Genomic DNA, 57,671 nt, shown 5'->3' with positions numbered 1-57,671 from the left:
TCGGCACGTTGATGTACGGCACGCCGCGCATGTACGCGCTGGCGACCCAGCCGACGGTGTCGATCACGACGCCCCCGCCCACGGCGAGCACGACGTCACGGCGGGCCAGGGCGGTGCCGGCGAGCCAGTCGAGCAGTTCGCAGGCGGTCCGCAGGGACTTGTTCGCCTCACCGGCCGGAAAGGACGTCAGGGCGACGTCCACACCGCCGATCCGGAGCTGGTCGGCGAGGTTCTTGGCGTGCAGGGTCGCCACCCGGTCGTCGGTGATGAGCGCGACGCGGCGGCCGTCGATCTCGCGCAGCAGGTGCTGCACCGCGACGGTCTCGTGCTGGCAGACGTGGACGCAGTAGGTCTCGGAGCGGTCGGCGGAGAACCGGTGGGGCGCTCCGCCGGGTCCAGTGGGCAGTGGCACCTCATGGCGGCATCGAACATGAGTTGTCATGCGTTTCCTCAACACTTCCCTGGGCGACAGGGCGGCTGCGTGACGGACGGTGTACGGGGACACGCGCGTCAGGGCGAGGTCTCGGTGCTGCCTTCCGCGAGCGACCCCGGCTCCACCACAGGTACGCCGGGCACGCCTTGATGTCGTTGTCGTCGAGAGACCGGCAGTTCGTCGGCGCGGTTCGCGTCCCCTGACCGGTGGCCCGACACCGTGGCGGCGCCGGGGCGGACTCGTCCCGGCGGCGCCACCGTCGATCGGCTCGACGGTGCCCGCCCCGGGACTCCTCCACGCACCTGCTCGGGAGACGTCGACCGTGTGTGCACACTTCAACACGGCCGTCCCGCACGCGGTCGCGGCTCGACAGATCCCAGTAAGAATCTCGGCGGTCATCGATGTCGGGGCGGCCGGCTCCCGACGTACGGCCACCGATGGCGTGCGCCGGCGGAGCCGCCGGTCGCCCGGGGACCCCGGCTACCCGCGTGGCGTCCGGGCCGGGCCGCGGCGCAGCAGCAGCGGCACGGGGGCCAGCGCGACCAGGCCGCCGGCCAGGGCCACCAGGGGGAAGCCGCCGCCCGCGAAGAGGGCTCCGGCGGCGAGGCTGGCGACGATCGAGGCGGTGAAGACGACGGCGTCCACGGCGCCCTGCACCTCGCTGCGCTCCGCCGGATCCAACTCGCGACTGAGCAGGCTGCTGCTGCCCACGAAGACGAGGTTCCAGCCGTATCCGAGCAGGAACAGCCCGGCCGGCAGGGTCGTGGTGTGCCCGGTCGGCGCGACCATCACGATGGCGGCGGCGGCGACCAGCAGGGCGACGCCGCAGCCCACGGCGAAGCGGCCGCCCATCAGGTCGGCGATGCGGCCGGAGAGCGGGGCGAGGGCGAACATGCCGATCATGTGCGCGCTGAGCACGAGACCGACGACGTCCAGGCCGTGGTCGTGTTCGTGCAGCTGCAGGGGCGTCATCGTCATGACCGTGACCATGGCCAGGTGCGCGGCGAGCATGGCGCACAGGGCGGTGGCGACCGCCGGACGTCGCACCACCTGCCCGATCCGCTGCCGGGAGAAGCCGGGCCGGCGGGCCTCGACACGGCCGGTGCCGGGCAGCAGCGTGGTGACGGTGACCGCCACCGCGGTGAGCCCGGCCGCGGCGAGCACCGCCCCGGAGAGTTCCGGCAGCCCGAGGGCCTCGGCGAACCGGCCGGCGGGAGCGACCAGGGTCGGTCCCGCCAACGCGCCGACGGTGCCGGCCCAGACGATGATGGACAGCCCGAAGGCCTTGCGGTCCTCCGGGTACAGGTCCGCTGCCATGTACCGCGCCACCTGCGCCCCGCCGTTGCCGATGCCGATCAGCACCATGCCGACGAGCAGGGCGGACAGTGCCGTACCGGCGGCGCCGGCGAAGGCGAGGAGCGCGCCGCCGAGCGCGCACAGGTACACCGTGACCAGAGCGGAACGGCCACCCCGCCGCGCCGTCAGCGCGCCCAGGCCGAGCGCGCCGGCCGCCGAGCCGAGCACCCCGGCAGCGTTGGCGAATCCGCTGAGCCGCGACCCGACGGTGTCGGCGACGATGAGCGTGCTCACCGTGCTCGCCGCCACCATGGCGGTGGTCATCATGGCGACACCGATGAACAAGGACGTCATTGAGCGGCCCCGCACGACGGGGGCCGGCTCCTTGAGGAGCGCAATTCCCATGCGGGCAGATTAGATATCCGTCGCCGACGATAGAATGGCATTCGCGTGGCAGATCCGGCTGTCGCCACCCGACTGAAAGGTCATTCGGTGGTATGGCATCTCAACTGGACAAGGCGCTGGACGATGTCGACTGGGAGATCATCCGGGAGCTCCAGCAGGATGCCCGACTGTCGTTCCGCGCGCTCGGCCGGCGGATCAACCTGTCGGCCCCGGCCGTCGGTGAACGGGTCCGGCGGCTGGAGGACCTCGGCGTCATCAGCGGCTACCGGGCGCAGATCAACCCCCGGCTCGCCGGGTACCCGCTGCTGGCCTTCGTGGAGCTGCGGTGCGCCCGGGGACGGTGCCTGCTCGACACCAGCTCCGCCACCGAGCACCCGGAGATCAGCGAGGTGCACAAGCTCAGCGGGTCGTACTGCTCCCTGCTGAAGGTCCGCACCACGTCCCTGGACCACCTGGAGGGCCTGCTCGAACGGCTCGGCCGGCACGGAGAGATCCGGTCCACGCTGGTGCTGTCCACCCAGCACGAGGACGGCCGGGTGTCCGCCCCCCGCGACGACTGGCGCAGCGCCACCCGGCACACCGGCTGGCGGCGCCAGTGACGATCCCGCCCGGCACCGCCGGCACGGAGGCGGCGTGGCCTCCGCACCGGCGTCGACCCAGGGTCAGGAGAACTCCGGCTCCTCGGTCCGGATCCGCTTGAGCTCCCAGAAGTGCGGGAAGTCGGCCAGCCCGGCCAGCGAGTCGAAGAACCTGCCGGCCTGCTCACCGCGCGGGATACGGGAGATAACCGGCCCGAAGAACGCCATTCCGTCGATGTGCACGATCGGGGAGCCCACGTCCGTGCCCACCGGCCGCATGCCGCGCTCGGTGCTCTCCCGGAGCCGGCCGTCGTACTCCTCGCCCTGCGCGGCCTCAGCCAGCTCGGCGGGCAGGCCGACCTCGGCCAGCGCCTCCCGTACCACCCGGTCGTAGTCGGCGTCCCCGCGCTCGTGGATCCGGGTACCGACGGCGGTGTAGAGGTCCCGCAGCACCTCGTCGCCCTTGAGGGCGACGGCGGCGGTGGCCACCCGGACCGGCCCCCACGCCTTGCGCATGCGCGCCAGGAACGCCTCGGGATCGTCCCGGTACTGGGCCGGTACCTCACGGTCGGCGTTGATCAGGGACACACTCATCACGTGGAAGCCGAGATCGATCTCGCGTACCCGCTCGACCTCGAGGAGCCACCTCGACACGATCCACGACCAGGGATCCATCGGGTCGAACCAGAGGTCCACCTTGGCCCGTGCAGTCACCGTAAGCCCTCCTTGATGTCCGTACTCGTCATGGTCGCCGGCCGCGTGACGTCGCCGGCCGGATACGCCCGGCCCCTGGCCACGACCAGCCGGGTACTGCTCAGGGCGCTCAGGTCGACCAGCGGGTCGCCCTCGACGACCAGCAGGTCCGCGCTGTACCCGGCGGCGAGCCGCCCGGTCACCGCGCCGAGACCGATCGCCGCCGCGGAGGCGACCGTGGCCAACTCGACGACCCGGGCCGCCGGGAACCCCAGCCACCGGTACAGCTCCAGCAGGCCGACCAGGTCGTCGAACGTCGCGTTCGCCACCCCGGCGTCGGTCCCGGTGATCAGGGGTACGCCGAACTGTTCGAGCAGGACCAGCCGCCCGTACGTGCGGCGCGCGACGTCGTCGCCCTCGGCGGCGCGTACCGAGCGCCAGTCCGGCCCGCAGGTGGTGCAGCAGGCGGCGACCCCCCGGTCGGCCATCTCCCGCATCAGGCCGTCGTACCGTCGCATCCGACCCTGCGCGTCCATTCCGGTGCAGTGCTCGACGCTGCCGACCCCGGCGGCGACGGCGTCGGCGATGGCGGCGATGCCGTGCGCGTGCGCCGCGACCGACAGGCCGTGACGCCCGGCCTCCTCGACGACGACCCGCAGCTCGGCCTGCGAGAACTGGCTCTCCCACATCCGTGGCCCGCCCGGGGTGAGGTGCCCGCCGCCGGCCATGACCTTGATGACGTCGACGCCCGCCGCCGCCAGCTCGGCCACCTTCGCGCGGATCCCGGCCACCCCTTCGACCACTCCGCCGAGGAAGTGGCAGTGGCCGCGGGGGATCGTCAGAGGGCTGCCCGCGGTGAGGATCCGGGGCCCGGGACGGGTGCCCGCGTCGATCGCGTCGCGCAGCCGCAGGGCCAGCCCGTCCCGGTCGCCGAGGTCACGGACCGTGGTGATGCCGGCGGCGAGCAACCGGGCCGCCCGCTGCGCCATGTCGACGGCAAGGGTTGCGGGCTCGGAGCGCAGCAACGCGCCCAGCGGATCCGGGCTGGCGTCCATGGCGAGGTGCACGTGCCCGTTGACCAGGCCCGGCAGCAGCGTCGCGGTGGGAAAGTCGAGGTGCGGGGTGCCCGGGGGCGCGACGCCCTCCAGCGTGGTCCGTGGGCCGACGGCGGCGATGTGGCCGTCGTCGACGAGGACGCCGCCGTCGACGATGCTCTCGCCGGCCGGACCGGGCAGCACGACCGCGGCGGTGACCAGCATCATGAGTGCCGCACCGTGCCGACGACCCGCCGCAGCACCTCGGTCAGGACGTGCCGCGGCGAGGCGAAGTTCAGTCGTACGAAGCCGTCTCCGCCCGGGTCGAAGTCGGGGCCGGCGCTGAGCAGCACCCGTCCCTCGCGCAGGAACCGGGACGCCGGGTCCTCGTCCCAGCCGAGCGCCCGGCAGTCGAGCCAGCCGAGGTAGGTCGCCTCGGGGGCGAGCAGGCGGATCCCGGGGGCCTCACGCCGGAGGACGTCGCACACGAGGAGCCGGTTCTGCTCCAGGTACCGCAGGGTGGCGGCCTGCCAGGCGTCGCACTCGGTCCAGGCCGCGATCGTCGCCTGCACGCCTAGGACATTGACCGCGCCGAACAGTTCGGCCGGCTGGTCGGCGAGGGCCCGCCGGGCCGCCGCGACACCGACGTGGCACACCGCCGTGCGCAGCCCGGCGAGGTTGAACGCCTTGCTGGCCGAGGTGACGGTGATCGTCCGCGCCGCCACGTCCGGGCCGAGGGAGGCGAAGGGGATGTGCGCGTACGGCTGGTAGGTGAGGTCGCTGTGCACCTCGTCGGAGATGACGAGCAGGTCGTGGCGTACGGCGATCTCCGCCATGGCGTGCAGCTCGTCGGCGGTGAACACCCGCCCGGTGGGGTTGTGCGGGTTGACCAGCAGCAGGACGCGGCAGCCCGTCCCGGCGACCTCCCGGGCGAACCGTTCGGCGTCGAACTGCCAGCGGGACCCGTCGTCGTGCATCGGGATCGGCAGCACCCGCCGGCCCATGGCGGTCACGCCGGCGGAGATCGGGCGGAAGGCCGGCGTGTGGAGGGCGACGACGTCGCCCACGGCGGTGACCAGATGCAGCATCACCTGCACGGCCTGGGTGACGTTGGCGAACTCGCGTACCTGGTCGGCCCTCGGGTGCCAGCCGTAGCGGCCGGCCATGCGGGCGGCGAAGACCTCGCGCAGCGGGCTGACCCCACCCGGCCAGTCGGGGTAGCCGAGATCGCCGCCCGCGGCGATCAGCCGGACGCGGTCGAGGATCGGGTCCGCGACCGGGAAGTCCATGTCCGCGACCCAGGCGGGCAGCACGTCGACCGGGACGCACCGCCACTTGGCGCCCGGTCTCTGCCGCAGGTGGGCGAGGTCGAGGTCGTCGAAGGAGCGGGTGATGACCTCGGTCGAGGTCGTGGTGAGGGCTGCCCCCATGTGCGGTGTCTCCCGTGGTGGCCGGACGGTTGCCGTCATCGAGCGAGCTGGGGTACCACCTTCTCGGCGATCAGGTCGACGTGCGCCTCGTCGGACAGGTCGAGCAGCTGCAGGTAGATCCGCTCGACGCCGGTCTTCTGCTGCCACTGCCCGATCCGGTCGACGACCTCGGCGGGGGTGCCGGCGATGCCGTTGGCCCGCAGGTCGGCGGGGTCACGGCCGATGGCCTCGGCGCGACGGCCCACCTCGGCGTCGTCCCGGCCGACGCACACCGTCTGCGCGACCGACCGGACGATCTCGGCGGGATCGCGGCCCAGTCGGTGGCAGGCGGCGTCGACCCGCTCGAACTGCGCCGCGCAGGTCGGCATGTCGCGCAGCGACACGTTGAACTCGTCGGCGAAGCGCGCGGCCAGGGCCGGGGTCCGCTTGACGCCCTTGCCGCCGATGATGATCGGGGGGCGAGGGCTCTGCGCCGGCTTCGGCAGGGCCGGCGAGTCGGCCAGCTGATAGCACCGGCCGGTGTACGAGTACTTCTCCCCCACCGGGGTGGCCCAGTACCCGGTGATCAGTTCGAGCTGCTCGGTCAGGCGGTCGAACCGCTCGCCGAGCGGCGGGAACGGTATGCCGGTGGCCTGGTGCTCGCCCTCGAACCAGGCGGCGCCGAGACCGAACTCGACGCGGCCCCCCGACATCTGGTCCACCTGGGCCACGATGACGGCCAGCGCGCCGGGGTGGCGGAAGGTGGCCGCGGTCATCAGCGTGCCCAGGCGGATGCGGGAGGTCTCCCGCGCCAGGGCGGCGAGGGTGGTCCAGGCGTCGCTGGGGCCGGGCAGGCCGGCACCGGAGCCGGTGGTCATCAAGTGGTCGGAGCGGAAGAATGCGGGGAAACCGGCGTCCTCGGCGCGCTTCGCGATGCGGAGCAGATCCTCGTGCGAGGCGCCTTCCTGAGGCTCGGTGAAGATCCTCAATTCCATGGCGGTCACGGTAGACGAGCCTTCGCAGCGGCCGTCGTGAATCTTTCCGGCATCTTTCGGCGGGCCCGGCGATCCCGTTCCGCTCTACCGGAGGACCATGAGGGACACCACCACGCCGACAGTGAGGAGAACCGAGAGGCACGCCATGACGGCGGATCCCGACAGCGCGCGGGAGCCTCCGACGACCGCCCGGGCCGCCGACGGTTCACCCCGCTGCGGCATCCGCGCGAGATGGTTCATGTCGGAGAGCATCGCTTCCCAGTTCACGTCCGCCGAGTACGACATCCGGTCGGCCCGGCTCGGTGCGGCCTCGGCGGACTCTTCGTGGAGATGCTGCACGGCCTACTCCGATCCGCACCGGGCATCGCGCCGACCCCCGACAACACGAGCGCCGTTTCCGAACTGCCCGGGGGCGGACCGCCGGGATGTGTTCGTCGCCCCTGGCACGGACGTCGCGCTGGACGTCGCGATTCTACGAGTCGGCTCTGCGGTGGAGGCGGATTCTTTCTCGTTTCTTTCACGTCCCGACCGGGGCCGTGGCGTCGTGCCGCAGGCGATCGCGGCCGGGCCGCCCCACCGGATTCGGGCCGGCGACGCCCGGCCGGCGCAATACCTCACCCGGCTATCCGCGTCAAGCGGGGTTCGTGCTGAACGGCCCCGATCCCCGAGGCTTCTCAGCGCCGTAACAAGCCATAAAATATTGGCGCTTGCCACTCGAAATGGCTCGCGGGGGGCACCTTGCATCACGCAGCCGGCGTTCCGCATCCGCTATGCCCATCACCCCGGTCCCCCCACTGCAGTTCGCACCACGCCGACGACAGCACTCGCGAAGGGTGACCCGGGGGGAACATGTTCAACCGCAGCATCCACGATGTGGAAATCATCCGTTGGCCCGAAGAATCGGCACGACGGGAACGGTGCAGGAACTCAGGAAGATTGCGCCTGCTGATCGTGGCGACCGGCACGACGCCGCCGATGTGCACCGACCCCCGGGAGGACTGGGTCCGCGTCCCGGCCCCCCGGGAGGATCTCAGCCTCCGGGCCAGGGCCCTGCTGGCACGGGCCGGATCGCATCAAATCCCGCAGGTCGACATGGACGGTGTCCTCACCTTCCGCAGCCAGTCGGTCGCCCTGTCCCGGGGCGAGGCGGCCGTGATGGAGGTGCTGATCCGCAACTTCGGGCTGCTCGTCGCCCGCGAGGCGCTCTGTGACGAACTCGCCGGAGGTGACCAGCTCTCCAGCCGCAACTCCCTCGATCTGCACATCATGCGGCTGCGCCGTCGGATCACGCCGCTCGGGCTCGTCATCCGTACCGCCTGGGGGCGGGGATACCTCGTCGAATCGGCCGATCCCGAAACCGGCACGAACTGACTCGGCACGGGGTCGCGGATGCCGCCGTCGACCGTCGCGTCGACGGCGGCATCCGGAGCCCGGAACCGAGTGTGGTCACGACACACGGGCGGGCACTTGCCACCCGGCAAGGACGTCCGCGAATGGGACGGACGGGTTTCGCGAAGCGGCCCGCGCAATGGCGTGGAATCACCGCCGGGCCGTACCCGATCGGCAGCCCCACATCCGTGTGACCGACGCCGGGCACGTCACCGGTCGGCGCGATCTGGCCCTACGCGTACGGGTCGACCCGGCCGATGACGATCGGGCGGGCGTCCATGTCGTACCAGGTGGGAGAGCTCAGGCTCCACCGGTGCGCGACGATCCGGCCGGTGCTGCGGCTGGTGCGGATGAACATCCAGCCCGATCCGGCGCCGTCCGCCTCCGCCCACTTCTGGGCATCGGTGTCGTAGTAGAAGCGGCTGTCCGGGTAGCCGCGCGGGTTGGCCGGGTTGCCGTGCGGGCTGGAGGTGCTGTCCAGCAGCGAGATCGCCCACTCGCGGTAGTCGGGGTGGCTGTCGTCGTACAGCCGGCTGCCCGGACCGACGATCGCCGTGTGTCCACTCTCGGTGCCGCTCGCGCCGATGTACTTGATGGCCATGACGTCCCCGGGGTACAGGGTCATGTAGGGAAGGAACGACAGGTCGAAGGCGCGCATGCCCGGAATGTCGTCGGTTCGGTCCCGGTCGGCGACGAAGGCGTCGTGGAAGGCGGCGCTGTTCGGGTACTGCGCGCCGAACTCGGTGCTGAAGAAGGTCGGGGTCGCCCACGCGAAGGTGTGGGTCAGCAACCGGCGGACGAAGGTGGCGCACCGGGTCTCGTTACGGTAGGTGGTCGGTTGGCCGGGTGTGCCGAAGACGACGGTGGTCGCGGCCCCGGGTGAGCTGTAGAAGTTGTAGGCGCTCTCCTGCGGCCAGCCGATCCGGTCCAGGTTGTCGACGAGTTCGACGGCGGCGTCGGCCAGGGGCTTGCCGTGGTTGATCTGCCCCATCTCGGTACCGTCGTCGGCGGACGACGGCGCCGCGCCGAGACCGAGGGTGACGGCCACGGCGGCGACGACGGTCACACCGGTGCGGAGGGCGGGTCGCCATGCTCTGGTGTTCATCAGTGCGCTTTCTGTGCGTACGATCCCGTCGGGCGGGAGACGCATTCGGGTGATGCGTCGAGGGAAGTATTCGACGCGCCCCACCGCCCCGACATACGGTTTTCGCGACGACCGGCCCCGGCCCGCGATAATGCCGTTGACCGTTTCACACTCATCCTGAGCTGCGAAGACGTGTCCAGCGAGGCGGGCCCAGGGTGCCGGTGAATTGCTTCGGCGTCTGTCCTTCGACAGTTCCCCTGTCGGTGTCCCGACGGACCGGTGATTGATCGGCGGGCCGTTCCTCATCGCGCTTTCCGATGCTCAGCGACGGCTATCTACGGGGTCGGCCTCGTCGTCCACGGCGACGCAGGGCAGCGCACGCCGTGAGATGGCCGGCGCACCCTCCCGGTGTGACGATCCGGTGGTCCTTCGTGTCCGCGACCAGGAGGCCCGCCGCCATGAGCTCCGACGTGTCGCTCGTGCTCTTCCCCGTCGCCCTGGGCATCGTCATGCTCGGCCTGGGGCTCACCCTCACGGTGGGCGACTTCCGCCGCGTCGCCACCTACCCCCGGGCCGTGTTCGTCTCCCTGATCTGTCAGATGCTGGTGCTGCCGGCCGTCTGCCTCGGCCTGGTGCTCGCCGCCGACCTGCGGGCGGAACTGGCGGTCGGGATGATGCTGCTCGCCGCCTCCCCCGGCGGCAGCACCGCCAACCTCTACAGCCACCTGTTCGGAGGCAACGTCGCGCTCAACGTCACACTGACCGCGATCAACTCGGTGCTCGCGCTGTTCACGCTGCCCCTGATCGTCAACCTGTCCATCGCCGCGTTCATCGGCTCGGACAGCTCCATCGGCCTGCAGTTCGACAAGGTGCTCCAGGTGTTCGCCCTGGTCCTCGTTCCGATCGCCATCGGCATGACCGTCCGCCGGCGACGTCCCGAGTTCGCCACCCGGATGCAGCGCCCGGTGAAGGTGCTGTCCATCGTGGTTCTCGTCGTGGTGCTCACCGGCGCGGTGATCGGCATCAGGGACGAACTCGCCGCGACCGTCGGCGCGGTCGGCCTCATCGCCCTGGTGTTCAACCTGATCAGCCTGGCCATCGGGTACGCCGCGCCGCGCCTGCTGCGCGTCGGGCACCCGGAGGCCGTCGCGTCGTCGTTCGAGATCGGCATCCACAACGCCACCCTGGCCATCACGATCGCGCTCAGCCCGGCCCTGCTCGACAACAGCGACATCGCCATGCCACCGGCCATCTACGGCACCCTGATGTTCTTCACCGCCGCCGCCGTCGGCCTGCTCTCCGCGCGCCGTGGCAGAAGCCGGGACGAGGCCCCTCGGCCTGTGACCGGCGGACGGTAACACGACCGCAACGGAGGCGGTCATGGTGGCCGGGGCAGCCAGGAGCTGACGAACGGAGCGGGCGTCACCCGTCCGCGGTCGATGACCGTGACGGCGTCGGCGAGGGTGTCGGCTTCTCCCGGTACTGGGTTGTCAGGAGGACCCGGTGACGACCGCGAATGATCAATTGACGCAGACATTGATGAGCGTTACGGTATCGATAGCCAAATTTGGATGCGTTGCTGAATTTACATTCAGCAACCGGGAGGGTCGCGCCTGACGACACCGGCCACGAGCCAGGTGTGCCAGGCAAGGACCACAGCGACAGCGGGTCACGCACCCACCGGCGACAGCACCCGACGGCACGTCCGTGACCGGACACCGGACCCGACCACGAAGCCGCGAAGAGGGGTTCGACCGGCTCCAGCCCCGGCGGTCGCCGCACCGCGAAGCCGCCGCCCCATCAGGAGGTGGGCACATGACACTGCGTAGAACCAACTCATCAACGTCGCACGCACCCCGACCTCGACCCTTGTCCCTCGCCGCAGCGGTCGTCCTGGTCGCAGCCGGGGCGCTGGTCGCGGTCAGCGGGCCAGGCGTGGTCGGCGCGTCGCCGGCCGCGGCGGCGAGCGCCTGCGACGACCGGCTGGTCGGCTGGGCGACCGTTCCGGGCAGCGGGATGAGCACGACCACCGGCGGCGGCAACGCCACCCCGCAGAGCATCACCAGCCTCGGCGACCTACGGAAATACGCGGCCGACTCGACTCCCCGCGTGCTGCGGATCTCCGGAACGATCAGCACCGGCACCAGCCCGGTAGAGGTCGGCAGCAACAAGACACTGATCGGCGCCGATGCGAGTGCGACCATCGCCGGCGGCATCAACATCAGCGACGGCCACAGCAACATCATCGTCCGGAACCTGAACATCCGCGGAGCCGGGTACGGCAACCACCCTGCCGACACCATCGCCGCCCGAGGCTCCCACCACCTCTGGTTCGACCACCTCAACGTCTGGGACGCCGGGGACGGCCTCATGGATCTCACCAAGGGCTCGGACTTCATCACGGTGTCGTGGGTGAAGTTCTGGTACACGAACTCCTCCCACCCGCATCGCTTCGCCAGCCTGGTCAGCGGCGGCGCCGACCACGACGCCACCGACGTGGGCAAACAGAACGCCACCTTCCACCACAACTGGTTCGCCTCGCTGGTCGACCAGCGCATGCCGCGGATGCTCTACGGCAAGGGGCACGTCTACAACAGCTACTACACCGCCACCGACAACACCTACGCCGTCGGCGTCGGATCGCTCGCCTCGGTGCTGGTCGAGAACAACTACTTCAAGAACACCAGGAACCCGCACCAGTTCATGTACGACCGGCCGTCCTACATCACCGCTCGGGGCAACGTCTACGACAACACCAGCGGCAAGCGGGACGGCGGCGCCGGCGGCACCGGCGGCGGCGTGGCTCCGTTCACCAGTCCCCCGTACAGCTACACGCCGGACAGCGCCGGCGACGTGCCCGGAATCGTGAGCAGCTGCGCCGGGCCCACCCTCTCCGGCTCCCCCAGCCCCACGCCGACGTCCACCCCTAGCCCGACGCCGACCTCCACTCCGAGTCCGACGCCCACCTTCACGCCGAGCCCGACGCCGACCTCCAACCCGCCGACCAACGGCGCCTGCGGCGCGAGCTACCGGACCGTCGGATCCTGGAGCGGCGGCTGGCAGGGGGAGGTCACCGTGAAGGCCGACAACTCGGCGATCAACGGCTGGACCGTCAAGTGGAACCTCAACAGCGGCCAGAGCATCAGTCAGGTCTGGAGCGGCGCGCTGACCACCAGCGGTGCGACCGTCACGGTGAAGAACGTCGACTACAACGGCTCGATCCCGGCGGGCGGCAGCACCACGTTCGGCTTCATCGGCACCGGTACGCCGTCGTCGCCGTCGCCCACGTGTACCAGCCCGTGAACTGACGGGCTCCGCCTCCCCGTCGACAACGATTGGCTGAAGAGCGGCGGGCCGGGGAGATCCTTCGCGCCACCGGGCCGCGTGAAGGACGACCGGCCCGCCGCTCCTCGACCACGCACCGGCCGCAGCCGCTCACCCTGCACGGCGATCACCAGGCTCTCATCGACGCGGACCAGCAGCTTGTGGTCAATCGTCGACGGGCGCACCTCACGCATCCACCGCGGCTGATCCTTGACATGCCATTCAGTCCGGCGCTACCGTCCAGAATAGTCATCGGTCACTGAATTTTGATTCCGGCGGAGGTGGCGTGCAGTCGTACACGGCAGGCATGTGGGTCTTTGGACAGATCCTCGACCGGTACGCCACCGAGGGCTACGGGCCGCCGGTCGGCACGCTGGAGGCCATCGAGATGGCGGCCCGGACAGGCGCGTTGGCCGGCGTGGTCCTGAACTATCCGTTCCCCGAGCCGGACCTGGCGGTCCACGAGGTGGCCGCGGCCCTCCGGAAGCACAATCTCTCGGCGGTGAGTGTCACGCCGGTCATCTACGGTCGCGAGTTCCGCAGCGGCTCCTTCACCAATCCGGACCCGTCACTGCGACGCAAGGCCGTCGACCTCGGGCACGAGGCGGTGGCGGCGGCCCGGGAACTGGGCGCGGGCCACGTCAAGTTCTGGCCGGGCCAGGACGGCTACGACTATCCGTTCCAGGTCGACTACGCCACCGTCCGTCGGCACGGCATCGAGGGCATCCGCGACGTGGCGCGCAACTTCCCGGACATGACCTTCGGCATCGAGTACAAGCTCAAGGAGCCCCGCGCCCGACTGCTCTGGAGCACCGCCGCCGCCTCACTGCTCGGCATCGCGGCCATGGGCGTCGACAACGTCGGTCTGGTCCTGGACTTCGGACACTCCCTGTTCGCCAAGGAGAACCCCGCCGAGGTGTTCACTCTCGCCCACGAGCGGGGCTGCCTGGTGGACATCGAACTCGACGACAACTACCGCGAGGACCCGGTCGACGCCGTACGCACCAGCGTCGCCACGCTGCGCCTGCTGGAGGAGCGCTGCGAACGCATCCCCCTGGACGAGTTGGCCGCCATCCAGGAACGGCACGACGCCCTGGCCGCCCAGCGCCTGATCCAGAAAGTGATCCTCGCGTGAGCGCGTCACGCCCCCGTCGGCGAGTCATCAACACGGCCGCCAAGATGGAGACCGACGACCGGAACACGATCGTGCACGCCCTGCTCTCGCCGAGCCAGGACATCCGCGGCGCGGTCGGAGGCGTCATCAACACGATCGCGGGCTCGTGCAGCGACCGTCGCGCCCTCGACGTCAACGACGTCGGCAGCTACGACCTCGCCAGGCGGTACCGCCCGATCCGGGTCCGCCACACCGACGAGTCACGATCCCCGTCCGGGGACTTCTCCGCCCAGCGGCGCCGGTTCGTCCAGAACCAGGACACCTCGGGCACGTCATGAGGCGGCGGACTTCGGGCCGCTCCGCCACCGGGAGCCACGGCGAGTCCACATCGGGCGGACAGGAGAGAGAACGGACCGCCGTGGTCGGCGTCGAACCGAACGGCGTCGGAGGTACGCCGCGCCGGCGCGCTGCCGCCGCCCGCCGTGCCCAGGACCAGCTGCGCCTGCTCACCAAGGTTGCTCGCATGTACCACGAGCGGGGAATGCGGCAGCCCCAGATCGCCGCTCAGCTGCACATCTCTCAACCCCGCGTCTCACGTCTGCTCAAACAGGCCGTCGAGATGGGCATCGTCCGGACCATGGTGATGCCGCCGACGGCCGTCTACACCGACCTCGAGGACGCCATCGAACACCGGTACGGCCTCGACGACGTGGTGGTGGTGGACGCCGCCGGCGGCACGGACGAAGATGTCATCCCGGCCCTCGGTTCCGCCGCCGCCGTCTACCTGGAGACAACCCTGACCGGTGGCGACCGCATCGGCATCTCCTCATGGAGCGCCACGCTCCTGGCCACCGTCGAAGCGATGCGCCCGCGCCCCACGAAGGTCGCCGACGAGGTCGTCCAGCTCCTCGGTGGCGTCGGTACCCCCACCGCCCAGGTCCAGGCCACTCGACTCACCGGCCGACTCGCCGACCTCACCGGCGCCGGTCCGGTGTTCCTACCGGCCCCCGGGCTCGTCGGTTCGTCCTCGTCCCGCGCCACTCTCGCCTCGGACGGTTTCGTCACGGAGGTGATGACCCACTGGCAGAACCTGACGATGATCCTCGTCGGCATCGGCAGCCTCGCCCCCTCCCCGCTGCTGCGCGACAGCGGCAACGCCATCACCGACCGGGAGCAGCGCGCCCTCCGCGAAGCCGATGCCGTCGGTGACATCTGCCTACGCTTCTTCAATTAGACCGGCGAGCCGGTCACCACCGCCCTCGACGAACGCATCCTGGGCATCACCGTCGCCCAGCTACGTCGGATTCCCCGACGCGTCGCCGTTGCCGGCGGTCTGCGCAAACTCGCCGCCATCCGCGCCGCGCTCACCGGTCACTGGGTCAACGTCCTCATCACCGACCTCAACGCCGCTCGACGCCTCGCCGAGGATCCGTAGGCGCGTACCGGACGGGCCCGACCCGCCGGCCGGTGCGACCGCACAGGCCCGGCGACCACCGCTCGCCGAGCCTCCACCGCTGCCGCGTCGGTGAGGGCTGGCCACGGCGGGCGTCGGCAATCGCCCGCATCGATTTCCTCCCCGTCGTGATCCCGACTCCGGGAGGCCGCTACGGCAATCAGCGTTGAATGCACATTCAGGTATCCTCGGCCTGCGAGGCCCTCGCCTCACCCGCACGTCGGAAGGAGTCCCGTGCCCAGCGAACGCGGTAACCTGCGGGAACCAGCGATCGGCGGTGTGGCCACCACACAGCTGCGACTGCTGACCAAGGTCGCTCGCATGTACCACGAACACGGCATGCGGCAACCGCAGATCGCCGAGCAGCTGCACATCTCCCAGCCCCGCGTCTCTCGCCTGTTGAAGCAGGCCACCGCGCTGGGCATCGTCCGCACCACCGTAGTGACCCCGGCCGGCGTGCACGCCGAGCTGGAAGAGGAGATCGAGCGCCGCTTCGGCCTGCGAGACGTGGTGGTCGCCGACACCGGCCAGTCCTCGCCGGGCGAGCAGTCGGCCCTGCAGGCCATCGGCGCAGCGGCCGCGGTCTACCTGGAGACCACGCTCACCGGTGGCGACCGCATCGGCATCTCCTCCTGGAGCTCCACCCTGCTCGCCACCGTCGACGCCATGCGCCCCCGACCCAACCCGGTCGCCGACCAGGTCGTCCAGGTCATCGGCGGGGTCGGCAACAGCACCTCGCAGATCTACGCCACCCGCCTCGCCGACCGACTGGCGATCCTGACCGGCGCCAAGGCGGTCTTCCTGCCCGCGCCCGGGTTGGCCACGTCACCGGCAGCCCGCGAGGTCCTGATGGCCGACCCGCACATCAGCGACGTCATGGCCACGTACGGCAGCCTGACCATGCTGCTCGCCGGCCTGGGCAGCCTGGAGCCGTCGCCGCTGCTGATGGAGAGCGGCAACGCCATCGCCGACTCCGACCAGGATGCCCTGCGCAAGCTGGGGGCCGTCGGCGACATCTGCCTGCGCTTCTTCGATGAACACGGCGACGTGGTCAAGTCGGCGCTCGACGAGCGGGTGCTCGGCATCGACACCGACACCCTGCGATCCATACCCCGCGTCGTCGCGATCGCCGGCGGCACCCGCAAGTACACCGCCATCCGCGCGGCGCTCCGTGGCGGCTGGCTCGACGTCCTGGTGACCGACCTGGACGTGGCCCGCCGCCTCGCCAAAGAACCCGCCCCGTAATTCCCGCCGGGATCGCGGCACACCCGACCGTCGGCTCCGCACCGCCGGTGACCCCGACCTCTCAGGCGGACCGACTCTCGACCGATCCGGGGTGTCACCCGACGGGTCCCGTGCCGCCGCTGACGGCTGGACACGGGACCCGTCGTGCCGAGCCTACTTCCGGCCGAAGATCCCGAACTGGTCGGCGTTCTCCTTGGTCACCAGTTCGCAGTCGATGGACTGCTTCTCCTCGGCGCCGGTCGACTTGGTCTTGATGAACTTGTCGGCCTGTTCGACCGCCGTCTCGGCGCCGAGCACGGCCGGCTGCAGGGCGGTGGCGTGCATCTCGCCGGCCTTGATCGCGGCAATGGCGTCCGGGCTGCCGTCGAAGCCCACCACGACGACCTTCCCGGTCAGGCCGGCAGCCTTCAGCGCAGCGACGGCGCCGAGCGCCATGGTGTCGTTACCCGCGATGACCCCCTGGATGTTCCGGTTCTTCTGCAGGATGGTCTCCATCTTGCTGAAGGCTTCCCGCTGGTCCCAGTTGGCGCTCTCCTTCGCGACCAGCTTCATGTCCGGGTACTGGGAGATGACGTCGGTGAAACCCTTGGAGCGCACGCCCGCGTTGGTGTCGGACTCCTTGCCGACCAGCTCGACGTAGTTGCCCTTGCCGTTCAGCGCCTTGACGAAGGACTCGCCGGCCAACTGGGCGCCCTGAGCGTTGTTGGAGACGATCTGCGCGGTGGCGATGCCCGTGGCGTTGATCTCCCGGTCGATGAGGAACACCGGGATGCCCGCGTCCTTGGCCTTGCGGACCGGACCGATGGAGGCGTCCGCGCCGGCGTTGTCGAGGATGATCGCCTTGGCCTTGCGGGAGATCGCCGTGTCGATCAGCTCGCTCTGCTTGTTCGGGTCGTCGTCGTGGGACGCGACGGAGGTCTCGTACCCGAGCGACTCCGCCTTGGCCTTGGCGGCGTCCGCCTCGGCCTTGAAGAACGGGTTGTCCGCCGACGGCGTGATGATCGCGATGAGGCCGCCGGCCTCCTTGCCGCCCTCGGACCTGGTCGAACCGTCGCTGTCCGAGCCGCACGCGCCCAGGAAGAGCGCTGCGCTGACCAGGGGGACGACGGCGAGTGCCCGCCGCCGGGATACCACGGGGGTGGTAGGGAACATGGTGAACTCCATGGGGGGATGGTGTGGTGTGGTTATGGGATGTGCGGGTGGAGCCGGATTCAGACGGAAGGTGTCTTGGTGGCCGCGGCGGCAGAGGCAACCGCTCCCTGGCGCCGCTGGAATCTCTGCTGACCCTGATCGAGCATGACGGCGAGGACGATCACCGCCCCCTTGATGAGGATCTGCCAGAACGTCGACACGCCCAGGAGCACCAGACCGTCGGCGAGGAAGCCGATGACGAAGGCGCCGACGAGGGTGCCGCGGACGTTGCCGCGCCCACCGTTGAGCGCTGCCCCGCCGATGACGACGGCGGCGATGGCGTTGAGCTCGTACGTCTCGCCGGCCTGTGGTGCCGCGGAGGTGAGTTCCGAGGCGATGATGAGCCCCGCGATGGCCGCGCATCCCCCGGCGACCACGTAGACGACGGTCTTTACCCGCCGGACCGGCACGCCGGAGAGTTCGGCCGCCCGCTCGTTGCCGCCGGTGGCGTAGAGCCAACGCCCGAACGGGCTCTTGATCAGGACCAGCGCGACCACGGCGGCCAGGACCACCATCAGCCAGATCGAGGTGGGCAGGCCGAGCGGGCGTCCGCTGCCGAGGAAGCCGAAGCCTGTGTTGCCGAGTTCCGGGCTGCCGCCGAGGTTCGGGTACGTGGTCCCGTCGGAGATGAGCAACGCCAGGCCACGGGCCACGTACAGCATGCCCAGCGTGGCGATGAACGGTGCCACCCGGAAGCGGGTGACGAGAACGCCGTTGACCAGGCCGACGATCATCCCGACCGCGACGCTGAGCACGATGACGGCCCAGACCGGCGGATAGGCGATGGTGTCCAGGAAGCCGAGCCGCAGACCCTGCAGCAGCTCGCCGGCGACGACTCCGGAGAGGCCGACGATGGAACCGACCGAGAGGTCGATGCCACCCTTGAGGATGACCAGCAGCATGCCGAGCGCGATGATCGCGTTGATCGCGACATGCTTGGTCATCGTGATCAGGTTCGTGACGGTCAGGAACGAGTCCGACAACAGGCTGAACACGACGACCAGCACGGCCAGCGCGATGAACGCGCGCAGCTCGAACAGTCCGTTGAGCAGCGACAGCCGGCGAGCCTTCGTGGCCAGTTCGGCAGCGGCGTCCTGACCCGATGTCACAGGTGCGGTGAGTGGGGTGGTCACAGCGCCGGCTCCTCTTGCCTCGTCGCCGCGGCGATGCGGCCGTCGGACAAACTCATCAGGTCCTCCCGGGTCAGCTGCCCGCGCCGGAACTCGCCTACCACCACACCACGGGCGAGCACGAGCAACCGGTCGGGAATGTGCAGGGCCTCCTCGGCTTCCGAGGTGGCGAAGAGCACCGACAGTCCGCGACGGGCCTGGGCGGCCATCAGCGCGAAGATGTCCGCCTTGGCACCCACGTCCACCCCGCGCGACGGCTCGTCGAGAAGCAGGACGCGGGGCCGGGTCAGCAGGGCCTTGCCGATGACGACCTTCTGCTGGTTGCCACCGCTGAGCGAGCCGATGGGAGCGGCGGGGCCACTGGTCTTGACGGTGACCTCGGTGATGGTCCGCTCGACCGCCTCGCGCTCGGCGCCGCGCCGGACGAGCAGCCTGCGGACGAACTGCGACAGTCCCGCCAGAGTGAGGTTCTGCCCGACCGACATGGACTGGACGAGGCCGTCGCGTTGCCGGTCCTCGGGGACCAGGGCGATCCCCTTGGCGATGCGCTGGCCGATGCCGGCGTTGCCGAGCGGCTCCCCGTCGAGGGTGATCGTTCCCGCGTCGGGCACGATCCGGCCGGCGAGTGCCTCCAGCAATTCGGTGCGGCCCGATCCCATGAGTCCGTAGATGCCCACGATCTCGCCCGCGCGCAGAGTGAGGGAGACCTGGTCGACAGCGAGCCGGTGGGGATTCTGCGGGTCGGCGACCACGATCGAATCCGCGGTGAGCACCGGGGCGCCGAGGACGGGCTCGCGGTCGGGGAACAGGTCGTCGGGGTCGCGGCCCACCATGTGCTGGACGATCCAGCCGAGCGTCACCTCGTCCGCCGTGCTGGAGGCCACCAGGTTGCCGTCGCGCAGCACCGCCACGTCGTCGGCGATCTCCAGCGCCTCGTCGAGGTGGTGCGAGATGTAGATGACGGCGACCCCGCCGGCGGTCAGCTCGCGGATGAGCCGGAACAGCACGGCGACTTCCGGAGCGGTGAGGGCCGAGGTGGGCTCGTCCATGATGAGGACGCGGGCGTTCTGGAGCAGCGCCCGGGCGATCTCGACGATCTGCTGCTGGCCCAGGCGCAGGTCACCGACGGGCCGGTCGGGATCCAGGTCCTCCTCCAGCCGGCGCAGGACCGCCGTGGTGGCGGCGCGTTGAGCCGCCCGGTCGACGACGCCCCGGTGCCGCAACTCGCGGGCCAGGAAGAGATTGTCCTGCACGCTGAGGTTGGGGCAGAGACTCAGCTCCTGGTGGATGATCGAGATGCCCTGGTCGGCCGCCTCGCGCGCGGAGCGGAACTGGGTGCGTCTGCCGGCCAGCTCGAGGTGACCGGTGGTTGGCTGCTCTATCCCGGCCAGGATCTTCATCAGGGTGGACTTGCCGGCGCCGTTCTCGCCGAACAGCGCGGTCACCCGGCCTGCGGCGACCGCGAAGTCGACGCCCTTGAGCGCGTGCGTGCCGCCGTAGACCTTCGTCACCCCGCAGGCACGCAGCACGGTGGTCACGGCGCCCTCCTGATCTCGATCGGGGTGATCGTGACGACCGACGGGGTGACGAAGCTGAACGCCCCGATGAACGTGATCTTCTTCCCGACCAGTTCCGCAGGTTTCAGGTCGGCCAGCACGGCGGCACGCATCTGGTTGTTCAGGGCGGTCGCCGCGTCGGCGTACTCCACCTGGTTGAGGAACTGGCCGAAGGTGATGAAGCCGGCGGCATCCCGCAGGGCGGTGCCGTTGACCGCCGGCCCCACCTGCAGCGACACCCGGGTCTGCGCCGGCAGCCCGGTGCCGGAGAGCAGCAGCAGGTTGCCCCTGATCTCTTCGGCGACGCCTTCGCCGGTGACCGCGAAGCTGTACGGGCCGGAGCCCTGGCGGTGGCCGTACTTCTGCCCGGCCGCCTTCTCGTCGGCGGTGAGGGCGGCGAACAGCTCCGGTAGCGGCGTGGCGCCCTGTCGGATGGCGGGCACCACCTTGCTCTGGTAGGTCTCCGCGCCGTAGCGGGCCGGGTCGAACTTCTGCGACGCCGTTGCCGAGGCCGAACCCACCGGCCGGTACTCGGTGCTGAACACGATCGCCAGGACGAGTGCCGCGACGGCAGCCACACCGAACCAACGAGGACGTGGGGTGATCTTCACGATCCGCTCCTTCGCGGCGTGGCAACTGGACGGGCCCGGTCGACCGCGGCGTGCCACCGCGCCCGTTCCACCGCCCGCGCGGGGTAGTCGGTCGACGGGCTGTACTGCGTGGTGGGCCGAAGACGTTGCTCGAGGTCGGGCAGGCTCCACAGCCCGGCGGCCAGTCCGGCCGCGTCCGCGGCGCCCAGGCAGGACAGGTCGGGTTCGGCGGACCGACCCACCCGCCGCCCACCGATGTCGGCCTGGGTCTGCATCAGCCGGGTGCTGCGGGTCAGGCCGCCGTCGCACAGCAGCACCCGGACCGCACCGACGGTGGCCTCGACCGCGGCCACGACGTCCTCGATCTGGTGGGCGATCGCGTGCAGGGCCGCGGTGACCAACTCGCCGCGGCGGGTGTCCAGCGTCAGCCCGCTCAGCACCGCGATCGCGTTCGGATCCCACCACGGGGCGCCGAGGCCACCGAACGCCGGCACGAACTGCACCCGGCCCGCGGTGGGCGCCGCCTCGTCCAGCAGCACCTGCGCGTCGACGCCGAACAGCTCGGCCAGCCAGGTGAGCGTACGACCGGTCGCGCGAATGTTGCCCTCGACGGCCAGGACCGGGCCGGTGACGTCCCAGGCGACACTGCGGCACAGTTGGCCGGTGTCACCGCACTCGCCGACGGCCATCACCGACGAGCCGGTGCCGTAGGTGGCCTTCACCACCCCCGGCCGCCACCCGGCGTGCGCGAACATCGCCGCGTGCGAGTCCCCCAGGACCGCCCGCACCGGGGTGCCGTCCGGCACGGGCGCCAGTCCGCGTACGGCCGGGAAGTCGCCGCACGAGGCCACCACCCGGGGCAGCACCGCCGCGGGTACGGCGAACAGGTCGAGGAGGCGGTCGTCCCAGCGCCGGGTCTCGATGTTGAGCAGTTGGGTGCGGGAGGCGTTGCCGACCTCGGTCACGTGTTCCCCGCCGAACCGGCTCAACAGCCAGGAGTCGACGGTGCCCAGGCACAGCTCGCCGGCCTTGGCGCGCCGTCGCTCCGGGTCGTAGGTGTCCAGCAGCCAGCCGGCCTTGAGGGCCGAGAACATCGGGTCGAGCGGCATCCCGCTGATCGACCGTACGAGCGGCCCGCTGCCGGCTGCCGCCAGGTCGTGGCACGCGGCGTTGGTGCGCTGGTCCTGCCAGCTCACCAGCGGCCCGAGTGGCTCGCCGGTACGACGGTCCCACAGCACCAGCGATTCCCGCTGGGTGCTCAACCCCACCGCCTCGATCCGGTGCGCGGCCGAGGGGTCGACACACGCCGCCACGGCCTTCCGTACGCTCTGCCACAGCTCGGTGGCGTCCTGCTCGACCCAGCCCGGCTGCGGCTGCTGCTCGGACAACGGTGCCATTGCCCGCGTGACGACCCGCCCGGCGGCGTCGACGAGGAGCGCCTTGGTGGAACTCGTCCCCTGGTCGATCGCGAGGACGAGCGGTCCGTCAGCCATGATCACCGCCCGGGCCGGAGCGGTGGAACAGGTCCCGCGCCGCCGTCGCGATGCCGTCCGCGGTCAGCCCGAAGTGGTCGAGCAGGAACGCGGTGTCGCCGGTCGGCGCGAAGACCCTGGGCACGCCGAGGATCCGCATCGGGGTGGGACGGGCGGCGACCACGATCGCCGCGACAGCGGCACCCAGACCTCCGGTGGTGGTCGCCTCCTCGGCGGTCACGATCCCGCGGGTCTCGCGGGCGGCGGCCAGCACCGCCTGAGTGTCGATCGGATCCACGAAGGGCATGTTCAGCACGCGGACACCGATGCCCTCGCCGTGCAGCCGGGCGGCCGCGTCCAGCGCGCGGGAGGTGAGCGAACCGATCGCGATGACCGTGACGTCGTCACCATCGGTCAGGCGTACCGCCCTGCCCGGGGAGAAGGGGGCGTCGGGGGGTGTGACAGCGGGCACCTTGAAGCGGGGGATGCGGAGATAGGACGGACGTCCGGAGGCGGCGGCCCAGCGCACCGCGGCCCGCGTCTGGTCCGGGTCGGCCGGCACGATGACGTCGAGGTTCGCCACCGCGCGCATCCACGACAGGTCCTCGATCGAGTGGTGGGTGGGCCCCAGCTCGCCGTAGGCCATTCCCGGGCTCTGTCCGCAGAGCACGACGTGGGCTTCGCTGTACGCCACGTCCGCCTTGATCTGTTCGAGTGCCCGACCGGTCAGGAAGGGGGCGGCCGCGCAGACGAAGGGGATCTTGCCCGCGTTGGCCAGGCCCGCCGCCACGCCGACCAGATCCTGCTCGGCGATGCCCACGTTCACCAGCCGCTGCGGGAACTCCTCCCGGAATCCCACCAGATTGCTGGAGCCCACCGAGTCGTTGCAGACGGCCACGATCCGGTCGTCCGTCCGGGCCAGCGCCCGCAGCTCATCGGCGAACGCCTGCCGGCAGTCGAAGGTGGCCTGCTCGACGACGGTCATCCGACGAGCTCCGCGAGTGCCCGGTCGGTCTGCTCGCGGGTGGGCACCTTGTGGTGCCACTCCACCCGATCCTCCATGAAGGACACTCCCTTACCCTTGATCGTGTTGGCGATGACCGCGACCGGCTGCCCGTCCGACGACGGCCCCAGGGCCCGCAGCAGCGCGGCGTGGTCGTGCCCGTCCACGTCCCGCACCTCCCAGCCGAAGCTGCGCCACTTGTCCGCGAGCGGTTCGAGGCGTTTGGTGTCCTCGGTGCGGGCGCCCTGCTGCAGCCGGTTGCGGTCGACCACGGCCGTGAGCGAGGAGAGCCCGTAGTGCGAAGCGGTCATCGCCGCTTCCCAGTTGCTGCCCTCCTGCATCTCCCCGTCGCCGAGGACGACGACCGTACGCCAGGTCTCCCCCGCCAGGCGTGCGGCGATGGCACAACCGGTGGCGACCGGAAGACCGTGTCCCAGTGCCCCGGTGTTGGTCTCCACTCCCGGCACCTTGATCTTGTTGGGATGCCCGTTCAGTGCGGACATCGGCGCCATGAAGGTGTCGAGCTCCTCGGCGTGGAAGAAGCCGCAGTGCGCGAGCGTGGAGTACAGCGCGGCGGCGCAGTGGCCCTTGCTGAGGATGAACCGGTCCCGCTCCCGCCAGGCCGGCCGCTTCGGGTCCAGCGACAACGCCCCCCAGAAGCAGGTCACCAGGATGTCGGTCACCGACAGGTCACCACCGATGTGCCCCATCTGCGCCCGGTCGATCATCCGGACGATGCTGCGCCGCACCTGCTGCGAGATGCGCCGTAGCTCGACCGCCGCGACATCGACGTCGGACGCGCGGATACGGGCTGACAACTCCCGGTAGAGCGTGGAGCGCTCGGGATCAGCGGACAGTTTCACCGGTGCCACCTCGTCGACAAGGTCCCTGCCATTTCACTCACCCCTGGTACGAGCCGTACAGGGCGTTCTGGATGATCCGCTGCGCGGCGAGGGCGTCCTGCGCCTGCTGGGCGGCCTGTAGCGCCTCGCGGTCCACCGCGCCCAGGGCCCGGTGGATGCGCTTCATCACCCGGATGCCGTCGGTGGCCGCCTGGACGCTGTCCTCCCGGAAGGGGAACTGGTCCAGCTGCCACACCCCGTCCCAGCCGGCCTCGTCGAGGGCGTAGAAGAACTCGAAGGTCTCGATCGGGTGCATCGACCCGACCACCATGTCGTCGTCCCAGCCGCGGTAGTTGTCGTTGACGTCGATGGCGAACAGGCGGCCCCGCGAGATGGCCATCCGGGCGGCGTCGGCCGGTGACTCGCCGCCGTACAGGGAATGGCCGAAGTCCAGCAGGATGCCGACGTTCGGCAGGCTGATCTCCTCGATCGCCAGCAGCGTCCGGGCCACCGAGGAGAACACCATCGCGTTGCGCGGCTCGCGCGGCTTGTACTCGATGGCGAACTTCAGGTCGGGGAAAGCGGCGGCCAGCTCACCGACGGCGTCGAGGGAGAACTTCCACAGCTGCCGGTGGTCTGCCTGGAACGGGTAGTCCCAGCCGTCCTGGCCGGGCCAGAGCTTCACGTAGTCGCAGCCGAGTTCGCGGGCCGCCTCGGCGCCGCGGGACACGAGCTCGATCGCCGCCCGCCGGACTTCGGCATCGGGGTTGGTGAAGGCACCGCGGCTGAACCGCCGGGTGTAGATCTCCGGGGTGACGGCGACCGCGCGGAGACCGTTCGTCTTCAGCGCGCCGGCGACCTCGTCCACGGTCAGACCGGGCGGATCGAACGGAAAGGTCAGATCCACCACCGACAGGTCCTCGACCTGGCCGGCGAGAGCGATCGCCTCCACCGTGTTGACCGGCGGCCCGTAACCGTCGGTCGCGTACCGGTCCACATACCGGCCGAAGTGCCAGATGCCCGCCCCGAAGACCGGCGTCCGCATATTTATTCGAGCATGATCGGACATGACGACAGCGTAGGGGGGCCAAACCAGCGATGTCAATGACACCGCCGGCCGACCTCGCTCACCCTGCGGGGCGAAGCCGCGTCGACGTCGAGCACGCAACTCGTCGCCTGCGCTGCTCGACATCCACATCGCCCAGCGGCCACCGTTCGGCCAGCCGGACCGGTCCCGGACGCGCAGGGCTCGGAGGCGTCGGCGAGCCGGCACGCCCCGGGCAACCGCCGGCCGATGCGCCGACGACGAGGGCACCCTCCGCGTCGATCCCGCAGAGGGCGCTCCGCGCGCACCCATAGCCCTCGCGCCCCCAGCCGCCCCCTGGCAGCACGGCTGTCGTGCCCTCAGGCCGGGACCATGAGGGCACGACAGCCGCAGGCGTCAGGCGATGGTGAAGACCACCCGTTGGTAGTGCGTCAGGCTCGGAGACCCGTTGTCGGTGACCTCCAGAATGATGTGGATCTTTCTACCCGGCTCGTTCGGTACGACGAAGCCGGCACCGGTCCGCGCGGTGTCGTTGCTGACGGACACCTTGGCGCTCACCGAGTCGGCATCGGCGTACTGCCACCATTTGTAGTTGAGCGCGTTGCCGTCCGGATCGGTGCTCGGCGAGGCGTCCAACGTCACCGTCTGACCGGGGGACACCGTCCGCGCCAGGCCGCCTGCGACACGCGCGACCGGCGGGTGGTTCGCGTCGCTGAATCTCGTCGCGACCTGCCAGTCCATCCGGGCGGCGTAGTCGTTCTGTGCCGCCGGGATCCAGCGCCAGAATGGCTTGTTCGCGTTGCCGTCGTCGACCCCGTCGGTCATGTGGTTGCCCTTGTCGAAGACCGGGCGTCCGCCCCATCCGCCGAGGGTGTAGTCGGCGTACTGGGTCAGCCCGTTGTCGATCTGCGGCAGGAAGGACGGGGTGTCCCCCTCGCTGACGTACGTCTGCGGGACAGCCGCGCCGAGCGGCCCGTGCCCCCGCTTGACGTTCGTGTCCAGCCAGCTCTGCGTCATGTACGCCTTGACGTGGTCCGGACTGGGCCCGGAGAGACTCTGGTAGTCCCAGACGTTGTCCCACTTGTACGCCTCGTAGATCTTGGCGCCGGGGATGTTGTCCTCGATCCACTGGCCTCCGCCGTCCTGGTACCAGATGCAGTAGATCCAGAGCCGGGAGACCGCGTAGGCGTACTGCGCCGCGGTGTACTGGGTCTTCAACTTCCACAGCGCGTACGCGGCGGTGTTCGCCCCGCCCCAGACCGCGACGTGCACCGGACGAGGGTCGCTGTCCAGCAGCCGGTCGATGATCAGCTGCGAGCCCGGCGTGTCCTTGACGCTCATGTTCGGCGGCGCCACCGTCAGGTCGCCACTGTTCTCGTTGCCGACCCTCAGGACCGCGCGCAACGCGCTCGCGTCCGGATATCCCGCCTTGTGGGTCCGCAGGTTCGGCAGGACCTGCTGGTAGAGGTCGAGTTGGCGCTCGATCCACTTCTCGCCGCTGTGCCCGCTCTTCTGATAGCGGGAGTTGGTCTGGACGATGCCGGCGACGTCGTAGTCCGACGCGTACGTCAGGAACCGGACCATCGAACTGCGGTCGTCGATCTCGCCGTCCGTCATCGCGATCACCCGCGGCCGGGCGCTCTGCGGGGGCGGCGTGTCGCTCACGGTGAGGGTGGCGGGATTGCTGGTCACCGAGCCGAGCGAGTTGGTCACCACCACGGTGTAGTCGCCGGCGTGGCCGGGCTGGACATTGGTGATGGTGTAGCCGGCACCGGTGGCCCCGGCGACGGCGGCGCCGTTGCGCCGCCACTGGTAGCTCAGCGGTGGGGCGCCGGTCGCGGTGACGGAGAAGGTGACGCCGGCGCCGACGGGAACGGTCTGGCTCACCGGCTGGGTGGTGATGGCCGGCGCGGTCGCGCCGTCGTCGGCGGCGACCACGATGTGATCGATGTTGGCCAGGTCCTGGCCGGTGGACTCGAACCGGATGGTGTTGCCCCCACCGTTCAGCGGAACCGTCAGCGATGTCGTCTGCCAGGTCGTCCAGTTGCTGGTCGTCGGGAACGTGATGTCCCGGCCGGTACCGTTGACCACCAGCCGGCCCGTCCGCGTCCTGCCGCTGCCGTTCGCGAACCGGATCGTCAGCCCGGAGGAGCCACCACCGCCACCGGAGACGTTGCCGAGCTGCAACGAACCGCCGGTGGTCGAGAAGTTGGCGAATCCGGTGCCCGTGAACCCGGCGTTGTTCGAGTCGATCGTCGTACCGCCACCGACCGTGCCCGCCTCGGCCTCGTACAGGGTGGAGATCGCGCTCGCGACCTGCAGTCCGTCGATGCGGTGGCCAGCCGCCGTGGCAGAGTGACCGCTCGCGATCATCAGCGTGGCGGCGACGACGACGGCAATCGCGCCCCGCCACACCGGACGATGCCTCATGGTTGGGCGCCTCTTCACTCTCGGCATGGATGCACTCCCTCCAGTCGCGTTTCACCTGGTCCGTCGCGGCGTCCACGGCCGCGTCAGCGCGACAGGAGAATGCGGGCCGGCGTCCGCACCACCGTGACTGAATTTCCATTCCGCAATGAATGCAGATCCCAGGTCGGGGCGAACGTAACGTTTACCAATGTCGATGTCAAGGTGGCCTTGCGGAGTCGCGATTGCATATCCATTCAAGTCCTACTAGGCATTTACAAGGATCGACCTCCGTGCTTACATGGGGAAAGCGCTTGCTCGGGCAGGCGCAGGCGGGAGCCGTTATCACCAGCTCGTCCGTTTTGGCAGGGCAACGAGCCGCGGGACCAGCCGACCCACCGGCGTCACAGGGCAGGGCGCCATTGACGGTGGAAGGCCGGCCGGGCTTCGTCCCCGCCGTTGGGAAGGGAAATCCCATGCTCGTACGACGGCGCGCCAAGCTGCTCGCCATCAGCTCGACCATCGCCGCCTCCAGCGCGGCAGTGCTCGTCGCCGGGGTGCTCACCGCCGGTGCCGCCCAGGCCGCAGCCGGCTGCCAGGTCAACTACTCGGTCAGTTCACAGTGGCAGGGCGGGTTCACCAGCAACGTCACCATCACCAACCTCGGCGACCCGATCTCCTCCTGGAACCTGCGCTGGTCGTACAGCGCCGGCCAGCAGGTGTCCTCGGCCTGGAACGCGAACGTCACCCAGAGCGGCAGCCAGGTCACCGCCACCAACGTCGACTACAACGGAAGCATCGGCACCAACGGCACGACCTCGTTCGGCTTCAACGGCAGCTGGAACTCCAGCAACCCGGCGCCGACGAGCTTCACGCTCAACGGCGTCACCTGCACCGGCGGGACCGTGCCCACCACCCCGGGGACCACCCCCACCAGCACGCCGACGACCACGCCGCCCACCCCCGGACCCACCTCGGCCCCGCAGACCGGGCTGGTCGGCTGGGCCACCCAGAACGGCGGCACCACCGGGGGCGGCAACGCCTCCCCCACCACCGTGAGCAGCGCCTCCGCTCTGAGCAGCGCCATCGGCGGCAGCAACGCCGCCGTCATCCGGGTCTCCGGCACGATCTCCTGCTCCGGGATGCTGCAGGTCGGGTCCAACAAGACCATCCTCGGCAACCCGGGCGCGACCATCGTCGGCTGCGGGCTCAACGTCAGCGGTCAGCGCAACATCATCATCCGGAACCTGACCTTCCGGAACTGGAACGACGATGCCATCAACGTCCAGAACTCGTCGACCAACGTCTGGATCGACCACAACACCCTCAGCAACGGCTACGACGGCGCGGTCGACATCAAGCGGGGCTCGGACTTCGTCACGGTCTCGTGGAACCGGTTCTTCAACCACAACAAGACCATGCTGCTCGGGCACAGCGACGGCAACGCCGGCCAGGACGTCGGCCACCTGCGGGTGACCTACCACCACAACTGGTTCGACGCGACCAGCCAGCGCCACCCCCGGGTCCGCTTCGGCAACCCGGTGCACGTCTACAACAACTACTACAACAGCAACGGCGGCTACGGCGTGGCCTCCACGATGAACGCGGGTGTCCTCGTCGAGGGCAACTACTTCGAGAACGTCAAGGACCCGTACCACCGCGGCGAAGGTAACTCGGGGCCGGGCAGCCTGGTCGCCCGCAACAACCACTTCGTCAACTCGGGCAGCGGGCAGGCCGGCGGCAGCGTCGCCGGCATCCCGTACTCGTACTCGCTGGACGGCGCCAGCAGCGTCAAGTCGATCGTGACGGGCGGCGCGGGCGCCGGAAAGATCACCGTCTGACGGACGGATCCGGGGGCTGCCGCCGGACGGCTGCTCGTCGGGTGGCGGGATGAGAGTGAGGCGCTCGGCTGGGATGTCCCGGCCGAGCGCTTCGCGCGTACGGCCACGGCGCGTCCGGCGGTGGCCAGGCCGCCCGTCTGGCCGGGCGGACATGGCGTACGTGGGGTCGGGGCTGTCCCGTCCGTCGAGGGCCATCGCCCTCTCCCCGCGCTGCGGTCCTCGCCGGTCTGGTCGCCGCCTCGACGCCTGTTGCCCTCGACGGTCCACTGCCGGTCCGTGCACCAGAGCGCGGTGTCGAAGCCTGCGACGGCCTTGGCTTTCACCAGCATCGGGGCGAGGGCTGCTGCAGGCCGGGGCAGCCCTCGCGAATGCAGGCGCGTCCCGTCACGATGCAGCTACGACGGCGGCACTGTGGCCGACCACCGCGTAGGGCCACGGCGAGCGGGAATCACGGCGTGACCGGGATCGAGGGACGGCCCGGCCAGGGCGGCGTGGTTGCAGCGGCCCGCCCCAACGACGACAGCCACCTGAGGGCGATGCCCTCAGGTGGCTGTCGTCGTGGTGGTTACCGGACGTTGATCACGACCCGGCGGTAGCTGTACAGGTTGGGTGCGCCGTTGTCCCGCAGCTGCAGGACGATGTGGAGGTTCTTCCCGCCGGCGCCGGCCGGCACCTGTACCGAAGCGGTCTCGCGGTGGTGGTTCGCGCCGGAGAAGGTGCCGGTGATGCTCCAGTCCATCCGGGCGGCGAAGTCGTTGTGGATCGCCGTGCTCCACCGGTTGATCGAACTGCCGCCCTCGGGGGCGTCGCTGTACATGTAGTAGGGGTCGTACGACGGCTCCGCGACGAGTCTGCCGCTCTCGGTCATGCCTCGGACACCGGCCTTCTCGGCCGGGCCGAAACGCCCGCCCCAGCTGCCCCAGTCCACCCGGTCGGGATTGCTCAGGCCATTGGGCATCTGGTAGAGGAGCCGGGGTGTCCCCCTCGTACGCCCACGCCTTCTCGGGGTACAGAGCGCCGAGCGGGCCGTGGTTCTGGACCATCGTGTCGACCCAGCTCGCCGAGGGCTGCCACGCGTAGACCAGGTTCTTGGCGCGGATGTACAGCAGGTTGGGGAAGGTCTTCGTCATCCAGGCGCCGGCGTCGTCCTGCCCGAGGACGTCGTACACCCGCAGCTTGCCGAGGAACTGATCGTCCTGAGCCTGGCTCCGGGTGTTCTTCACCTTCCACAGCGCCTGCGCCAGCGTGTTCCCCCCGCCCCACAGGTTCACCCACACCGGACGCGGATCGTCCTTGTCCACTGCCGCGATGATCAGCTCGGAACCGGGCTGTCCTTGCCTGCTCCGACGTCGCCCATTCCGTAGCCGGTCTGGCCGAGCTTGGAGATGGACTGCAGGTACGCGACGGAGGGGTAGCCCTGGGCGTGCTTCTGCAGGTTCGGGAGCACCTGACCGTACGCGTTCAGTCTGGGGTTGAGCAGGTTGGCCATGTTCGCCGCGGACTGCGTCGATGGCCAGCCCGACTGCGTACGTGGCCACCGCCGACGACGATGGGCTGCAACTGCACCAGTACCTGCCCGGCGTCCAGGACGTGAAGCTGGTCTTCGTCAACGGCAACGTCAACGTCGACTGGCTCCAGTTCTCCGGGACCAGGTGCTCCATCCGCCGGTGCCCGCGACGGTGACGGTGCCGTTCGTCGACCGGCGGGGTCGCGGCCGGCTCAGCGATGTGGGACCCGGCCGGGAGTACTTCCAGGACGAGACCCCCGTCCGGCAGGCGACGGTGCTACGCGGCCACGCGGTCCGGGCGAACTACCTCGCGGCGGCGCGGGCCAGGTCTCGGTCTTCCTCTGCGACGCGTACGCTCCCTCCGCGAACCCCGACGACATCTCGATCACCGTCGACAACGTGGGCGGCGGGCGACTCGCCATCGAGCACCTGCTGGCATGCGGGCGGCGCAACATCGTCCACATCACGGGCGAGATCGGTTTCCGAGCGGCGCGGGACCGCGCCGAGGGGGCGGCGGCAACCCTGGCCGAGGCTGGCCTGGACCTGGTCGGTGGCCGGTCGTACTTCGGGTCGTGGGACGAGTCCTGGGGGCGGGCTGCCGCCCACATGGTCGTCGAACGGCACACCGAGGTCGATGCGGTCTACTGCGGCAGTGACCAGATCGCCCGAGGCGTGCTGGACGCGCTGCGCGAGCTGAGACGTGACGTGCCCGCAGCCATCTCCGTGCTCGGATTCGACAACTGGGAAGCCACCTCTGCGGACTCCCGCCCGCGCCTGACCAGCATCGACATGAACCTCAAGCGCCTCGGCACCGTGGCAGGCCAGCGACTCTTCGAGGCCATGGGCGGGGCCGAGCCCCGGTCGGAGGAGTTTCCCGGCCGCCTCGTGGTGCGCGAATCGACCCTGCCGGTCGGCTGAGCGGGGCGCCAGCCACCTCGCCGTTCTTCGTTCGAGGGCCCGGTTCGCCGGCGTTTCGCCGGACGGATCCGTGCCGCCTGGCGGCAGCCGGTTCGGGCCCCCCGCTCACCGATCGCCGCAGGGACCGAACCCGCCGGTGCCGGCGACGCCAGCGACGGGATCGATCGAGATGAGCGCGCCGTCCAGGATCGTCGACGTCGGCACGCGAATTCGATTCGGGTTCGGCTGGACAACAAGGTCATGGACGGGTATGACAGCACTGGTGAGGCTCCTGGTCGGCTGTTGTCGTACCTGGAGCTTCCTCATCGAGGTGCGGTCTGCCCTACCTGCCGGGACCAGCACCGTCAGGTTGAAGAGGTTCATCAGATGGACGCTGAGTGGGGAGTCGCCACCCGGGCGCGCGCCGAGAACGGGAGTGCGCATTGTCTGCGAGTCGGCGTGTGATCGCCTCGGAGGCGTTGGTGCGTGGTGCCGCGATGCACTATCTGCGCCATTCCACGTTGGACATGGACGTCCTGGCCGCGGAACTGTCCATCAGCCGGGCGACCCTGTACCGGGCGGTCGGCAGCCGGGACGCGTTGCTGGGCGAGGTGTTCTGGTCGTTCGCGAAACTGCTGCTGGACGAGGCTCGCGGCGAGGCACCCGGCACCGGGCCGGACCGGGTCGTCGAGGTCTCCCGGGTGTTCGCCGAGCTGACGTCCTCGGGTCCGCAGTTGCAGCAGTTCGTGGCGGCCGAGCCGCAGACCGCGGCACGGGTGCTGGTCACGCCGGCGACCGATCTGCAGAAGCGGAGCATGGAGGCGCAGTTCGAGATCTTCCGCGAGTCGGGCCTCATCGGGGACGAGGAAGACCTGCGCAGGCGAGCGTACCTCTACGTCCGCCTGGTCGGTTCCGTGATCTACAGCGACCTGCTCGGCATGGCCGGAGTCGAGTTCAGCCTGGCCGAGCCGGCGCTACGGGCACTGCTGCCGCGATGAGACGGGGCCGCCGGCGAACTCACGCCGCCGGCGGCCAACCGGTGCCTGTCTCAGACAGCGAAGTTGGCGCAGGTGTTGCGGTACTCCTGCACGGCCGTGCTGGTGCCCGGGCCGGGGCAGACGAACTGCTGGTAGCGGGTGTCGTCGTCGACGAAGAGCTTCAGCCAGGCGATGCTCATCTTCGCGATGGTGGTGTTCGAGATGTTCGGCGCGAAGTGGCTGGCACGGTTGAGCTCCACGTACGCCTTGCCCGGCGCGGCCGGCAGGCTGTTGTAGAACGGCTCGGAGTGGGTGCGGACCGAGGCGACCGAGTCGTTCTCCGCACCGACGATCATGGTCGGCACGGCGACCTGGCCCCACGTCTTGGTCAGGTTCCACGGGGTCAACGGGATCGCGGCCTGCAGCGAGGGCCGGCTGTTGGCGGCCTCCAGAGCGCCGCCGCCGCCCATCGAGTGGCCCATCACGGCGACGCGGTTCGCGTCGACGCGGGTCCGTACGCTGCTGTTCTCGGTCAGGTAGTCCGCGGCGGCGAGCAGTTGCCGACCGCGGCTGGCCGGCTGGTCCGATCTGGTGATCGTGTCGATGTTGAAGACCACGAAACCCTGCGAAGCGATCCGCGGGGCGATCCAGGCCATGCTCGACTTCGAGGCGGTGAAGCCCGGCGCGATCACCACGGCGCCGAAGGTCCCGCTGCTGGTGTCGGTCGGGTAGTAGATGTCACCGCCACCGAAGCCAGACACGCTCGCCCGCGAGACGCTGGTCCGCGCGGTGGCGAACGGCCCTTCGGCCGCCTCGATGCTGCTGTCGGTGGGGGCTGGGCCCTTCGCGAAGGACGCGGTCTCCGCGTTCGCGGACGGGATGAGGGTGATGCCGGCCACGCTGAGCGCGACTGCGGTCAGCGCCCCGAACACGGTCTGGCCGCGACGGCTGCGGCGCCTGTGGGTCGTCGAGGACAACGCTTCTCCCTTGTGGAATCGGATGTACGGGCCGAATGCGCCCCGCTTGCCGAGGGAGTCTTGGGGTCGCCGAAGGTGATCTCAACCGTCCTGCGACGTCGTGAGACGGGAGTCCGGACAGCAGGGCAGGAAATTGGCCATTCGCACAGAACAACAATTCCGGGCGCGGCCATCGATGGTTTTGAGATCAGCACGAGAGATTGGAGCGCTCCCATCGTCGCCGATCCTCGACGAGGGTCCACTTAGGAGCGACTCCTTTCAACCTTGCGGTGCTGGTCACAGCACACGTGGCAGCACCTGGCGGCGGGCGCGTGCGCCGGCGCGGCTTCCCGGGCCGGTCCCGTCCGGCCGGCCGCGCAGGGGAACGTTCGGTGGTGCTCGGCAGCGCACTTCGCGTGGCAGTCCTCGACGACACCGTGTTCGTGTCGACACCGTGAGTGCTGCACGTCTGCAGGCTGTCGGCGTGATCGGTTCCGTCGCGCGTGCGGCGGGGCGGTGGTAGCGGTCCCGCCCCGCCGGGACCGCCGAGTCAGGGCGCACGGCGTTCCCGCCGGCCGGCGTTTCGACAGCGGATCTGCGGCTCGTCGCCCTGGTGGTCGGCATCGACACACGCCACACGGTCGTCCTCTCGTCCACTGGACCCGGGACGCGACGAGCCGTCGGCGAGCCACGGCTCGCCGACGGCCCCGAGGTGCTGCTCAGGAGGCGCGGCTGGGACCGGGGTTGTCGCGGCGGGGCCGGCCGTGGCCAGTCGCCACACGGCCGGCCGCTGCCCGCGACCGACGGTCATCGGGTACGGCTGGGCTTCCGCTCGCCGCCCGGCGGGTGGCGGTGCGGGTTCGACCCGCTGACCGGACGACCGCACAGGTCGCTGGTTCCACGTCTGCCGGCGCCACCGCATCCGGCGCTCGCTCGCACGGTCACCCGCTCGGCGTGCGACCGGACGTCCCGGCGCTCCCGGGATGGACGTGGCTCGGGCGCGGCGGCGATCTCCACCGGAACGCGCGCCTTGCGGTTGTGCGTCTCGATTCAGGTGTCCAGCGCCGTCCGGCGGCGCGTCAGGCCATGATCGAGAAGCCCCAGGACAGTGGGGACAGCTCAACGCCGGAGTCTGGCAACTGTCCCGGTCACAAACCCTGCTCGAACCGGCAGGCGGACAGGCGGTCGATGCCGGTCCACACCCGAATCCGAGCAAGGCAGCTGACAGTCGACGCCTGCACCGCCTGGACCCTGATCTTGGGAATCGGTTCGTGAACGAGGATCGACACGAACCGGTTCCCGACCCGGATCGCGCCTTGACGGTGCTATCTCAAGCTGCTCTTGCGGCGATGGCCCAGGACCGGGAAACCTGACGCTGCGGCTGGCGGTTCCCGTTCGTCGAGGCAGCCGACCAGGTCGTGTTCTCGATGCACCTTGGCGAGTGACAGCTGTCGACGTACTGCTGCATTCCGAACCGCCTCGGCGATAGCGCCCGGTCAGCCGTGCTTGGCGACGGTGAGCAGGACGACCGCATCCTCCAACGCCTCCAGGGTGTGCCGGGCGTCGGGCACGACGAGCAAATCGCCCGCGGAGCCGGTCCAAGAGGAGCTCCCGGCAGCCAGACGCACCTCTCCGTTGAGCACGTGGACGGTGGCCTCACCCGGATTCTCGTGCTCCTCAAGCTTCTGTCCGCTGGCCAACGCGATGAGCGTCTGGCGCAACACCCTCTGCTGTCCGCCGTAGACCGTGTAGGCGCTGCGCCCGTTCTTACCATGCGCGTTCTCGAGTTGTTGTCGCGCCAAGGCGGTCAACGACGTCTGCTCCATGAAGTACACCTCCGACCGGGTTGCGATCTCCAACATCACGTCAGGGCGGTCGAGTCGGAACGTCCTGCCCCGCCCGGGCCCTCAAGGCCGCCGCCAGCGGCGACACGCAGATTCAAATCGAAAGATCTCCTATTGCCCGGGGCCGCAACGGCTAGTTTTCCACCCTGTTCGGCGACGCGCTCCAGGATGGGGAACCCCGGTCGTCCTGACACAGGCGTCGCCCCGGTGAGCGCACCCACCCTAACGAAACAAGACATAGTTGTCCAGGTTGCCTTGAGTCGCCGGCCTCCGGTGACCCGATCCATGCTTGTCTCCGCCACGTCCGACCAGGGCCCTTCGCACCGTTTTGTCTGATCCGCACAACGGTCACGAGACGGGTTAAACCGCGCCCGAGCCGGGGGCGGGGTGGCGCGCTGCGACCGACCCGCTCTGCTAGTAAGGAGTCGTGCCCGAACTCGACTCTCCTGGGATGACGCGAAGCGACGCCGAGCGGAACCGCAGGATCCTGCTGAACGCCGCCGCCGAGGCCCTCGCGGAGAATCCCGGAGCCTCGATAGCACAGGTCGCGCGGACCGCCGGCCTCGCTCGCGCAACGGTCTACCGTCATTTCCGCACCCGACAGGACCTGCTGGAGGCGATGCGCGCCGAAGCGTTGGTCAGCGCCGCCGAGGCGATCGCCGGGTCGCGGCTCGACGAAGGGGATCCCGTCGACGCACTCCGCCGTGCCGTGGATGCCCTGGCGTCGCACGGCGTACGCTTCCGGGCCCTGCTCGTCGAGGGCGCCGAACTGGATCCCACCTTCCTGCAGGAGCGCGCCGAGGTGATGGCTCCCCTGCACGAGGTGGTCCGGCGGGGACAGGAGGCGGGGTTGATCCGCCCCGAACTGCCGGCCCCGTGGGTGGTTACGGCGATGGCCGCGCTGCTGGCCGCGGGCGTCCGCACGCTGGCCAGCGGCACCGATCACCGCACCGTGGCCAGTCTGATCTTCGAGACCCTCACCGACGGCGTCGCGACCAACCCTTGAGGGGTGCAGGGAGGGCCTTTGTCGGCGCTTCCGGTAGAGCAGGGGTCACTGTCAATAGCGTCGGGCCGGCCCGCAGTGCCTGCCGTAGAGTGCGCCGACCGGATACGCGGACGGCGGGCCCAGATATGAAGAAGGCCGCTGGTGGGACCGGGTCAAACTCCGGCCAGAGCAGGCGACTCGCTCACATCGGCTGTCGATCGATGCTCGGCCAACGGACCCCGATGCGGGCCTTCCACAGCGGACAGAGGAACGAGGCAGGCCAACACCTGTACCGTCTGCGCGGCCCCGGTCAGGGTCATGGCCTGCCACCTCGATCCGCTCGAGCGCCTCGAGAATCGCCATCGTGACGGACTCCGGGTCCGTGATCTGCTCGAGTGACACCCGCCTGCGCGCTGTGCCGTCACCCAGGGCTGTCGCCGCCGCGCTCCTTGGCGGCCGCGGCGGGGAACTGCGTGTCGCGCCTTCGTACAGGCAGGCGTCCCAGATCTTGCGAATCGGGCACAGCGGGTCGGGAGCCGCCTGGTCGGAGGTGCGAACCAGGGAGATGGCCCTCTCGCCAGAAAGCTGGACTCCTGTGTCTCACTTAGGCTACGGTTGCCGCCGGCAGTCACCTCCCCGATCCTGCCTGGAGGAAGGAAGAAAGTGACTTTCGAGCGTCGTATCCCAAACGTCTCGCAGGCCCCTACCCGAAATGTTCCGCAGCATCAGCCGCTGCCGGCGCAGGACGTGGAACCTCAGATCGACGTCCTGGTCGTCGGCGCCGGTCCGACCGGTCTGACCGCGGCGTCCGAAGCGATCCGACACGGCCTGACTGTCCGGATCATCGAAAGCAGGTCCTACCGCTCCACCTTCTCGAAGGCTCTTGTGGCCCATGCCCGCACGCTCGAGGTGTTCGAGACGATGGGGATCGCCGACGAGGTCCTCGCCGAAGGCACCAGGTTCGCGGGCCTGAACACCCACGCCGGGCGCCGGCGTCGCGCCGTCCGCGTCAGCTTGCTCGATCAGCCCTGGGGCGACACCGCCTATCCGTTCTGGCTGTCCATCCCGCAGTACGCGACGGAACGCATCCTTGAGGACCACCTCAACGCGCTCGGGGGCGAAGTCGAGTGGCAGACCACCCTCGATCGCCTACAGGACGGTGGCGACCACGTCGAAGCGACGCTGACCCGCGCGGACGGCGAGGACGAGGTGGTACGCGCTCGCTGGGTGGTCGGTGCCGATGGCGGACGCAGCCGGGTACGCGAGCAGGTCGGCCTGCGGCTGGACCGCTCGGACGCGGGCGCCACCTTCGTCCTCGCGGACGTCAAGACCGGTGCGAACCTGACCGAGGACGAGGGACACGTCTTTCTCCATCCGGCGGGGCTACTGCTGATCGTGCCGATGCCGGAGCCCCGCCGCTGGCGGATCATCGCCCACGTGCCGACACCCCCGGCGGGCGCGCCGCTCACCATCGACGCCGCCTTCCTGGATGAACTGATCCGGGAACGCTCGGGAATCGAGTTCGGCAGCCACGACGTCGTGTGGGAGTCGCAGTTCAACCTGAGCCACGGCGTGGCCGATCACTACCGCCGCGGGCGGGTGTTCCTCGCCGGTGACGCGGCGCACGTCCACAGCCCGGTCGGCGGGCAGGGCCTCAACACCGGGGTGCAGGACGCGCACAACCTGCTCTGGAAGCTGGGCCTTGCCCGGCGGATAAACGCCGAGCCCGCCGAGCGGCTGCTCGACAGTTACGAGGCGGAGCGCCGTCCGGTCGGCTACGCGATGGTCCGGGGCACCGCCCAGGTCACCCGAATCCTGACGACCCGAGGGAGTCTGATCCGAACGGTGGTGGGTGCGATGGCGCCACGGGTCATCCGACGCTCCGCCGTCCAGGCCCGACTGGGCCGTACCGTCGGCATGCTCGACATCGCGTATCCGGACAGTCCGATCGTGCCCGCAGCGGCGGTCCCAGCCGGTGCTGGCCGCCGCATGCCGAACCCGGAACTGCGATGCGGCGGCCGGCTGTACGAGCGACTGGACCGCACCGGCCACACCTGGGTGGTACGGGGAACCGTTGGCGAAACGACCCCCGACCCGAACCATCCCCGGTGGAACGGCCTGCCGCTGGTTCACGTCACGGACGACGCACTGCTGCGACACGTGGACGGCGTGGCGAAAGTAGCGCTCGTGCGCCCCGACCGCTACATCGCCGCAGCCGGGGACACCCCGGAGGCCGTCTGGTCCCGGGTGGACGGCCGGCTGATCCCCGCTCCGGACGTCGCGGCCGGTGCGCCGGCCACGAGCGACTGACCTCGTCGACGCCCATCCGCTTCGGGTCGCCGGCCTCAAGTGTCTCGGGACAACGTCGTCCAGGCGATCCAGAGGCCGGGGCGTCCTCGGCAAGACCCGCTCCTCCGGCGGGGAGGCTCCGGTTCCGCCTTCCGCCCACTCCCCCACGCTCACTGGCTCGGCCCTGGCAGGACTCTGCCAGCGGGGTGCACCGCGCGTTGTTGCTACGGAGCCGCCTCGACGCCGTCGAACGCTAGATCGAGCAGGAGTGTCACGTGCGGCGCGGCGTCCGCCGCTCGACCCTCGGCCCAGTCGCGCATGGCGGCCTCGAAGGTCCGCGCGATGTGTGCGGTGATCAGCGCCGGAGGGATGTCGGTACGAAGGACTCCGGCTGCCGCACCCTCCTCGATCATTCGTTCCACCACGTCGAGGACGGGCGGGCGGGCTCCCTGGCCCAGCAGAGCGGCATGCCGGATGGGAAGGGTGTAGACGAATCTGGCGAGCTGTTCGTTGGTCGCCATGCGGGCCGCGGCGCCGATCAGGAGCTCCCGGATACGAGGTAGCGCTTCGGCGGCTGGTCCCGGGGGCGCGGCCACGGGCTCCCTGCCGAGCAGTCGGGCGAAGAGTTCGGCGAGGATCTCCTCGCGCTCTGAGAAGTGCTTGTAGAAGGTGGCGCGGGAGATGCCGGCCGCCTTGGCGATGTCCTCCACCCGTACGCCGACGTAGCCGCGTTCGGCGAACAGCCGCAGCGCGGTGTCCAGCAGTTGGTCGCGGGCCCGTTCGCGCAGGTCGGCACCGACAGGGCCGAAGCCGGGTGGGCGTACGGCCATCTGAGTCCCCTCCAAGCCAGTCGCGCGGTCCGGAGCACGCCTTGACGGTCGCCTGACCACAAATCTACGCCAGCCAAGTCCCTGTTCCGCCGTCGCCCCATGGCGGGGACTGCTACTCGAACACGCGTGTATCGTCTGTCTAGACACGTGTCTTGTTCCGGACATCGTTCTCCTCGGAATGCGGCGTCCGCCGCCGCACCCCTGTCCCGTTCAGGAGGTTCAGCCTTGCTTACTGCTCTCGGTAGGTTTTCGGTACGGCACCGCTGGCTGGTGGTGATTACCTGGGCTGTGTTGCTGGTCGGTGCGCTGGCAGGCGGCCACCGGTACGGCGGATCGTTCACGAACGACCTGACGCTCTCGAACACCGACTCGCAGGCGGCGTACGACACGTTGCGGGAGCGGTTCCCGGACATGTCGGGCGACGGCATGCAGGTGGTCATCCACAGCGACGACGGGGTGACCTCGCCCGAGGTCCAACGCGCCGTGGACGCGGCCCTGGCGGACCTGCGCGCCGACTCCGACGTCGCCGCCGCGCAGTCCCCGTACGGGCCCGGCCAGCGGTTGGTCTCCGACGACGGCCGGACCGCCATCGCCACCGTGCAGTTCACGGAACGCGCCAAGGACATCCCGGAGGGTGCGGTCGAGCAGGCGCAGGCGTCCTTCGACCCGCTTCGCGACCAGGGCCTGGAGGTCGAGTACGGCGGCCCGGCCGTGCAGACGGAGTCCGGCCCCTCGGGTAGCGAGGTCTACGGGCTCATCGCCGCGGTCGTTGTCCTGCTGGCCGCCTTCGGGTCGCTGTTAGCCATGGTGGTGCCGATCGTCACGGCCCTGATGGCGCTGGGCCTCGGGCTGGCGGTGATCGAACTGCTCACCAACTGGGTGACGATCGGCACCTCCGGCCCGGTGGTCGCCGCCATGATCGGGCTCGGGGTCGGCATCGACTACGCACTGCTCGTCGTCACCCGCCACCGGGAAGGGCTCGCCCAGGGCCAGGACCCCGCCCAGTCGATCGAACGGGCGATGCGTACGGCCGGGCGTGCCGTCCTCGTCGCCGGGGCCACGGTCATCGTCGCGATCCTCAGCCTCTACCTGATCGGCATTCCGTTCGTCTCCGCTCTCGGGCTGGCCAGCGCCATCACCGTGGCGGCCACCCTGCTGGCGGCGGTGACCCTGCTGCCCGCCCTGCTCGGGATCTTCGGCCGCAAGCTGGACCGGCTGCGAATCCGGCGCATCCGGTTCGACCACGGCGAGGGCCGGGAGGGCGGCTGGCACCGCTGGGCCCGCGGGGTGCAGCGCTGGCGGTGGCTCGCCGTGCCGCTGGCCGCCGCGCTCCTCGTCGTGCTGGCCCTTCCGCTGGCCTCGCTGCGACTCGGCACCGGCGACGGTGGCTCCCAGCCGGCGGAGTCGACCCAACGGCAGGCGTACGAGCTGGTGGCCGAGGACTTCGGTCCCGGTATGACGGGCCCGCTCCTGGTGACCGTCGACCACCCCTCCGGCGCCTCCCCGCAGCAGGTCCAGCAGGCCAGCGGCGACCTGCGCGCCGACCTGGTGCGGACCGAGGGCGTGGCGCAGGTGTCCCCGCCGCGCATCGATCCGGAGGGGCGGACGGCAGTGCTGACCGTGGTGCCCACCGGCTCGCCGGACGACGAGTCCACCGAGCACCTGGTACACGAGCTGCGCAGCGACGTGCTGCCGAGGGCCGCGGACGGGGCCGAGGCCCACGTCGGCGGAGCTACGGCGACGAGCATTGACCTGGCCGACAAGCTCGACGAGCGGATGCTCTGGTTCATGCTGCTCGTGGTCGGCCTGGCCTTCCTCGTCCTGCTGGTCGAGTTCCGCTCCCTGCTGGTCCCGCTCGTCGCGGTCGTGATGAACCTGCTCGCCGTCGGCGCCGCGTACGGCCCGGTGGTGGCGGTCTTCCAGTGGGGCTGGTGGCCGGCGGAGCTGATCGGTGCCGAGCCCGGCCCGGTCGAGTCGTTCGCCCCGGTGATGCTCTTCGCCGTCCTGTTCGGTCTCTCCACCGACTACGCGGTGTTCCTGCTCAGCCGGGTGCACGAGGAGTACAAGAGGACCGGTGACGCACGGCGTTCCATCGTCACGGGCATGGGCGCCACCTCCCGCGTGATCATGGCAGCCGCGTCGGTGATGGTGGTCGTCTTCGCCAGTTTCGTCCTCAACGACCAGCGGACGGTCAACCTGTTCGGCTTCGGGCTGGCGACCGCGATCGCGATGTACGCGCTCGTCGCCATGCTCGTGCTCACCCCGGCGCTGCTCGCCATCCTCGGCCGGGCCGCCTGGTGGATGCCGGGCCGTCGGCGCCGGCGGGCCGCCGGCACGCCGGCGGAGCTGGCAGAAACGGACGGTGGAGCCGATCCTCGGACGCTGCGGGAGGCCGCCGACGGGGCGGGTTCCGCTGCCTGATCCTCCCGCCCCCCCCCTATCGGGGCCCGACCGCGTTGCGGCCGGGTCCCAACAGGTCATCCGGGCACGGGCACCTGTTCCGGATGGACGGCGAGTTCCGACCAGGTCGTGCGCCCGGCAGGGCGAAGCCCAGCCGCCGATACCGCTCGTCGCGACTACCGGTTCGGCACCGGCAACTCACCGGTCAGGTACCGCTGCAGAGTCGCGCCGACGGTGCAGATCACGGTGTCGGCCGGTGCCGTCGCCAGCGGCTCCAGCCCGACCAGGTAGCGAGTGAACGCAAGGCCGGACAGCTGCGAGACCGCCAACGCCACCCGTAGGGGCGCCTCGCCCGGATCGAGCCCGCATTTGCTCATCACCGCGTCGACCACGTCGGGAAAGAGGACCTCCCGGACCAGCCGTGCGATCTGGTCGGCCGTCGCCGCCGTACGTAGCAACGCGCTGGCGTTCGCACCCGCACCGCCCTCCCACAGTCGGAGGAATTGGGCAACGATCCGCTCCCCCAGCGTGTCGACACCACCGGCAAGCAATTGTGCGAGGATTCGGTCCGCATCGACCGCGCTGCGCAGGACGGTGAGGAAAAGCTGCTCCTTGGTGCCGAAGTAGTGGTGCACCAGTGCGGGGTCCACGGCGGCGGTCGAAGCAATCTGCCGGATCGTGACCCCACCGAAGCCGCGCGCGGCGAAGGCGTCCCGCGCGGCGGCGAGAATGATCTCGCGCGTGCCCGAGCCCACCGGACGCCTGCCGATTCGTGCCATCGATCCTCCCACCGTTCACCGGCCCCGCGTACCCGCGCGACGGTCTCGTGCTGTCAGAACGTGCCTTCGGACCCGGGTGACTGAACTGCGGCACGGGCGTGAGACGTACCCTTGACCACTCCACAAGCTAGACACTCATGTCGCAGTTCGTCTAGAGTCGGGCCGGCGGTCCACCGATCCGCCGCTCGCGCCGCATCCGCTGCCGGGGATCACGCCGCGGCCACGTGGCCGCTCGTTGCTCGCCGGCCGGAAGGGTTGGAGTCTCATGTTCGACACCCTCGCCGGCCTGCCGATGCACCCGTTGATCGTGCACGCCACAGCGGTCGTGGTGCCGGCCGCCGCGCTGGCCGTCGCACTGGCTGGGGTGTGGCCCACGTTCCGCGCCCGAACCGGTCCCCTCGCGCTCGCGTTGAGCACGCTGGCGTTGGTCCTGGTACCGATGACCGTACAGTCGGGCGACGCCCTGCGCGGACGTCTCCCCGCGAGCGAACTGATCGACCGGCACCGCGATCTCGGTACCGGCCTGCTGCCCTGGGTGATCGCGCTCGTGCTCGCAGCCGGGGCGACCGGCTGGCTACGCCGCGGGGAGATGATCCGGACACGCCCGGCCGAGGCGGACGGTGGGTCGGGCGGTCCGGACGACATTCCCGGCCCCGCCCGCGCAGCCCGGCTGACGGCCGTCCTGGTGGCCATCGTTGCCGTGGTCGCCGCCGCAGGCGTTGTCGCATCGGTTGTCCGCATCGGCCACAGTGGCGCGGAGGCAGCGTGGTCCGACGTGGCGACGACGACCACGGGACACGCCACCCCCGAACCGAGAAGGCAGGGATGATCTTGGCTGCGAAGGGACGGCGACGGTGACCGCCTCAGACGAGACAACCACCAGAGCGGGCGCCACCGGTATCCCATGGCGCCGGCTGTCCTGGCACTTCGTCGAGATGGTGGCGGCGATGTTCATCGGGATGGCGGTGCTGGGCATGGCCGCACGACTCGCCCTCGCCCTGCTCGGCCACGCCGACGTGCTTGATCGGCTCGAGGCGCGCGTCGTTGTCATGATGCTCAGCATGGGTACCGGCATGACGGTCTGGATGTCCTACCGTCGCCACCGTCCGGCGGGCATCGTGGAGATGAACGTCGCGATGCTCCTGTCGTTCGCGGTACTGCTCGTGCCGTTCTGGGTCGGCGCGCTCCCTGAGTCGGCGGTGATGACCGGGGGGCACGTCCTGATGCTGCCCGCCATGGCCCTGGTGCTGCTGCGCCGCCGAGGCGAGTACGCGAACAGCCACGACACAGAGCTGCGGAAGATGCGGTAGATCATGGGGGTGGCACTTCTCCAGCGAGCACCTTCGCGGCCAACTCGACCCGCTCAGGGTGGAAATCGTCGTGCAGGAGATGGCCAGGAACGTTGATGCAGCTCTGGCCGGGCCAGGCATCGCACACCGGGCACGGGGCGAACAAGCCGCCCTGCGGCTCCAGCAGGACGCCTTGGGACGCGGCCGCCCTGGCCATCTTGAGCAGCGCCGCGAACAACGCCTCGTCCCGGTACCGCGTCGCGGCGGCGGCCACCTCCCGCATTCCTTCCATGAACTGCAGGGCGGCCTGCTCCCCGGCCATCTTGACGAGCGGCATGCGTTTCGTCTCCCCGACTGCGGGTGGGCCAAACCTCGGCCCTGCTGGTCTCGGCGGCCCACGGCAGCTGCGCCAGGTCGCCGAACTGGTCGACCGACGACACGCGTCGACCTCCGTGGAAGGCACCCCCCTGCGCGGGACCCCTCGCCGACCATTCTTCCGAGGTCATCGTCTCTCTCCATTGCCCGGGCCCGCGACGACTATGGTGTGATCATGGCCGGCGACGAGGTTGCCTCGGAAGCACGCTGTCAGACGCTGCCGAGCCAGCGCAGCAGTGAGGAGTCGTCCTTCGAGCGCGGTCCAGGCTGCGGCCGCCCGTACGCGGAGGTAGACCGGGCGTGAGGAGATCGGCACGGGACCTGATCGACCTGGTCATCGACCCCGGCACGTGGGTGTCATGGGATGAGGCGCTTGCCGACCCGGCCCCGCTCGACGCCGACTACGCCGCTGCCCTGGCCGTCGCGCGCCGGACTACGGGCCTCGACGAGGCCGTCATCACCGGCGCGGGCCGGCTCGGCGGGCGGCGCGTCGCCGTCATCGCCGGCGAGTTCGCATTTCTCGGCGGCTCGATCGGCGTCGCGGCGGCCGAGCGGCTCACCCGGGCCGTCGAGCGGGCGACCGCCGAGCGGATTCCGTTGCTTGCCGCGCCCGCGAGTGGCGGCACCCGGATGCAGGAAGGATCGATCGCGTTCCTGCAGATGGTCAAGATCAGCCAGGCGATCACCGCGCACAAGGCCGCAGGACTGCCATACCTCGTATATCTGCGGCACCCGACAACCGGTGGCGTGTACGCATCGTGGGGGTCCCTCGGGCACCTGACAGTCGCCGAGCCGGGCGCGCTGATCGGCTTCCTCGGGCCGAAGGTGCACGAGGCGCTGACCGGCTCGCCGTTCCCGCCCGGCGTACAGGTCGCCGAGAACCTCCACGAACACGGTCTGGTCGACGCGGTCGTTGCGCCGGAGCAGGTGGCGCCGCTGGCCGAGCGAGCGCTGGCCACCCTCAGCGCGCCGCGCCGCCTCCCCCGTACGCCGATCCCGAGGGAAGACCCGCCCGGTGAACCCACTGCCTGGGACGCCGTCCGGCGATCCCGCCGGGCGGACCGTCCCGGAATCCGCCGACTGCTGAAACACGCCGGCCGCGACGTCGTGCCGTTGCACGGCACCCAGAGTGGCGAAACCGGAGCTGGAGTGATCGTGGCGCTGGCCCGCTTCGAGGCAGCCCCCGCCCTGGTCGTCGGACACGACCGGCGCGACAGCCCGCCCGACCCCGCCGGCCTGCGGGCCGTCCGGCGGGGGTTCAAGCTCGCCGCCGAGTTGGGCCTGCCCGTCGTCACCGTTGTCGACACGCCTGGCGCCGCGCTCTCGCCCCAGGCCGAGGAGGGTGGCCTTGCCGGAGAGATCGCCCATTGCCTTGCCGATCTCGTCACCCTGCCGGTGCCGACCCTGTGCGTGTTGCTGGGGCAGGGCAGCGGCGGCGCCGCTCTCGCCCTGCTGCCGACCGACCGTGTCGTCGCCGCAGCGCACGGCTGGCTCTCGCCGCTCCCACCCGAGGGCGCGTCGGCGATCCTCCATCGGACCGTCGAGCGGGCGCCGCAGGTCTCCGCCGCGCAGGGCATCCGCGCGCAGGACCTACGGACAAGGGGCATCGTGGACCGGATCGTGGCCGAGCGACCCGACGCCGCCGACGAGCCCGAGGCGTTCCTCGACCGACTGGCGGCGGTACTGGCGTACGAACTGGCCACCCTGCTCGACGCCGATCCGGCGGCACGCCTCCAGACCCGCCGGCTCCGTTACCGTCAACTCTGACCGCAGAACTCTTGCCGAACGCAGCGCGTACGCGGCAACCCGTTCGCCACCACCGGTACTACTGAGAGTGGTGGTTGGGTGTCTGTCTGCGCTTCGAGGCACACCCACTCCGTCCACCCGCTCGATCTTCTTCACCACGTCGTGCTTGCCGCGGGTGCAGGCCCGACGTGCGCCTGATGTCCGGATGGGCAGCTGACAGCCATGGCGCCGATGCACGAGACCGGCGAGAAGCTGTTCGTCGACGTCATCCGGCGCTCGGCCTCGCCCGCGAGCCGCCGCGCCGGCCTCCTGGAGATGGCGGGGAGGTCCGATCCGCTGATCAGGGATGCGCTGGAACCGCCTCGACCGGGGCGCTCCCGGACGGACGGCTACCCCGCCTGGCAGCTGGCGGTCGCTCCCGCCGCGGCCCGACACGCCGCCGCCGTGCCCGCACCGCACGCCGGGCGCCGTCCGCACCACCGGCGGACGTCGCGGAAGTCTCCGCGCAGGATCTTCGACGCGTACCGTTCCGCGTCGATCTCGATGCAGGTCCGCACATCGAGGCGCCGAACAACGACACCCGCGGACACCAACCCTGCACTGCGAGCTGCAGCAGGAACGGCAACATCACGGCCGGCAGCAGCCTCCGCCGGCTGACGGTGACGCCCAACGTCAGGCCCCGTCAACGCCAGCGTGGCGGCGCCGCCAACAGCCGTTCGATGTCGGACTCCCCGTCCAGCTCGGCCAGCCGAGCGGAGCCTACCCACACAACCGGCGTTCACCGCAGAGACTCAAGATCCGCGACGACTCCGCGTGGTCGCTTCCCGGACGCTCGGCGCTGCCCGGCTGAAGGCGAGGTGCGGTTCGGTGGCAGGGGACCTTGGTCCCTTCCGAGAGGATACCCCCGGGGGTATCTTCGACAGTGATCGAGGACAGCCGAACCGCGGAGGAGACCGTGAAGATCGTCGTGGTGGGTGGGGTCGCTGCCGGCATGCGCCAGTGCGAGACGGCCCGCCGGCACGGCACGCAGCCCGCTCTGACCGAACAACAGCTGGAAAAGCTGTTCATCGCGCTGTCCTGACACCACGCCCCACGCCCGCGACGACACCACCTGCCTTCGCTGAACGAGCCCGACGACATCGTCGGGCTCACCTGACCGACACCCCGACCACCGTTCCGGGAAGCCCGCCATGACCATGACCAGCAGCAGCCCACGTGCCGCATCTCACCGCCTGGCTCCGGCCGGCACCCTGCTCGCCTGGCGCACCGTACTCGCCGTGGTCGCGCACCCCGACGACGAGTCCTTCGGCCTCGGCGCGGTCCTCGCGGGCTTCGCCACGCAGGGCGCGAACGTGACGGTGCTGTGCCTGACCCACGGCGAGGCGTCCACCCTGCACGGCGTGCCCGGCGACCTGGGCACCGTGCGCGCCGCCGAGCTGGCCGCCGCGGCCCAGGCGCTCGGGGTGCGCACGGTCGAGCTGCTGGATCACCCGGACGGGCGACTGGCCGACCTGCCCCGCCCCTTGCTGAGAACCCAGGTGTCCGCCACCGCCAGGAAAGTCGCCGCCGACGGATCGTGGTCTTCGACCCCGGCGGCGTCACCGGACATCCTGACCACCGGGCGGCCACCGCCGCCGCCCTCGACGCCGCCGTGGCGGCCCGCCTTCCGGTGCTCGGCTGGACGCTGCCGGACGAGGTGGCAGAGACGCTCAACGCCGAGTACCGCGCCACGTTCGCCGGTCACCCGGCCACGGACATCGACCTGACCGTTCCGGTCGACCGGGCCCGCCAGCTCGCCGCCGTGAACCGCCACCCCAGCCAGGCGGTGCCCGGCAGCGTACTGTGGCGACGCCTGGAGCTGCTCGGCGGCGTCGAGCACCTGCGCTGGCTGCACCACGGCGGCGCACGATGAGGCCGGCCCGCCACCGAGCCACCGGCCCCGCACCGGCGGACCCGCCGCGCACCCTGCACCGCGACCACGATCCTGTCGCGGGGATCGACATGCCCGACGACCAGCGCGAGGCACCCGAGCAGCGGCGCATCCTGACCGTTCTGGTGCTCTCCCAACTGCTCAGCGGCGCCGGCCTGTCCGCCGGCATCACCGTCGGCGCCCTGCTGGCCGAGGACATGCTCGGCTCCACCAGCCTCGCCGGCGTGCCCAGCGCCCTGTTCACCGTCGGCTCCGCCCTCGCCGCGATCACCGTCGGACGCGTCTCCCAGCGTTTCGGCCGCCGCCCCGGCCTCGCCCTCGGCTACGGCGTCGGCGCCGTCGGCGCCCTGGGCGTGGTCGTCGCCGCCGCCGCGTCCAGCGCGCCGCTGCTGTTCGCCGCGCTGTTCGTCTACGGCGCCGGCACCGCCACCAACCTGCAGGCCCGCTACGCCGGCGCCGACCTCGCCGCACCCGCACGCCGCGGTCGGGCGGTGAGCACCGTGCTGGTCGCCACCACCGTCGGCGGCGTCGTCGGCCCCAACCTCGCCGGCCCCACCGGCCGGCTCGCCGACACCGTGGGCATCCCGACGCTGGCCGGACCATTCCTGCTCGCCGCGCTCACGTACGCAGCGGCCGCCGCCGTACTCGGGCTCTGGCTGCGCCCCGACCCGCTGCGCCTGGCCCACCTCCGAGCCGCCGCCCCCGCACCCGACGGGACGGCATCGGACCTCCCGGCACTCGCCGCGGCCAGCCGCGCCCGCACCGGCGATCTGCCGCTCGGGACCACGGTGCTGGTCCTCAGCCAACTCGTCATGGTCGCGATCATGACGATGACTCCCGTGCACATGCGCGCCCACGGCCACTCCACCGCGGCGACCGGGCTGGTCATCGGCATCCACATCGGCGCCATGTACCTGCCGTCGCCGCTGACCGGCTGGCTCGTCGACCGCCTCGGCACCCGCCCTGTCGCCGCCCTGTCCGCGCTCACCCTGCTGGTCACCGGCCTGATCGCCGCCGTGGCCCCCGCCCACTCGGTGCCCGCCCTCACGATCGCGCTGGCCCTGCTGGGCCTGGGCTGGAACCTCGGCCTGGTCGCCGGCACGGCCATCGTCACCGACGCCGTCCCCCTGGCCACCCGGGCCAGGACCCAGGGCAGCGTCGACGTCGGCATCGCCGTCGCCGGCGCCGCCGGCGGCATGGGCTCCGGCCTACTCGTCGCCCACGGGAGCTACGCCCTGATGGCACTCACCGGCGGGGCGCTCGCGGTGGCCGTCCTGCCGGCCCTGGCCCTGACCGCGCGGGCCCACCGCGCCGCCGTGCGCCGGGACGCGAGCGCCCTGCCCGTACGCGTACCCGCTCGACGTTGAAGAGGCGACCAGCGGGTGTCAGGGTCGAGATCGGGCGTAGCTGCCGCTGCCCCGCCCGATCAGCGACGCGGCCATGCACGTCCGGGACCACCGAGCCGCTCGGGCGGTCTGTCACGACCCACCGCACTCGACGGCGGGGCCCGCGCCAACGGGGGTGACAGCGAGCGGAAACGGATGGTCGTCCTTGTTCGACCCCGTGGTCCTTCCGTCCGTCCTCAGAAATTCCTCAGACGATCGAAAAGTATCGGCGCGGCGCTTCCCGCAGGCTTCCAACGGGTCCGGACCGGCGGACCCGCATGTCGAGGGAGAGATCGCCGCAGTGACTACGGGCCAGGCTCCCGTCACCGATGCCGTCGGCACAGGTGGCGACGTACGACAGGGACAGTTCCAGCACGCACTGAGGCAGGGTGCCCAGCCGTTCGTCCGGAGCGGCCGCGGCGGATCGCCACGTGAGGCCACGGCCCGGACCTGCAGGCAGGCACGGAATCTGGAGACGGTACATGTCTCAGGTCACGCGCTGGACGCCGAACAGAACTATGCGGACTTGGTGGCCCGGTATGGCGAGTCGGTCCGGGCGTACGTCGCCCGGCTGACCCGCAACCGGACCATCGCCGACGACGTGTACCAGGAGACGCTGCTGCGGGCGTGGCGGCATCGGCAGGCGCTGGTCGGACGGGAAGGCTCGGTTCGCAGTTGGTTGTACACGGTCGCGCACAACGCGGCTGTCGACGTGCTGCGGGGACGACGGGCGTACCCGGTCACCGACGAGGCGTGGGACCTCCTGCAACGCCCGGTGCAGGATCACGCTGACGCGGTCGTGGCCACCGCCTACCTGATGCCCGCGCTGCGCCGGCTCACCGCCGAGCATCGCGACGTGATCTTCGAGCTCTACTACCGCCGTAGCACGGTGACCGAGGCCGCCAAGACCATCGGCATCCCGCCCGGCACCGTCAAGTCGCGCGCCCACTACGCGGTGCGTGCACTGCGTGCCGAACTGGCGTCGTTGATGCCGGGGTCCGGCAACTCGCCCTCAGCCCGTTCGGAGGATCGTCCGTGAGCAGGCGGCACACCTCCGGATTCGCCATCCTGGGCATGGACCGGGACCCGACCCCGGGAGATCCGGACCAGATCGACCAACTGGCTCGCCTCTACGAGGAGATCCGGGATGACGCCCAGACCGGTGTACGGGTCCTCGGCCGTGGCGGCTCGCTGTCGCGGGCGAACGGTGAGTCCATGGAGAAACTTCGCGACATGCTCGACAGGCTGCCGCGAAAGCTGCAACAGACGGTCGACTCGTTCGATGCGGCGGCGCAGGCGTACCGGACGTACGCCCGGGCGCTGCGTGACCAGCAGACACGGATCGACACGGCGATGGATCAGGCCACCGCCGCCGTAGGGGTCGCCCGGCGTACGGCGCCGCGGTCGCCGGCCGTGGCGACACCGGTGGAGTTGGCGGATGTGAAGGCGCAGGCGGAGGAGATCGCCGGGGCGCGCGCTGAGCTCTCGGCCGCCCAGCGGCTCGCCGCGGACGCCCGGCGGCTGCGTGAGGTGGCCTCCGCGCGATGCAACCAGGCGCTCGACGACGCCGCCTCGAAAGCGATCAAACCACCGCCCCGGCGAAGATTCTTCCAGCGCATCGGCGACTTCTTCCGGAACAACCCGATCTTCCGGCTGATCATCGACATCGCGATCGCGGTCGTAGGGGTGGTCCTGCCCGTGGTCGGCATCGTGCTCGCCGCAGTGGCGGTGGTGGTCACGGCGGCGGTCCAGGCCGCGAACGGCAACTTCGAACTGGGCACCCTTCTGGTCGGCCTGGTGACCCTCGTCCCCGGGGCGAAACTCATCGGCTCGTTCACGCGTGGCGCGAAGAGTGTGGCACCCGGACTGGTCGCGACGGCTCGCAGCGGCGCCAAGACCTTCGGTGAGATCGGCAGGAACAGCACCCTGATCACCGGTGTCCTCACGTTCGGCGGTCGGGGAGGCGCCCTCGGCAGGCAGGTGGTGGCGGACTTCGGTAAGGGCGTCGTCGAGGAGGTCGCCACCGTCGGACTCAACAAGCTGGGCAACAAGGACAGCGCGGACTTCAACGCCGCCTCGATCTTCGGCGGCGCGGCGGCGGGTGCGGCGGCCGGCGGTGTTCTCGACGGCTTCCAGAAAGGTGTTTCGCGCGGCACGGACTTCGATGTGCCATCGGGCACCGGCTTGCCGTCGGGCGGCAGCGACTTCCCGTCCGGCGGTACGAGCAACACGGCGGGGGCTGACCCGGCCACGGGCGGATCCGGTGCGAACGCCGGGGCTTCGGCACCGGAGCGCGGCGGCCCGGCCGCAGGCTCGGACCCTGGCGAGGGCCAGGCAGCGGCGGATCCTCGGGAAGTTTCCCCGGACCCGGTCGGCCGTGTGGAGGACGGCACGGCCGGCTCCACGTCCGGCCTCGCGCCGACGACCGATGGTGGTGTTGCGGGCCAGGCAGCGGAGGGCCCTACCTCCGCAGGCCCGGCTCAGGTCGATCCGGTACCAGGAGGGCCGGACGGCGTCGCGCCCGAAGATCCGTCCGGGCCGGACGGACAGCAGGGTTCGGGACCGGCTGCGCCGCCGTCGGGTGGTAGCGGTCAGGAGACCGCGAGCACGGCCACATCACCACCCGCCGCGGTGCCCGCTGCTCCTGGCACCGGTGGCCCACCGGCCGCACCGTCGGCGGGTGTGCCGGGCGCCGTCGGCGGCGGGGCGACGTCCGGTCCGGAGGGACCGCGGTCGCGATCCGAACCCGGTGCAGAGAGCGGACAGGCACCCGGTCCGCAGGCCGACTCGCCATCCTCTGACGGTGACACCCCCACTCGAAGCGCCGATACGGAATCGGACGCCGAGGACACCATCGAGGAACGCGCGGCCGAGGCGGTGAAGAAGGCCGTCTCCGGCGGAGTGGGCGACGTGGCCTCGACCGCCATCGAGAACCGGCAGAACGAGGACGAGGACGACGAGGAGTCGCCGGCCGACGCACTGGTTGAGGCCGCGGTCAAGGCGGGTGCCGTATCAGCTGCGGCCGACGCGGCCACGAGTGCGTCGGCTGCGGATGACAGCACTGGTTTCACCAAGAGATTCCGCAGTTAGAAACCCTGCCGGCCGAGGCCGGCGACCACCAGAAGATCAAGGAGTATCACCATGCCCGATTTCGCGGTCAACAGTGACGAGACAGCCCAGACCTCGGCGGCTCTGCTGAACGACTTCACCCAACTGCAGGACAAATTGGTCGAGGTGCGGGGCAAGGTGCAGAACCTGCTCGCCCAGGGTTATCGCACCCCAGCGGCACAGCAGAAGTTCCAGCCCTTCTTCGACGAGTTCGCCAAGGGATTCGATCAGGTCAACCAGGGCCTGCAGGGGATCGGCAACTACGTCCGCTCCGTCGGGGAGGCGTTCGCCTCCACCGACCAGGATCTCGGCTCGCGCCTCGGCTGACGACAGCGGCGACAGAACCCCCTCGGACGCGCCCGGAGCACATCAGCACCGGGCGTGTCCGCTGTCGATGGAAGGAGGAGGATCGACGTGCGTCTCAACGTCAGTGTGATGTCCGACGCCTCGCCGGCTGCGGAGCCGCTGGTGGTGGAGGCGGAGCCGGGTACCTCGGTGGGTGCGTTCACCGCCGAGCTGGCCGGCGCCGTCGGAAGGAGGCCGGGCACGCTCTTTCACGGTGAAACCCCGCTGGACCCGCGGTTGTCGCTGGCCGAGGCGAGGGTAGGTGCCGGCGCCGAGCTGGGCCTGAACCGTCCGGCGCGGTCCCCGGCCGGCCGGGCCGGCGCGGTGGAGGTGCGGCTGGTGGGCGGTCCGGGCGCCGGGGGCATCGTGCTCCTGCCCCCCGGGGAGTACGAGGTGGGCAGCGGGCCCGCCTGCCGGGTGCGGTTGGCCGGCGACGTGCCGCCGGTCGCCGCCCGGCTACTGGTCACCGCGGAGCGTACGGTCGAGGTGACCGCCGTGTCGGCGATGGAGATGGACGGCAAACCACTGGACGGCACCGTCGAGTGGCCGGCAGGCCGCCAGATGGGGATCGGCGGCGTCCTGCTGGAGCTGGCGACCGGGGTGCCGTTGCGGGCTCCGCTGACTCGCGCGCCGGACGGCTTCACCTGGGAGTTCAACCGGCAGCCGCGGTTCTTCCCGCACATCCCAGGCGGACAGTTCCGGTTGCCGGTCGAGCCGACCGAGCCGGACAAGAGCCCCATCCCGCTGGCGACTCTGCTGTTGATGCCGGCGATCGGTGCCCTGGTGGGCATTCTCGCGACGGGCAACTGGCGGTTCATCTTCCTGGCGCTGGTCTCGCCGCTGGGTGCGTTGCTGACCCAGTTCGGCACCAAGCGACGCGGTAAGCAGAGCTTCGCCGAGCAGACGCAGGAGTACGAGGAGAAGCTCGCTCGGGTACGGGCCGACATCGACGAGGCCGTTCTCGAGGAGCAGCGCGCCCGGCGGTACGCCTACCCGGACCCGGCATTCACCGGGCGTATCGCCACCCTGCCCGGCGAGCGGCTGTGGGAGCGTCGCTGGCGCGACGACGACTTCCTCGCGCTGCGGGTCGGCACGTGCTCGATGCCCTCGGCGGTCCGGGTGGAGGACCCGGCCCTGGACGAGCATCGGCGGATCACCGTGCCCGAGCTGGGGCAGGTTCCGGTGGCCGTGGACGTCCGGGACAGCGGTGTGGTCGGTGTGGCCGGGGACCGTCTGGCACGCCTGGCGCCCTGGCTGGTGGCGCAGGCAGCGGTCCTGCACAGCCCCGATGATCTTCGTATCTGCGTGCTCACCGAGGCCACCGGTGAGCACCGCTGGTCGTGGTTGCGCTGGTTGCCTCATGTCCGGGCCGACGGCGAGGAGGCGTACGTCCGGATCGGCACCAGCGCCGAGTCGGTGTCGCGGCGCATCGCCGAGCTGAATCGGGTGATCGCGGCGAGGTCCGCCGGTGCTCGGCACAACGGCGCCGAACACGGTGCAGCCGCCGGGGAGCCGGACATCCTGGTCGTGTTCGACGGCGCGCGGCGCGTGCGGTCGATGCCGGGTGCGGTCACCGTGCTTCGTGACGGCCCCCCGGTCGGCGTCTACGTGCTCTGTCTGGAGCCGGAGGAGCGGCTGCTGCCGGAGGAGTGCCGGGCCGTGGTGGTGTCCGGTCCGGGCGGGGCCTCGGTGCGGACCGGGAAGGCGGCGCAGATCGCCGGCATCCGTGCCGACGAACCCGATGCCGGATGGTACGAGCGTGTCGCCCGGCGCATGGCACCGTTGGGCATCTCCGGCGACGGCGACGAGGCGGTCCTGCCACCGTCGGCGCGACTGCTCGACATCCTGGATCTGGAGCCACCGACCCCGGAGAAGATCGAGGCGGGCTGGGCGATCCGGCCACGGACCACGGAGGCGGTGCTCGGTGCCGGGTTGGACGGCCGGTTCGCGATCGACCTGGTGCGGGACGGGCCGCACGCCCTGATCGCGGGAACCACCGGCGCGGGCAAGTCGGAGCTGCTGCAGACCCTGGTGGCGACGCTGGCGGTGGCGAACCGGCCGGACGAGATGACCTTCGTGCTGGTCGACTACAAGGGCGGCAGCGCGTTCGCCGAGTGCGAGCAGTTGCCGCACACCGTCGGCATGGTGACCGACCTGGACACCCACCTGGTGGAGCGGGCGCTGACCTCGCTCGGCGCGGAGCTGCGCCGGCGCGAGCACGTGCTCGCCGAGGCGGGCGCCTCCGACATCGTCCGCTACCAGGAGCGCCGGGCCCGGGACGCGAGCACGCCCCCGATGCCGCGGCTGGTCCTGGTGATCGACGAGTTCGCGTCGATGGTGCGGGAACTGCCGGACTTCGTCACCGGTCTGGTCAACATCGCCCAGCGCGGCCGGTCACTCGGTATCCACCTGGTGCTGGCGACGCAGCGGCCGTCCGGAGCGGTGACCCCGGACATCCGGGCGAACACGAACCTGCGGATCGCGTTGCGTACCACGGATCAGGGTGAGAGCCGGGACATCATCGACGCACCCGATGCGGGCGAGCTGTCGCCGCGTACGCCGGGCCGGGCCTTCGCCCGCCTGGGGTACGCCGCGCTGCTGCCGTTCCAGGCCGGTCGCATCGGTGGCAGGCGTCCGGTGGTGGGAGAGCGCGCCGACGAGGTACGCATCGAGGTCGCCCACGTCGGCTGGACCCGGCTGGGTGATCCGGTCCCCGCCCGGCAGGCGTCCCGGGGCGCGTCCGGCGGCCCGGCCGGCACCGACCTGAGGGAACTGGTCAATGCCATTGTCGCGGCGACCGACCGGCTCGGTGTGCCACGGCAGCCGAGCCCGTGGCTGCCGCCGCTGGCCGACGTGGCGCAGTGGGCGGAGTTGCCCCGGCCCGCGGCAGCCGCAGTGCCGGGTGATCTGGGCGCGGTCGCGTACGGCATCGTCGACCTGCCGGCCTCGCAGAGCCGCGAGCCACTGCTGTTCGACGCCGACCGCACGGGGCACGTCTTCTTCATCGGGTCCAGCCGCAGCGGCCGCTCGCAGGCGCTGCGTACCCTGGCGGCCGCGCTGGCGGCGCGGCACTCCACCGCCGACCTGCACGTCTACGCGATCGACTGCGGCAACGGGGCGCTCCTGCCGCTGGCCGGCCTGCCCCACTGCGGCGCGGTGGTGGACCGGTTGCAGACCGAGCGCCTGGACCGCATGCTGACCTGGTTCAACACCGAGTTGACCCGGCGGCAGTCGCTCTTCGGCGAGCAGGGCGTGGCGGATCTGACGGAGCAGCGCCGGAACGCCCGGATGGAGCTGCGGCTGCCACATCTGATGCTGCTGGTGGACCGCTTCGAGGTGTTCGAACGGGACTTCGCGACGTACGACAACGGCAGCTATCTGGAACGGCTGACCCGGTTGTTGCGCGACGGCGCCGGGGTGGGCATCCACGTCGTGCTGGCGGGCGACAAGGTTCTCGGCTCGGGCCGGTTCGCCGGCGCCACCGAGGAGAAGCTGGTGCTGCGCCTCAACGATCGCAGCGACTATTCGCTGCTGGGCCTCAACCTTCGGGACGTGCCGCCGGAGCAGGTTCCGGGCCGGGCGATCCGGCTCGCCGATCACGCCGAGGCACAGATCGCGGTGCTCGGCGCGGACGTCACGGGGCAGGGGCAGGCAGCGGCGCTGACCGAGGGAGCCCGGCAGCTCACCGACCGGGACGCCGTGGTGCCTGCGGCCGCCCGGCCACGCCGGTTCGCGGCGCTGCCCGACCTGATCGGGTACGCCGACGTGCGCCGGATGGCACCGGAGAACGGCCGTGCTCTCACCGCGTTCGTCGGGGTGGGTGGTGACGAGGTGGTCCCGCTCGGACCGGACTTCGTCGACATCCCGACCTTCGCGATCGGCGGCCCGCCCCGTTCGGGCCGTAGCACCGCGTTGCTGACGGTGGCCCGTTCGCTGCTGGAGAACGGCACGGGGCTGCTGGTGGTGGCGCCGCGCCGGTCGCCGTTGCGCGATCTGGCAGGGCGTCCCGGCGTGGCCGCGGTGGTGACCGACGCCGGTGTCGCCGCGGTGGACTTCCGGAAGTTGCTGAAGAGCATCCCGGAGGAGACCGGGGCGGTGGTGGTCGACGATGCCGAGTTGCTCGCGCAGTCGGACATCGACGGTGACCTGAACATGCTGGCCCGCGGTGCGGCAGGCAATGGGTGGGGTCTGGTGGTGGCGGGCAACGCGGAGGCGTTGAGCCTCGGTCTGGCCGGCTGGTTGACGCAGCTCAAGCGCAATCGGGCCGGGCTGCTGATCGCACCGCAGAGCATCACCGACGGTGAGCTGATCGGCATGCGGATCCCGCGGGGCATCGTCGGTCAGGCCGCCCAGCCCGGGCGTGCCTACCTGCACCTGGGTGACGGGGTGCTGGCCACCGTGCAGGTGCCGAAGGCGGACTGAACACACGGGCCTGGGGGGGGGGGGGGGAAAAAAAAAAAAGGGGACAGGGGGGGGGTGGGGGGGGAGGAGAGGGAAGGGG

General features: G+C 70.7%; 47 protein-coding genes and 4 pseudogenes (1 of these 51 running past the window's edge). 26 read left to right on the top strand and 25 right to left on the bottom strand.

Features of this window, described 5'->3' with window-relative positions; all coding sequences use genetic code 11:
- Both aroB and ACPFP2_RS00860 read right to left on the bottom strand, forming a co-directional pair.
- Positions 1-412 carry the start of a 3-dehydroquinate synthase gene (aroB, locus tag ACPFP2_RS00865; protein ID WP_424085020.1) on the bottom strand. It extends 719 nt beyond the left edge of the window, so 412 of the gene's 1,131 nt are visible here — the first part of the coding sequence; its start codon is at positions 410-412; the stop codon falls past the left edge of the window.
- Between the two features lie 501 nt (positions 413-913).
- The gene (locus ACPFP2_RS00860; RefSeq protein WP_424085018.1) at positions 914-2,083 is read right to left on the bottom strand and encodes an MFS transporter; all 1,170 of its coding nucleotides are present in this window, start codon (positions 2,081-2,083) and stop codon (positions 914-916) included.
- 143 nt (positions 2,084-2,226) lie between these two features.
- Here ACPFP2_RS00860 and ACPFP2_RS00855 point away from each other — a divergent pair, with 143 nt between their 5' ends.
- The gene (locus ACPFP2_RS00855; protein ID WP_424085016.1) at positions 2,227-2,733 is read left to right on the top strand and encodes an Lrp/AsnC family transcriptional regulator; all 507 of its coding nucleotides are present in this window, start codon (positions 2,227-2,229) and stop codon (positions 2,731-2,733) included.
- Between the two features lie 63 nt (positions 2,734-2,796).
- Here ACPFP2_RS00855 and ACPFP2_RS00850 read toward each other — a convergent pair whose 3' ends face one another.
- From ACPFP2_RS00850 to ACPFP2_RS00830, 5 genes are all read right to left on the bottom strand, one after another.
- Positions 2,797-3,426 (bottom strand): disulfide bond formation protein DsbA, encoded by a 630-nt coding sequence (locus ACPFP2_RS00850; RefSeq protein WP_424085014.1) that lies wholly within the window; start codon positions 3,424-3,426, stop codon positions 2,797-2,799.
- On the bottom strand, positions 3,423-4,667 hold the full coding sequence (locus tag ACPFP2_RS00845; protein ID WP_424085012.1) for an amidohydrolase family protein: 1,245 nt from the start codon (positions 4,665-4,667) through the stop codon (positions 3,423-3,425). Before ACPFP2_RS00845 ends, ACPFP2_RS00850 begins: the two co-directional genes overlap by 4 nt.
- A complete protein-coding gene (locus ACPFP2_RS00840; RefSeq protein ID WP_424085010.1) occupies positions 4,664-5,869 on the bottom strand; it encodes a MalY/PatB family protein in 1,206 nt (401 codons plus the stop codon). The genes ACPFP2_RS00845 and ACPFP2_RS00840 overlap by 4 nt, the downstream gene beginning before the upstream one ends.
- 35 nt (positions 5,870-5,904) lie before the next feature.
- Complete coding sequence (locus ACPFP2_RS00835; RefSeq protein ID WP_424085008.1) at positions 5,905-6,843, bottom strand: LLM class F420-dependent oxidoreductase; 939 nt, start codon at positions 6,841-6,843, stop codon at positions 5,905-5,907.
- A gap of 84 nt (positions 6,844-6,927) precedes the next feature.
- A complete protein-coding gene (locus ACPFP2_RS00830; RefSeq protein ID WP_424085006.1) occupies positions 6,928-7,182 on the bottom strand; it encodes a hypothetical protein in 255 nt (84 codons plus the stop codon).
- Between the two features lie 510 nt (positions 7,183-7,692).
- Here ACPFP2_RS00830 and ACPFP2_RS00825 point away from each other — a divergent pair.
- Positions 7,693-8,214: a helix-turn-helix domain-containing protein gene (locus ACPFP2_RS00825; protein ID WP_424085004.1), complete on the top strand. Its 522-nt coding sequence runs from the start codon at positions 7,693-7,695 to the stop codon at positions 8,212-8,214.
- 250 nt (positions 8,215-8,464) lie between these two features.
- On the opposite strand, the gene ACPFP2_RS00820 is transcribed toward ACPFP2_RS00825, so the two are convergent.
- Positions 8,465-9,337 (bottom strand): hypothetical protein, encoded by an 873-nt coding sequence (locus ACPFP2_RS00820; RefSeq protein WP_424085002.1) that lies wholly within the window; start codon positions 9,335-9,337, stop codon positions 8,465-8,467.
- Positions 9,338-9,774: 437 nt separating this feature from the next.
- Here ACPFP2_RS00820 and ACPFP2_RS00815 point away from each other — a divergent pair, with 437 nt between their 5' ends.
- From ACPFP2_RS00815 to ACPFP2_RS00790, 6 genes and pseudogenes are all read left to right on the top strand, one after another.
- Entirely contained in the window at positions 9,775-10,674 is a 900-nt protein-coding gene (locus tag ACPFP2_RS00815) for a bile acid:sodium symporter family protein (RefSeq protein ID WP_424085000.1), read from the top strand.
- Positions 10,675-11,185: 511 nt separating this feature from the next.
- Complete coding sequence (locus tag ACPFP2_RS00810; RefSeq protein ID WP_424084998.1) at positions 11,186-12,619, top strand: cellulose binding domain-containing protein; 1,434 nt, start codon at positions 11,186-11,188, stop codon at positions 12,617-12,619.
- A gap of 328 nt (positions 12,620-12,947) precedes the next feature.
- On the top strand, positions 12,948-13,775 hold the full coding sequence (locus tag ACPFP2_RS00805) for a sugar phosphate isomerase/epimerase family protein (protein WP_424084996.1): 828 nt from the start codon (positions 12,948-12,950) through the stop codon (positions 13,773-13,775).
- Positions 13,772-14,092 carry a hypothetical protein gene (locus ACPFP2_RS00800; protein ID WP_424084994.1) on the top strand — a complete coding sequence of 107 codons (321 nt, stop codon included), beginning with the start codon at positions 13,772-13,774 and terminating at the stop codon, positions 14,090-14,092. Before ACPFP2_RS00805 ends, ACPFP2_RS00800 begins: the two co-directional genes overlap by 4 nt.
- Positions 14,089-15,189: pseudogene (locus tag ACPFP2_RS00795) on the top strand (sugar-binding transcriptional regulator). Before ACPFP2_RS00800 ends, ACPFP2_RS00795 begins: the two are co-directional and overlap by 4 nt.
- Positions 15,190-15,441: 252 nt before the next feature.
- Positions 15,442-16,452: a sugar-binding transcriptional regulator gene (locus tag ACPFP2_RS00790; RefSeq protein WP_424084992.1), complete on the top strand. Its 1,011-nt coding sequence runs from the start codon at positions 15,442-15,444 to the stop codon at positions 16,450-16,452.
- Positions 16,453-16,605: 153 nt separating this feature from the next.
- Here ACPFP2_RS00790 and ACPFP2_RS00785 read toward each other — a convergent pair whose 3' ends face one another.
- From ACPFP2_RS00785 to ACPFP2_RS00745, 9 genes are all read right to left on the bottom strand, one after another.
- Positions 16,606-17,616, bottom strand: coding sequence for a D-ribose ABC transporter substrate-binding protein (locus ACPFP2_RS00785; protein WP_424084990.1), 1,011 nt, complete (start codon positions 17,614-17,616; stop codon positions 16,606-16,608).
- Positions 17,617-17,663: 47 nt separating this feature from the next.
- Positions 17,664-18,776 carry an ABC transporter permease gene (locus tag ACPFP2_RS00780; protein WP_424084988.1) on the bottom strand — a complete coding sequence of 371 codons (1,113 nt, stop codon included), beginning with the start codon at positions 18,774-18,776 and terminating at the stop codon, positions 17,664-17,666.
- Positions 18,773-20,311, bottom strand: coding sequence for a sugar ABC transporter ATP-binding protein (locus tag ACPFP2_RS00775; RefSeq protein ID WP_424084986.1), 1,539 nt, complete (start codon positions 20,309-20,311; stop codon positions 18,773-18,775). The genes ACPFP2_RS00780 and ACPFP2_RS00775 overlap by 4 nt, the downstream gene beginning before the upstream one ends.
- On the bottom strand, positions 20,308-20,940 hold the full coding sequence (locus ACPFP2_RS00770) for a DUF2291 family protein (RefSeq protein ID WP_424084984.1): 633 nt from the start codon (positions 20,938-20,940) through the stop codon (positions 20,308-20,310). The genes ACPFP2_RS00775 and ACPFP2_RS00770 overlap by 4 nt, the downstream gene beginning before the upstream one ends.
- A complete protein-coding gene (locus ACPFP2_RS00765; RefSeq protein ID WP_424084982.1) occupies positions 20,937-22,412 on the bottom strand; it encodes an FGGY family carbohydrate kinase in 1,476 nt (491 codons plus the stop codon). Before ACPFP2_RS00765 ends, ACPFP2_RS00770 begins: the two co-directional genes overlap by 4 nt.
- Positions 22,405-23,376, bottom strand: coding sequence for a transketolase family protein (locus ACPFP2_RS00760; protein ID WP_424084979.1), 972 nt, complete (start codon positions 23,374-23,376; stop codon positions 22,405-22,407). The genes ACPFP2_RS00765 and ACPFP2_RS00760 overlap by 8 nt, the downstream gene beginning before the upstream one ends.
- Positions 23,373-24,257: a transketolase gene (locus ACPFP2_RS00755; RefSeq protein ID WP_424084977.1), complete on the bottom strand. Its 885-nt coding sequence runs from the start codon at positions 24,255-24,257 to the stop codon at positions 23,373-23,375. The genes ACPFP2_RS00760 and ACPFP2_RS00755 overlap by 4 nt, the downstream gene beginning before the upstream one ends.
- Positions 24,258-24,294: 37 nt before the next feature.
- Complete coding sequence (locus ACPFP2_RS00750) at positions 24,295-25,305, bottom strand: sugar phosphate isomerase/epimerase family protein (protein WP_424084976.1); 1,011 nt, start codon at positions 25,303-25,305, stop codon at positions 24,295-24,297.
- Positions 25,306-25,677: 372 nt separating this feature from the next.
- Positions 25,678-27,711: a nucleoside hydrolase-like domain-containing protein gene (locus tag ACPFP2_RS00745; protein ID WP_424084974.1), complete on the bottom strand. Its 2,034-nt coding sequence runs from the start codon at positions 27,709-27,711 to the stop codon at positions 25,678-25,680.
- A 452-nt stretch (positions 27,712-28,163) separates the two neighbouring features.
- Between ACPFP2_RS00745 and ACPFP2_RS00740 the strand changes: the two genes are divergently transcribed.
- Positions 28,164-29,528 carry a cellulose binding domain-containing protein gene (locus ACPFP2_RS00740; protein WP_424084972.1) on the top strand — a complete coding sequence of 455 codons (1,365 nt, stop codon included), beginning with the start codon at positions 28,164-28,166 and terminating at the stop codon, positions 29,526-29,528.
- Between the two features lie 565 nt (positions 29,529-30,093).
- On the opposite strand, the gene ACPFP2_RS00735 is transcribed toward ACPFP2_RS00740, so the two are convergent.
- Together ACPFP2_RS00735 and ACPFP2_RS00730 are read right to left on the bottom strand one after the other, a co-directional pair.
- Complete coding sequence (locus ACPFP2_RS00735; protein WP_424084970.1) at positions 30,094-30,486, bottom strand: hypothetical protein; 393 nt, start codon at positions 30,484-30,486, stop codon at positions 30,094-30,096.
- Between the two features lie 61 nt (positions 30,487-30,547).
- Positions 30,548-31,017 (bottom strand): annotated as a pseudogene (locus ACPFP2_RS00730) (DUF1593 domain-containing protein); the annotation flags it as partial.
- A 20-nt stretch (positions 31,018-31,037) separates the two neighbouring features.
- On the opposite strand from ACPFP2_RS00730, the gene ACPFP2_RS00725 reads away from it, so the two are divergent.
- The gene (locus ACPFP2_RS00725; RefSeq protein WP_424084968.1) at positions 31,038-31,211 is read left to right on the top strand and encodes a hypothetical protein; all 174 of its coding nucleotides are present in this window, start codon (positions 31,038-31,040) and stop codon (positions 31,209-31,211) included.
- A 163-nt stretch (positions 31,212-31,374) separates the two neighbouring features.
- Positions 31,375-31,953 (top strand): annotated as a pseudogene (locus ACPFP2_RS00720) (substrate-binding domain-containing protein); the annotation flags it as partial.
- A gap of 105 nt (positions 31,954-32,058) precedes the next feature.
- Here the strand turns inward: ACPFP2_RS00720 and ACPFP2_RS00715 are convergent.
- The gene (locus ACPFP2_RS00715; protein WP_424084966.1) at positions 32,059-32,316 is read right to left on the bottom strand and encodes a hypothetical protein; all 258 of its coding nucleotides are present in this window, start codon (positions 32,314-32,316) and stop codon (positions 32,059-32,061) included.
- 113 nt (positions 32,317-32,429) lie between these two features.
- On the opposite strand from ACPFP2_RS00715, the gene ACPFP2_RS00710 reads away from it, so the two are divergent.
- On the top strand, positions 32,430-32,930 hold the full coding sequence (locus ACPFP2_RS00710) for a QsdR family transcriptional regulator (protein ID WP_424084964.1): 501 nt from the start codon (positions 32,430-32,432) through the stop codon (positions 32,928-32,930).
- Positions 32,931-32,980: 50 nt separating this feature from the next.
- On the opposite strand, the gene ACPFP2_RS00705 is transcribed toward ACPFP2_RS00710, so the two are convergent.
- Together ACPFP2_RS00705 and ACPFP2_RS00700 are read right to left on the bottom strand one after the other, a co-directional pair.
- Positions 32,981-33,886, bottom strand: coding sequence for an alpha/beta hydrolase family protein (locus ACPFP2_RS00705; RefSeq protein ID WP_424084962.1), 906 nt, complete (start codon positions 33,884-33,886; stop codon positions 32,981-32,983).
- Between the two features lie 1,475 nt (positions 33,887-35,361).
- Positions 35,362-35,691 carry a cupin domain-containing protein gene (locus tag ACPFP2_RS00700; protein WP_424084960.1) on the bottom strand — a complete coding sequence of 110 codons (330 nt, stop codon included), beginning with the start codon at positions 35,689-35,691 and terminating at the stop codon, positions 35,362-35,364.
- A 445-nt stretch (positions 35,692-36,136) separates the two neighbouring features.
- Here ACPFP2_RS00700 and ACPFP2_RS00695 point away from each other — a divergent pair, with 445 nt between their 5' ends.
- Positions 36,137-36,715: a TetR/AcrR family transcriptional regulator gene (locus tag ACPFP2_RS00695; protein ID WP_424084958.1), complete on the top strand. Its 579-nt coding sequence runs from the start codon at positions 36,137-36,139 to the stop codon at positions 36,713-36,715.
- A gap of 726 nt (positions 36,716-37,441) precedes the next feature.
- A complete protein-coding gene (locus ACPFP2_RS00690; RefSeq protein ID WP_424084956.1) occupies positions 37,442-39,004 on the top strand; it encodes an FAD-dependent monooxygenase in 1,563 nt (520 codons plus the stop codon).
- A 203-nt stretch (positions 39,005-39,207) separates the two neighbouring features.
- Here ACPFP2_RS00690 and ACPFP2_RS00685 read toward each other — a convergent pair whose 3' ends face one another.
- Positions 39,208-39,813 (bottom strand): TetR/AcrR family transcriptional regulator, encoded by a 606-nt coding sequence (locus tag ACPFP2_RS00685; RefSeq protein WP_424084954.1) that lies wholly within the window; start codon positions 39,811-39,813, stop codon positions 39,208-39,210.
- 270 nt (positions 39,814-40,083) lie between these two features.
- Here ACPFP2_RS00685 and ACPFP2_RS00680 point away from each other — a divergent pair, with 270 nt between their 5' ends.
- Positions 40,084-42,234 carry an MMPL family transporter gene (locus tag ACPFP2_RS00680; RefSeq protein ID WP_424084952.1) on the top strand — a complete coding sequence of 717 codons (2,151 nt, stop codon included), beginning with the start codon at positions 40,084-40,086 and terminating at the stop codon, positions 42,232-42,234.
- A gap of 155 nt (positions 42,235-42,389) precedes the next feature.
- On the opposite strand, the gene ACPFP2_RS00675 is transcribed toward ACPFP2_RS00680, so the two are convergent.
- Positions 42,390-42,992 carry a TetR family transcriptional regulator gene (locus ACPFP2_RS00675; protein ID WP_424084951.1) on the bottom strand — a complete coding sequence of 201 codons (603 nt, stop codon included), beginning with the start codon at positions 42,990-42,992 and terminating at the stop codon, positions 42,390-42,392.
- A 265-nt stretch (positions 42,993-43,257) separates the two neighbouring features.
- Between ACPFP2_RS00675 and ACPFP2_RS00670 the strand changes: the two genes are divergently transcribed.
- Entirely contained in the window at positions 43,258-43,821 is a 564-nt protein-coding gene (locus tag ACPFP2_RS00670; RefSeq protein ID WP_424084950.1) for a hypothetical protein, read from the top strand.
- Between the two features lie 25 nt (positions 43,822-43,846).
- A complete protein-coding gene (locus ACPFP2_RS00665; protein ID WP_424084948.1) occupies positions 43,847-44,302 on the top strand; it encodes a hypothetical protein in 456 nt (151 codons plus the stop codon).
- A 1-nt stretch (position 44,303) separates the two neighbouring features.
- Here the strand turns inward: ACPFP2_RS00665 and ACPFP2_RS00660 are convergent, their stop codons facing one another.
- Positions 44,304-44,618 carry a zinc finger domain-containing protein gene (locus ACPFP2_RS00660; RefSeq protein ID WP_424084946.1) on the bottom strand — a complete coding sequence of 105 codons (315 nt, stop codon included), beginning with the start codon at positions 44,616-44,618 and terminating at the stop codon, positions 44,304-44,306.
- A gap of 338 nt (positions 44,619-44,956) precedes the next feature.
- Here ACPFP2_RS00660 and ACPFP2_RS00655 point away from each other — a divergent pair, with 338 nt between their 5' ends.
- The 9 genes and pseudogenes from ACPFP2_RS00655 (at position 44,957) to ACPFP2_RS00615 (ending at position 57,592) form a co-directional block, all read left to right on the top strand.
- Positions 44,957-46,423 carry a carboxyl transferase domain-containing protein gene (locus ACPFP2_RS00655; protein ID WP_424084944.1) on the top strand — a complete coding sequence of 489 codons (1,467 nt, stop codon included), beginning with the start codon at positions 44,957-44,959 and terminating at the stop codon, positions 46,421-46,423.
- 934 nt (positions 46,424-47,357) lie between these two features.
- Positions 47,358-47,483, top strand: coding sequence for a hypothetical protein (locus tag ACPFP2_RS00650; RefSeq protein ID WP_424084942.1), 126 nt, complete (start codon positions 47,358-47,360; stop codon positions 47,481-47,483).
- A gap of 109 nt (positions 47,484-47,592) precedes the next feature.
- Positions 47,593-47,913, top strand: a pseudogene (locus ACPFP2_RS00645) (PIG-L deacetylase family protein); the annotation flags it as partial.
- A gap of 65 nt (positions 47,914-47,978) precedes the next feature.
- A complete protein-coding gene (locus ACPFP2_RS00640; RefSeq protein ID WP_424085704.1) occupies positions 47,979-48,314 on the top strand; it encodes a hypothetical protein in 336 nt (111 codons plus the stop codon).
- A gap of 89 nt (positions 48,315-48,403) precedes the next feature.
- Positions 48,404-49,699, top strand: a complete 1,296-nt coding sequence (locus ACPFP2_RS00635) for an MFS transporter (protein WP_424084940.1) — start codon at positions 48,404-48,406, stop codon at positions 49,697-49,699.
- 547 nt (positions 49,700-50,246) lie between these two features.
- Positions 50,247-50,756 (top strand): sigma-70 family RNA polymerase sigma factor, encoded by a 510-nt coding sequence (locus tag ACPFP2_RS00630; protein ID WP_424085671.1) that lies wholly within the window; start codon positions 50,247-50,249, stop codon positions 50,754-50,756.
- Entirely contained in the window at positions 50,753-52,807 is a 2,055-nt protein-coding gene (locus ACPFP2_RS00625) for a hypothetical protein (RefSeq protein WP_424084938.1), read from the top strand. The genes ACPFP2_RS00630 and ACPFP2_RS00625 overlap by 4 nt, the downstream gene beginning before the upstream one ends.
- Before the next feature lie 51 nt (positions 52,808-52,858).
- A complete protein-coding gene (locus ACPFP2_RS00620) occupies positions 52,859-53,152 on the top strand; it encodes a WXG100 family type VII secretion target (protein ID WP_074472999.1) in 294 nt (97 codons plus the stop codon).
- Between the two features lie 87 nt (positions 53,153-53,239).
- Positions 53,240-57,592 (top strand): FtsK/SpoIIIE domain-containing protein, encoded by a 4,353-nt coding sequence (locus ACPFP2_RS00615; protein ID WP_424084936.1) that lies wholly within the window; start codon positions 53,240-53,242, stop codon positions 57,590-57,592.
- Positions 57,593-57,671: the final 79 nt, after the last annotated feature.

Origin of the sequence: Micromonospora citrea (assembly GCF_049629545.1) — a bacterium.
GTDB classification, from domain to species: Bacteria; Actinomycetota; Actinomycetes; order Mycobacteriales; family Micromonosporaceae; genus Micromonospora; species Micromonospora citrea_A.
The sequence above is the reverse complement of the archived record's forward strand: the minus strand, read 5'-3'. Positions and strand labels throughout refer to the sequence as shown.

Excerpts from the sequence above, each read along its gene's own strand:
- ACPFP2_RS00860 (WP_424085018.1), bottom strand. The coding sequence starts at position 2,083 with ATGACGTCCTTGTTCATCGGTGTCGCCATGATGACCACCGCCATGGTG.
- ACPFP2_RS00855 (WP_424085016.1), top strand. The coding sequence starts at position 2,227 with ATGGCATCTCAACTGGACAAGGCGCTGGACGATGTCGACTGGGAGATC.
- ACPFP2_RS00845 (WP_424085012.1), bottom strand. The coding sequence starts at position 4,667 with ATGATGCTGGTCACCGCCGCGGTCGTGCTGCCCGGTCCGGCCGGCGAG.
- ACPFP2_RS00840 (WP_424085010.1), bottom strand. The coding sequence starts at position 5,869 with ATGGGGGCAGCCCTCACCACGACCTCGACCGAGGTCATCACCCGCTCC.
- ACPFP2_RS00835 (WP_424085008.1), bottom strand. The coding sequence starts at position 6,843 with ATGGAATTGAGGATCTTCACCGAGCCTCAGGAAGGCGCCTCGCACGAG.
- ACPFP2_RS00825 (WP_424085004.1), top strand. The coding sequence starts at position 7,693 with ATGTTCAACCGCAGCATCCACGATGTGGAAATCATCCGTTGGCCCGAA.
- ACPFP2_RS00820 (WP_424085002.1), bottom strand. The coding sequence starts at position 9,337 with ATGAACACCAGAGCATGGCGACCCGCCCTCCGCACCGGTGTGACCGTC.
- ACPFP2_RS00815 (WP_424085000.1), top strand. The coding sequence starts at position 9,775 with ATGAGCTCCGACGTGTCGCTCGTGCTCTTCCCCGTCGCCCTGGGCATC.
- ACPFP2_RS00805 (WP_424084996.1), top strand. The coding sequence starts at position 12,948 with ATGTGGGTCTTTGGACAGATCCTCGACCGGTACGCCACCGAGGGCTAC.
- ACPFP2_RS00785 (WP_424084990.1), bottom strand. The coding sequence starts at position 17,616 with ATGGAGTTCACCATGTTCCCTACCACCCCCGTGGTATCCCGGCGGCGG.
- ACPFP2_RS00765 (WP_424084982.1), bottom strand. The coding sequence starts at position 22,412 with ATGGCTGACGGACCGCTCGTCCTCGCGATCGACCAGGGGACGAGTTCC.
- ACPFP2_RS00760 (WP_424084979.1), bottom strand. The coding sequence starts at position 23,376 with ATGACCGTCGTCGAGCAGGCCACCTTCGACTGCCGGCAGGCGTTCGCC.
- ACPFP2_RS00750 (WP_424084976.1), bottom strand. The coding sequence starts at position 25,305 with ATGTCCGATCATGCTCGAATAAATATGCGGACGCCGGTCTTCGGGGCG.
- ACPFP2_RS00745 (WP_424084974.1), bottom strand. The coding sequence starts at position 27,711 with ATGAGGCATCGTCCGGTGTGGCGGGGCGCGATTGCCGTCGTCGTCGCC.
- ACPFP2_RS00740 (WP_424084972.1), top strand. The coding sequence starts at position 28,164 with ATGCTCGTACGACGGCGCGCCAAGCTGCTCGCCATCAGCTCGACCATC.
- ACPFP2_RS00735 (WP_424084970.1), bottom strand. The coding sequence starts at position 30,486 with ATGCCCAATGGCCTGAGCAATCCCGACCGGGTGGACTGGGGCAGCTGG.
- ACPFP2_RS00725 (WP_424084968.1), top strand. The coding sequence starts at position 31,038 with ATGGCCAGCCCGACTGCGTACGTGGCCACCGCCGACGACGATGGGCTG.
- ACPFP2_RS00715 (WP_424084966.1), bottom strand. The coding sequence starts at position 32,316 with ATGAACCTCTTCAACCTGACGGTGCTGGTCCCGGCAGGTAGGGCAGAC.
- ACPFP2_RS00710 (WP_424084964.1), top strand. The coding sequence starts at position 32,430 with ATGCACTATCTGCGCCATTCCACGTTGGACATGGACGTCCTGGCCGCG.
- ACPFP2_RS00700 (WP_424084960.1), bottom strand. The coding sequence starts at position 35,691 with ATGGAGCAGACGTCGTTGACCGCCTTGGCGCGACAACAACTCGAGAAC.
- ACPFP2_RS00685 (WP_424084954.1), bottom strand. The coding sequence starts at position 39,813 with ATGGCCGTACGCCCACCCGGCTTCGGCCCTGTCGGTGCCGACCTGCGC.
- ACPFP2_RS00675 (WP_424084951.1), bottom strand. The coding sequence starts at position 42,992 with ATGGCACGAATCGGCAGGCGTCCGGTGGGCTCGGGCACGCGCGAGATC.
- ACPFP2_RS00670 (WP_424084950.1), top strand. The coding sequence starts at position 43,258 with ATGTTCGACACCCTCGCCGGCCTGCCGATGCACCCGTTGATCGTGCAC.
- ACPFP2_RS00660 (WP_424084946.1), bottom strand. The coding sequence starts at position 44,618 with ATGCCGCTCGTCAAGATGGCCGGGGAGCAGGCCGCCCTGCAGTTCATG.
- ACPFP2_RS00635 (WP_424084940.1), top strand. The coding sequence starts at position 48,404 with ATGCCCGACGACCAGCGCGAGGCACCCGAGCAGCGGCGCATCCTGACC.
- ACPFP2_RS00620 (WP_074472999.1), top strand. The coding sequence starts at position 52,859 with ATGCCCGATTTCGCGGTCAACAGTGACGAGACAGCCCAGACCTCGGCG.